Below are 56233 nucleotides of genomic sequence, written 5' to 3'. Positions count from 1 at the left end.
GTAGCATGTCGGGCGTGGAAGATTTCTACCCCGAGCAGACTTCGGACGACCTGGACCTCGGCTGGGGCGACGACCTCCCCGATGAGGACACGGACAGCTTCTACCTGGACAACAGGCCCCCGCACTGGGACTGAGGCCCCGTGACCGCAGCCGCCGCGCTGCGCCCCGCCACGCCGGCCGACTACGACGCCATCGCCGCCGTCGTCGACACGTGGTGGGGCCGCCCCGTCCTCCCCTCCCTGCCCCGGCTCTTCCTCGACCACTTCCATCGGACGAGCCTGATCGCCTCGACCGACCCGGGCGAGCTCGCGGGCTTCCTCATCGGCTTCCCCTCGCCGTCGGCGGAGGACGAGGCGTACATCCACTTCGTCGGCGTCTCCCCGGCGTCCCGGGGGACCGGCCTGGCCAGAGGGCTGTACGAGGCGTTCTTCGCGATCGCGCGGGAACACGGGCGGCACGTGGTGAAGGCGATCACCTCGCCCGTGAACGAGGGCTCCATCGCCTTCCACCGGCGCATGGGCTTCACGGTCGGCGGCCCGCACCCCGCCTACAACGGCCCCGGCACCACCCTGATCACCTTCGAACGCACCCTTCCCTGACCTTCGATCACACTCCCGCGGGAACGGGGCCCGGCCGGGCCCCGTTCAGCTCACCACGTCCTTGCGGCGGAAGCGGCGGAAGGCGATCGCGATCAGGATGGCCGCGTACGTGATCGACACCGACGCGCCCTTGATCATGCCGCCCCAGTCCATCTCGGGCGTGAGTGCGTCCGTCCAGGCGTTGTTCCAGTACGTCGGCAGGAACTCGCGCAGCGACCCCAGCGCCTCGACCGCCTGGAGGATCGTCGAGACGATCCACAGCCCCACCGCCCCGCCGACCGCCCCGAGCGGGGAGTCGGTCATGGTGGAGACGAGGAACGCCAGCGCCGCCACCACGAGCTGGCTGACCAGCGCGTACCCGATCACGATGCCGAAGCGCGGCAGCACGTCCACCGCCGCGATGATCTCGCCGGTGACCGGCACCTGGATGTCGTTCCATCCGAACGCCAGCGTGCCCGCCACCAGCGCCATCACCGGCAGGCAGATCACGGCCGCCGCCGAGTAGCCGAGTGCCACGATCAGCTTCTGCCGCAGCAGCCGGTCCCGGGGGATCGGCGCGGCCAGCAGGTAGCGCAGCGACGACCAGTTGGCCTCGCTGGACACGGTGTCGCCGCAGAACATCGCGACCGCCACCACCAGCAGGAAGTTGGCCGACACCGACAGGGCGAAGGCGGCGAAGTTGAGGCCGCTCTGCGTCGCCAGGTCGGAGATGCGCAGCGACTGCCCCCCGTTGCTGGACTGGGGCCCGAACTGGAAGGCGATCACCAGGATCCACGGCAGGGCCAGCAGCAGCCCGAACATGACGAGTGTCCGCCGCCGCTTGAACTGCCGGACGATCTCCACGCGCAGCGGCAGGGTGCGGCGGGGCGCGTAGCCCGGCGCGGCGGTCATCAGATACCTCCGAGGAGACCCCCGCCTTCAGGCGGGGGAGGAATCGGACTCCTGCCGGGCAGGGCAGGAGCAGGCGATACGCCGTCAGGCGGAGCGCCGTCGTCTTTCGGATTCGGCCGGTGCGCGAGTGATCTCGCACATACAGAAACGTGCTCGCCGCCGGGCTGACGGAGAGCTGAAACGCCTGTGGAGCTGGTGTAAGACCTCAAGTGGGAGTCCTCCTCCCGGGCGGGCGATCGGCGGTGAAGCAGGAAGACCGACCGGCGACGGTCGGAATCCCCCTCGTTCGTGAGGGGGAGGATGTCAAGGCTTGTCTCCGATGAGGTCGAGGAACACGTCTTCCAGGCGCGGCCCGTGCCCGTTGGCGGGCTTGGCCGAGGTGAGCAGCCGCGACACCGGCCCCGCCGAGACGAGCCGTCCCCGGTGCATGACCACGACGTGGCTGCAGGTCTGCTCCACCTCGGCGAGCAGGTGGCTGGAGACGATCACGGTACGGCCGTCGCGCGCGTAGCGCTTGAGCACCTCGCGCATCTCGCGGATCTGGGGCGGGTCGAGACCGTTGGTGGGCTCGTCGAGGACCAGCAGGTCCGGCAGGCCGAGCATGGCCTGCGCGATGGCGAGCCGCTGCCGCATGCCCTGGGAGTAGGTGCGTACGGCCCGCTCCAGCGCCTTGCCCAGGCCCGCGATCTCCAGCGCCTCCTCGAAGTGCGCGTCGGCGGGAGGACGGCCGGTCGCGGCCCAGTAGAGCTCGATGTTGTCGCGGCCGGACAGGTGCGGCAGGAAGCCGGGACCCTCGACGAACGACCCGAGCCTGGACAGCACGGGCGCGCCCGGCGTCACCCGCTCGCCGAAGATGCGGACCTCGCCGTCGTCGGGGCGGATGAGGCCCATCATCATCCGCATCGTGGTCGTCTTGCCGGCGCCGTTGGGGCCGAGCAGACCGAGGACCTGGCCCCGCTCGACGCGGAACGACAGCCCGTCGACGGCCAGCTCCCCGTTGCGGTACGCCTTCGTGAGCCCCTTGATCTCCAGCGGGACCGGCCGGCCGTCGTCCGTGTCCGGCTCGGGCGTGGAGGGGGAGGGGGTGGGGGCGGTGGTGCGCCTGGACGAGGTGCGTCCCGTGGCGAGGAGGGCGGCGGCGATCACGATCGCGGTCAGCGGCATCGCCCACACCCACCAGGCGATCCCGGCGGGCGGGGCCGACAGGGTGCGCACCGTCGGGACGGTGAGCCCCGGGGAGGCGAGCGCCACCTGATAGGCGGCGGGCTCGGCCGGCGTGGCGAACCCCATGTCGGTCGTGGCCACCACCAGGCGCAGCCGGTGCCCGGCGGCGAAGCTGTGGTCGGCGGCCGGCAGCGCGACCCTGACCTGCACACTGCCGCCGCCGTCCGGGAACGTCACCCGGAACGGCGCCACCTGCCCGGCGGGCAGGACCGGCAACTGCGAGCCGTCGGACACGTCGTAGACCTTGGCGAACAGCGTCGCCTCGCCCTCGCCGGTCACCTTGACACTGGCGGTGGAACTGCCGGTCAGCTGCAGCGGCGCGGTCAGCGGCGCGGACTCGAACACCGCGCTCTGACCGGGCATGTCGAGCGACACGCCGCCGCTCTGGCCGCCCAGGAGCGCGCCCACGCCGGGCACCGTCGAGATCGCCGCGGGGGCGCCGCCTGGCGGGTTGACGACGTTCTGCTCGGGGCCGGTGAGCTGGACGGTGGTGGTGTCGGTGCCGCCGAGCCCGGGGTACGCCGACGCCTCCGGATGCAGGCGGATGCGCTGGCGGGTGCCGGGGTCGCGACCGCCGTCACGGGTGACCGTGAAGCCGCTGACCGGCGGCGTCGCCTGGGCCGCGCCCTCGCCCTTGAGGTAGCGGGCGAGCCAGGCGGAGGTCTGCTCGTAGAGCCAGTCGGCCTCGCCGTTGCCGCCGTCGTGCCCGCCGTCGAACCAGGCGATGCTGACCGGGGTGCCGGCGGAGGCGATCGCCTTCGCGTTGGCGTCGGCGTGGCTCAGCGGGAACAGCGAGTCGCGCTGGCCCTGCAGCAGCAGCGTGGGGGCCTTGATGCGGTTGGCCACGGTGATCGGGCTGGAGGCGCGCAGGAGCGTGACCGCCTCGGCGGTGGCCCGGCCGTTCTTGGCGACGGTCTGGTAGATGTCGCAGATGGCCGGCAGGAACCGGCCGCACCGCGCCTCCTCGGGCGTCATCGGCGCGGCGCCCTGCCCGAAGCCCTGGCCGCGAGCCTGCCCGCCCTGCCCCTGACCGTTCTGCCCTTGGGCGTTCTGGCCTTGACCGTTCTGACCTTGTGAGTTCTGGCCCTGCGTCTGGCTCTGCTGGGCGAAGCTTTCGAGGGACAGGCCACGGCCGAAGAAGATGCCCGACCACATGCGCTTGAAGACGCCGCTCTCAGGGTCGCCGAGCCCACCGGACGTCGCCTGGGCGCCGGCGTCCGTGCTCTGGGCGGCGTTGTTCGGGAACAGGGCGTCGGCCAGGTCGGCCCAGGTGATCTGCGGGACGATCGCGTCGACGCGCTGGTCGAAGGCCGCCGTCATCAGCGCGATGGCGCCGCCGTACGAGCCGCCCACGATGCCCACCCGCGGGTCGCCCGCCGCGTCGAGCTGGACCTCGGGCCGCTTGGCCACCCAGTCGATGAGCTGCTTGACGTCCTTGACCTCGTAGTCGGGGGAGTTGAGCGCGATCTGGCCCGTCGAACGGCCGAAGCCCCGCGCCGACCAGGTCAGAACCGCGTAGCCGTCCTGGGCGAGCCGTTCCGCCTGTTGCCTGACGCTCTGCTTGCTGCCGCCGAACCCGTGCGCGAGCAGCACGACCGGCGCCTTGCCGCCGTCGGCTGGAGGGAAGAAGGTGGTGTCCAGGTGCACCTGTTGGTCATCGTCCGGTCCGTCGACGACACTTATCGCCTGGTCCTGGCCCCGCGCCTGCGGAGCCGACGGCCACACCAGCCACGTCGTCACCCCGATCAGGGCGAGTGCTGCCACCAGCGCGGCCACACGTTTCATGCCGGAAGCCTACTTTCCACACCTGAGAAATTTCTGAGACGGAGATCGCGACGGCCCCTACATGGAGGATCACTGCGAGAGGACGCTCCGGCGATGAGCACCCTCGCTGGGACGCCGAGACCCGGGGTTGCCAAGGACCGTAAGATTCTTGCCCGTGAAGTCTCCAGCATCGATCAAGAAGGCCGCTGAGTGGGCCTTGCCGTACTGGACCAGAGGCCAGGCGGGGCGCGAGACGCCGGACGACCTGTTCAGGGTGCTCTACTTCGGATGGCTGGTGGCGCTCACGCTCAAGCTGCTCGGCTCGGCCTGGGACGTCTCGTGGCACTTCAAGTGGCTGCGCGACGACCTCGCCCCGCCCCACCTGCTCAACTCCGCGGGCACGGCGATCGTGGTGGCGCTGACGATCATCCACGGCTACACCGGCTACGGCGTCGACAAACTCGCGCTCAGGCTGATCCAGTGGGGCACCGGCGTCTTCCTCGTCGCGGTCCCGCTCGACCTGATCAACCACCGCGTCAACGGGCTCGACATCACCTCGTGGAGCCCGTCGCACATCATGCTCTACGTTGGAACGTTCTTCATGATCGCGGGGGTGATCCGCGGCTGGTTCCTGGGCGCGCGGCCCGGCAGGGAACGCACGCTCGTGCTGGCCGGGTTCCTCGCCTTCTTCCTGGAGAACGTGCACTTCCCCGAGCAGCACCAGGAGTACGGCATCCTGTCGGTCGGCGCGTGGGACAACGGCGCCGTCTACGCCGAGCCGATCCTGCTGCAGTTCGCCGCCGACCAGATGGGGCGGCCGGTGGACCGCACGATGATGCTCGGCTTCGCGCTGCCGGTGCCCGACTTCCTCTACCCGGTCTACGCCGTGGTCGCCGGGCTGTCGGTGCTGGTGGTCGCGCGGCTGCTGATCGGCCGCTTCGGCGCCGCCACCCTCGTCGCCGGGGCGTACGTGGCCTTCCGCACGCTGATCTGGCCGCTGCTGACCTTCACCGGCTTCCCGCCGTCGGCGGTGCCGTTCTTCCTGGTTGTGGCCGGGCTCATGGTGGACGTGGCGTTCCTGCTGCGGATGCCCGTGGTACGGGCCGTCGTGGGGGCCGTGGGGGCGACCGCCGTCGCGTACGGGGCGCTCGTCGCGCAGAGCGCGATCATGGGCGTGGTGTACGGCGCCGTCAAGGGCCAGGAAGGGCTGGCCGGCGCGCCGCCGCTCGCCACGGCGTCCGCCGTGTGGGCCGGGCTGGGGCTGCTGGCCGCCTGGCTCGCCGCCGAATGGGTGGCCCGCCGGCGTGTTCCCGGCACCGCGCCGATCGAGGCCCCGGCGGTCGTCACCGCCTGAGCCCCGATCCCGGGCGGGCCGACGTGGCGGTCAGGCGATGGACGCGCGGGTGAGCGCCACCGCCACCCCGTACGCCAGGCCCATCACCGCCACCTCGGCCACCGCCCAGCCGACGAGAGCGGTGGCCCGGCCGGTCCTGATGGCGGGCAGCAGGCGGAAGCGGATGTGCGCGGCCAGCGGCACCAGCGCCGCCACCAGCGCCGTCTTGGCCACCACCAGCAGCCCGTAGTGGCTGGTCACGATCGCGTCCGGCAGCGTCACGCCCGGCGTCAGCGCCATCGTGCCGAGCCCGGTCACCAGGCCCGACAGGGCGACCAGCAGCAGGCACAGCGTCGCCAGCCGGGAGAACTTCGGCAGCGTCACCGCCAGCAGGTCGCGGTGCGGGCCCACGAACGCGACGGTCGCGATCAGGCCGCCGGCCCACGCGGCCGAGCCCATCACGTGGATCTCCATCGAGACCATGATCGGGTCGTGCCAGACCGAGTTGACGGCGTGGCCGGTCACCGGGATGGGCAGCAGGCCGAACAGGGCCACGATCACCCGCAGCTCGGCGGGCACCTTCTCGCCGAACCGCACCGCCATCAGCCCGATCCCGGCCGCGGCGAGCGCGCACGCGGCGCTGAAGAGCAGGCCCTGGCCCGTGCCGACGTTCCCGACATAGGCGGCGATCATCCCGAACGTCGGCACGCCGCCCGGGTTCAGCTCCGCCGCCTGGAACACGATCGTCAGCAGGGCGCAGATCGCCCACGCCCAGGCCGCGATCACGGCCAGCGGACGCACCCGCAGGAGGATCGGCTCCGTGCGGTCGGGGGCGTCGAAGCCGAGCAGCTTCGGCAGCAGGCTCAGCCCGACCACGGCGACGGCGGCCAGGTCGAGCAGGACCCGTACGACGGGCAGGCCCACCTCGACGACCGGGCCGGGCATCGGGATGCCGGGGACGGCCTCCTGCGCGGTGAACGAGCTTGCCGCCACGGCCGCGACCACGGCGCACACGCCGAACGCCCCGGCCAGCAGCAGCGGGGCGCCGGTCCGGGGGCGGGCGAGCGCGGGAGCGGTGGCGACGCTCACGACCGCGCCCCCTCACCCTCGACGTCCTCCGCCACTCCCACGGAGCCAGGAGCCCTCGGGGCGACGGGGGCAGGGGCGCGGCGGAGCGCGACGGCGGTGCCGGCGGCGAGCAGCACCAGCGCCCCGATGATCCAGACGACGGCCATCCCGGCCCCGCCGTTGGCCGCCGCCTCGGCCGCCGCCGCCCCTGAGGCACCGGCAGCATCGGAAGCCGCCGCAGCGTCCGGGGCCGCCGCACTGTCCGTGGCCGCCGCGCTGTCCGGAGTGGCCGCGGCGTCCGGGGCTCCCGCGGCGTCCGGGGAGGGGGCGCCCGCCGGCGCCAGGGTGAAGGTGAGCTTGCCGGTGACGGGGTGTCCGTCGGCCGACAGGATGCGGTAGCCCACCACGTACGCCCCGCCCCCGGGCAGCGGCTTGAGCTTCACCGACACCCGTTCCGCCGCCACGACCGCGTCCCCGTCGGCCCACGAGGAGCCGTCCGCCCCGGTGACGCCGATCTGCGCGTACCCCTGCCGCACCGCCTGGTCGAAGACCAGCGTCACCCGCGCGGGCGCGGCCGTGAGCGTCGCCCCCTCCTTGGGATCGCTGCCGACCAGCACGTTGTGCGCCTGAGCCGCGTACGGGGGAACGGTCACCGCCGCGACACAGGCGAGCAGCAGGACCGTGAGTAGCCGCCTCAAAGCCGAAAGCCTTCCATCGAGCATGTCAGGAACCCGTATATGGTCCCATCCATGGGGAGCCCGTTCAGCGGCGCGGCACCGCACTACGCCAGACACCGGCTGGATCACGGCGAGGAGGCCGTCGCCCACGTGGCCGCCGTCCTGGGCGGGGACGCGACGGTGCTCGACCTCGGCTGCGGCCCGGGGACGGTGGCGATCCCGCTGGCCCCGCACGTGCGCGAGGTCCTGGCCGTGGACCCGGACCAGGAGATGCTGGCGGAGGGCCGGCGCCTGGGCGCGGGCGTGCCGAACATCCGCTGGCTGTCCGGCGACTCGACCGGGCTGGCCGGGCTGCCGCCGTTCGGCCACGTGGTGATGGGCCGTTCGTTCCACTGGATGGACCGCCGCGCGGTGCTGGCCGAGCTGGACCGGCTGCTGCCGCCGGACGGCGTGGTCGTGCTGCTGGGGCCGTCGCGCCGGCCGGTGGAGGAGCCGTGGGAGCCGGCGATGCGGCGGGTGCGCGCCCGCTTCGGCGTCGGGCAGCAGACGGCGCCCGGCACCTACCAGGCGACGGGCCTGCACCATCACGACGTCCTGGCGGCCTCGCCCTTCTCCGACGTCACGACGGCCTGCTACGAGCAGCCGGTGACGACCGGCCTCGACACCGTGCTCGGCCTGCAGCTCTCCTACTCCTCCAGCACGCCCACGCGCCTCGGCGAGCGGCTGGAGGCGTTCACCGAGGACGCCAGGAGAGAGCTGCTGGCCGACAACCCGTCAGGGGAGTGGGAGCACGTCAGGCAGACCGAGGTGGTCGTGGCCCGCCGTCCCGCCCGCCGTTCTCCCCCCGGTTGACCAGCCGGGACGCCAGCCCGGCCACTCGGACCGCGCCGCCGGGCCAGAGCCGCGCCAGCCGCCAGGCGATCCACGCCGACGCGGGCGCCGCGATGACGGCCTTGCCGCGGGCGACGCCGCGCAGGACGTCTGCGGCGAGCGCGTCGGCGGAGTAGAGCCGTCCAGGGGCGCGCCCGATCGCCTGCCGCGCCGCCGCGCCGACGCGGGTGGCGGGCAGGCCGGGGTTGGCGTTGTCGAGCAGCGGCGTGTCGACGAACCCCGGGCAGACGACGCACACGCGCACGCCGTGCTCGGCCGCTTCCGCCCGCAGCGCCAGCGACAGCCCGACGACGGCGTGCTTGGTGGCGGTGTACGGCAGCATCAGCGGCGCGGGCACCAGCCCGGCCAGCGACGCGGTGTTGACGATGTGCCCGTGCCCCTGCCGCACCATGATCGGGTACGCGGCCAGCACCCCGTGCACGACGCCGCGCAGGTTGACGTCGATCGTCCGGTCCCAGTGCGCGCGGGTCATCTCCAGCGCGGTGCCGCCGACCGCGATGCCGGCGTTGTTGACCATGAAGTCCAGCCGCCCCCGCTCGGCGGCCACCCGCTGGGTGAGCGCGGCGACGGCCTCGGCGTCGGTGACGTCGAGCCGGGCGTACTCCAGCTCGCCCTTGCCGCCGCCGGGGACGACCAGGTCGGCGGGCTCGTTCAGGTCGGCGACCGTGACGGCGACGCCGCGCGCGGCGAGCGCCCGGGCCAGCGCCCGCCCGATCCCGGACGCCCCTCCGGTGACGATCGCGGTCCTCACCCGTCCGCCGCTCACGCGCGGGGCTCCGCCCAGATGCCCATGGCCCGCCAGAGCCGCCGGGTGAACCGGTTGACCAGCCCCAGCTCGACGCAGAGCTCGCGGGTCCTGCCCACGGAGTCGCGGATCTCGCGCCGCGCCTCGGGGTTGCGCAGGTAGACCTCGGCGACGACGTTCGGGGGGATGCGGAAGTGCCGGATCATCGCGCCGGGCGGCGCGAGCATGATGCGGGCCATGACGCCGAGGATCAGCGGCGCGGCGACGCCGAGCATGAACCGCCGGTACGCGGGCATCCGCGGCACCCGGTTGCGCAGGTAGTGCCGGGCGAAGGAGATGTGCCTGGCCTCCTCCGCGATGTGGATGCGCATGATGGTCTCCTCCAGCGGGTGGTGCGGCCGGTCGTCCTTGAGCACCTTGCGCTGCACGTGGTCGATGGGGTCCTCGCCGCCGAGCACGAAGACGAAGAACAGCTCGGTCGAGATCAGCGGGATCAACGGCGCGACCTGCGCGACTAACGACAGCGGCCGTGGCATGCCGCGGATCGGCATCCCGGTACGGTTCACGAACTCCTGGAACATCATCCCGTGATGTCCCTCTTCGATGGTCTCGTGATAGACGTACCGGAACTCCGGCGAGCCGTTCGGCAGCCGGTAGGCGTAGTTGAGCAGCCCGCGCTTGAGCAGGTTCTCGAACTGCAGGCCGATCTTCATGGCGGTGGCCACCCGCCAGAGCCCGATCGCGGCGCGCGTCTCCGGGGGGCGGGCGAGGTACCAGGGGTGTCCGCCCAGCTTGTCCACGCCGGGCAGCTCCCACCGGGGGTCGGCGGGGTCCACCCGGTAGCCGGGGTCGTCCCAGGGGATGTCGCGGTAGGGCTCCCAGTGCTTGTCGACGGACGCCTTCGACAGGCGTTCGATGACGGCCCGGTAGGCGGTGCGGCCGGTGACCTGCTCGTCGGTCTCCCTGGCGGTGATAGAGCTCGGTGCGCGTGTCATCGCATGCACTCCTCTCCTCGCCAAGTAATTGTACGAATCGTCCAATAGCTCGGGAAGAGGGGTGTTTCACAGCTTTTCGAGGGATACGCCGAGCTCGTTGGCCGCCGCCGTACGGATCAGCGCGTTGATCCGGCGCCGCGAGAGCACCTTGGGATGCACGTTCGTCTGGATGGCCAGCCCGTCGATGAGCCCGAAGATCCGCCAGCTCGACCCGTCGGGATCGGGACAGGTGAACTCGCCCGCCGCGGCCCCGTCCTCGATGATCGCCCGCAGCAGCAGGCGGCCGTGGGTGTCGATGCGGCGCGAGATCTCCTCCAGCTCGGCGTTGCGCATCGCCTCCGCCCAGGCGTCGATCCACAGGCGCCAGCCCTCCGGCTGCATGCTGGGGGAGCAGACGCGCAGCAGGCTGCGCAGCCGGTCGAGCGGCGCGGCCTTGGACTGCTCGATGTCCTCCAGCGTGGTCAGGTGCTGCCGGGCGGCGTACATGAAGGCCTGGGCGAACAGCCGTTCCTTGCTCTCGAAGTGATAGAAGAGCAGGGCCTGGCTGACGCCCGCCGCGCGGGCGATGTCGACGGTCCTGGTGTGGCCGAAGCCCTGTTCCGCGATCACCTCACAGGCGGTCTTCAGGAGATCCTCACGCCGTAATCGGCTGAAACCAGATGTCACAACGGGTAACTCTTTTCCAAGCTGACCATCTTTTTGATCATGGTATCGGCCGGTCCCCGACCGTAGTCGATCAGGGCCGGAAACCATCCCTTACCCGCTCCTTCGCGACCCCACCCCTGGGCGCGCCGCGTCGGCAGAGCGATGCTCTATGCGTCCCGCGTCCGGCTGATTAGAGTAAGTGAGCACTGATACCGAGGAGTCGAAGTGAACCTTGCTGACTATCGGCGTGCAGCCAGGGCCTGGCTGGAGGAGAACGCTCCGCACGACGACCCGCCAGGGACGGACGCCATCACCAGGGCCAAGGAGTTCATGGCCAAGCTCTACGACGCCGGCTACTCCGGCATCACCTGGCCCGCCCAGTGGGGCGGCCAGGGGCTGACGCAGGCGGAGGAGCGGGCCTTCGCCGCCGAGGCCCGCGACTACACCCTCCCCACCTACGTCTTCTCGATCGGCCTCGGCATGACCGGCCCGACCCTCGTCGACCGGGGCACCGACGCCCAGCGCGAACGGTTCGTCCGGCCGCTCCTGCGCGGCGAGGAGATCTGGTGCCAGCTCTTCTCGGAGCCGGGCGCGGGCAGCGACGTCGCCAGCCTGCAGACCAAGGCCGAGCGCGACGGCGACCACTGGGTGGTCAACGGGCAGAAGGTGTGGACCTCGGTGGCCCACCACGCCGACTGGGGCCTGCTGCTGGCCCGTACCGACGTGGAGGTGCCCAAGCACAAGGGCCTCACCATGTTCGTGGTGGACATGCACCATCCGGGCGTGACCGTCCGCCCACTGAAGGACATGTCCGGCCGGGCCAACTTCAACGAGATCTACTTCGACAACGTGATCATCCCCGACGAGCACCGCGTCGGCGAGGTCAACGACGGCTGGAGCGTCGCCGTCACGACGCTGCTGCACGAGCGGCTGTCGATCTCCGCGGGCGTCGGCATGGGCGGCTCGAAGGACCACCCGGCCTCCCTGGAGGCGCTGCGCAAGGTCCTCGACACGAGCGACCCGCTGGTCCGCGACCAGCTCGTCGAGCTGCACATCCGCAGCCGCGCGCTGGCCCTGTTCAACCAGCGCCTGTCCCAGGAGACCAAGGCCGGCATCTTCCCCGGCGCGCGGGGCAGCGGCGCCAAGCTGCTGCTGGCCGAGCTCACGCTGTTCCAGGCGGACCTCGCCACCCAGCTCGTCGGGCCGGAGACGGCGCTGGCCGGCCATCCGCTCGCCCAGGCCCTGTCCATGGCGCCCGGCATGGCGCTCGGCGGCGGCACCAACGAGATCATGCGCAACATCGTGGGCGACCGCGTGCTCGGGCTGCCGCCCGAACCGCGGGTGGACAAGAACGTGCCGTTCAAGGACCTGAAGGTGGGGACGCAGGCGTGAAGCTCGTACTCGGCGAAGAGCAGCGGCAGCTCCAGGAATCCGTCAGGTCCTTCCTGGGGACGGCCTCGCCGCTGCGCAAGGCCCGCGAGGGCTACGACCCGCAGGTCTACGCCCGCCTGAACGGCGAGCTGGGCCTGTCCGGCCTGATCATCCCCGAGGAGTACGGCGGCGCCGGCGCCGGCCTCACCGAGTTGTCGGTCGCGCTGGAGGAGACCGGCGCCGCGCTGCTGCCGGGACCGTTCCTCGCCACCGCCTTCGCCGCCATCGCCCTGACCGCGACGCCCGACAAGGAGCTGCTGTCCGGCATCGCCGAGGGCCGCCTCGCCGCCACCCTGGCCGTGCCCGCCGGCGACGAGCTCACCTGCGACGGCACGTCCGTCAGCGGCCGGCTCGCGCAGGTGCTGAGCGGCATGGAGGCCGACGTGCTGGTGGCGCCCGCGACCGCCGCCGACGGCGGCGCGGTCATGGTCGCCGTCGAGCTGACCGCCCCCGGCGTCACCAGGACCGCCCTGGAGACCCTCGACCTCACCCGCGGCCAGGCCGAGATCGTCCTCGACGGCGCGCCCTGCCGGGTGCTCGGCCCCCGCCAGGACGGCGGCGTCATGGACCGGGTGTGCGTCGCGCTCGCCGCCGAGCAGCTCGGCGTCATGCGGGCCGCGCTCGACGCCATCGTCGCCTACGCCAAGATCCGCGTCGCCTTCGGCCGCTACATCGGCTCCTACCAGGGGGTCAAGCACAAGCTCGCCGACATGCACAACAAGCTCGAACAGGCCGAGTCCATCGTCAGGTACGCCGCCTGGGCCGCCGACGAGGCCCCGGACGAGCTGCCGGAGGCCGCCGCGCTCGCCCAGGCGTACATCGGCCGCGCCTGCTTCGAGGTCGCCCGCGACCACCTGTTGCTGCACGGCGGCATCGGCTACACCTGGGAGCACGACGCTCACCTGTTCTACAAGCGGGCGAAGGCCGACGAGGTGCTGCTCGGCCCGCCCCGGATCCACCGTGCCCGACTCGCGGAGCTCCTGGAGCTGTGATGGACTTCGACAAGACTCCCGGTTTCTACGCCATCGCCGCCGCCCACCCCGACCGCCTGGCCGTCATCGACACCGACGGCACCCGCACCACCTACGGCGACCTGCTCACCCGCGTCAACCAGGTCTCGCACGGCCTGCGCGCCCGCGGGCTCGGCGTCGGCGACGTGGTGGCGGGCGTGCTGCCCAACGGCATCGACGCGGTCGTCATGCTCATGGCCACCGGCCAGCTCGGCCTCTACTACGTGCCGATCAACTGGCACCTGACCGAGGCCGAGGTGGCGTACATCCTGCGCGACTGCGACGCCAAGGTCGTCGTCACCGGCCCTGACCACCAGGTGCCGGGCGGCGAGGTCGGCACGGCGGGGCTCGCCGAGGGGCAGCCCGGCGACGCGCCCGCCGACCGGACCAGCGGCGCGGTCATGTGGTACACCTCCGGCACCACCGGCTTCCCGAAGGGCGTCCAGCGCTCGCTGCCGGGGGCCGAGCCCGAGGCGATCGTGCCGCTGTACGCGTGGTTCTTCGGCGAGGTCGTGGACCTCAAGCCGGGCGACGAGATCCACTTGGTGACCTCGCCGATGTACCACTCCGCGCCGTGCGCCCACACCCAGTTCGCGCTGCACTTCGGGCACACCGTGGTGATCACCCCGCGGTTCGACCCGGAGAACATCCTGGAGCTGGTCGAGCGCTACCGGGTGACCAACGCGATGATGGTCCCGACCATGTTCCACCGCATGCTCCAGCTCCCCGAGGACGTGCGCGCCAAGTACGACGTCTCCAGCCTGCGCCAGGTCATCCACACCGCCGCGGCCTGCCCGGTCGCGGTCAAGCAGCAGATCATGGACTGGTGGGGGCCGGTGCTCTACGAGTACTACGGCTCCACCGAGTCCACGATCGCCTTCTCCGTCAAGCCGCACGACTGGCTGGCCAGGCCGGGCACGGTCGGCCGGCCCGCGCCCACGTTCGAGGCGAAGATCCTCGGCGAGGACGGCGAGGAGCTGCCGCCCGGCGAGCCCGGCCTGATCTACGTCAAGTCGTCCATGGGCAGCTTCGAGTACCGCAAGGACCCGGCGAAGACCGCCGCCAGCATGCGCGGCGAATGGTACACACCGGGCGACATCGGCTACTTGGACGACGACGGCTTCCTGTTCCTGTGCGACCGGCGTACCGACCTCATCGTCTCCGGCGGGGTGAACATCTACCCCGCCGAGATCGAGGCCGCGCTCCTGGAGCACCCAGCGGTGGCCGATGTGGCCGTCATCGGGGTCCCGGACGAGGAGTGGGGGCACAACGTGGTCGCGCTCGTCCAGCCGGCCGAGGGCGTCGAGGCGGGGCCCGACCTGACCGCCGAGCTGCTGGAGCACTGCGGGCCGCGCATCGCCAGGTTCAAGCACCCGAAGGTCGTCGAGTACCGCGAGCAACTGCCGCGCACCCCCACCGGCAAGCTGTCGCGCTCCAAGGTGCGCGCCGAGTACCTGGACGGCGACTCGTAGACCCTAGTCCGGGCCCGGCCGCTCGCCGGGCCCGGACCGGCCGCCGGCCGCGCGGCGGTAGCGCTCCGCCAGCCGCCGTACGGTCTCGGCCAGCTCCGGCGGGTCGAGCACCTCGAAGTCCTCACGGATGAACCCGACCCAGACCGCGAGGCCCTCCAGGTCGTCGCCGCCGACCTCCACCAGGCAGCTCGCCTCGTCGCGCGGCCGCGCCTCCATGCCGAACCTGGCCAGGTAGCCCAGCCGCCCGGCGGGGGCGTGCACGAGCAGCGTCGCCCGGTGCCGGACCAGCGCCGTGCTGATGCCGCGCTCCACGTACGCCGCCACGTCACCGTCCGCCGGCAGCTCGCGCGGGGCGAACCGGGGGCCGCCGGGGGTGCGCGGACGCATCCGGTCCACCCGGAACGTGCGCCAGTCACGCCGCTCCACGTCGTAGGCCACCAGGTACCAGCGGCCCCGCCGGTGCACCAGGCGGTGCGGCTCGACGTCGCGGGCCGTGCCGTCGCCGTCGTGGCCGGTGTAGTCGAAGCGCAGGCGCTCGTGGTCGCGGGCCGCGTTCGCGATCGTGGTCAGCAGCTCGGGCGGCACGGCGGCCGCGCCGGGCATCCGGTACGGAGCCTGCACGGTGTAGGAGTTGAGCGCCTGCACCCGGCGGCGCAGCCGCGCAGGCAGCACCTGCTCCAGCTTGGCCAGCGCCCGCACCGACGTCTCCTCGATGCCCTCCACGCCGCCGCCCGCCGCCCGGCCCAGCCCGACGGCCACCGCCACCGCCTCCTCGTCGTCGAGCAGCAGCGGCGGCAGCGCGGCGCCCGCCCCGAGCCGGTAGCCGCCCGCGACGCCCGGCGTGGCGTGCACCGGGTAGCCGAGCGTGCGCAGCCGTTCGACGTCGTTGCGGATGGTCCGGGTCGAGACCCCGAGCCGGGAGGCCAGCTCGGGGCCGGACCACTCGCGGTGCGCCTGGAGGAGCGAGAGCAGCTTGAGCAGGCGGGCGGAGGTTTCCAGCATGACGCCAGTCTGCCCGCCCTCGCGGCAGGAACCGTTCCTCGTCAGAACAGCTTCTGCGCCTGCTGCACGACGGTCAGCACGGTCAGCGAGCCGAAGAACGCGACCGACCAGACCAGCGCCCCCAACCGGTACGACCGCACCCTGATCTCCTTGGGCAGGGCCCGCCGGTTGAGCACGATCAGCAGGATCGAGTACACGAACATCATCACGGCCGCGAAGCTCGCCGAGAACACCAGCAGGATCAGCGGCTGGTCGAAGCCCAGCAGCAGGATCGCGATGCCGACCAGCACCAGCGTCCACACGGTGAGGAAGTAGACGCGGTTGACCGACACCGGCTTGTCACGCAGGTAGACGGTCTTGATCGTGTCGGAGGCGAGGCGCGAGGTGTAGTCGACGATGCCCATCGCCGAGGCGAACAGCGCCAGCGCGCCGATCACCCAGAACAGCACGCCGAACCACGCGCCGACGGTCTCCTGCAGCGCCCGGCCCTCCACCTCCAGGAAGCCGATGCTGTTCTGCAGGCCCTCCCGGCCGAAGACGGTCGAGTACGCCAGCATCGACATCAGGGCGATCGTCACGAACGACACCAGGGCGAACGTCCACGCCTGCTCGACGTTGGCGAAGCGCCACCACCGCCGCCAGCGGGCGAGGTTGCCGTCGGTCGGGGCGAACTGGAAGCCGGTCGTGGGCGCCGCCTCCTCGTGGCCGGTGACCGGGCTGACCAGGCGGGGGACGTACAGGCCCATGCCGAAGCCCTTGTCGCGGATCCAGTTGCTCTGGCACAGGTTCTGGCCGCCGCCCGCGCCCGCGTACGCGATGGCGCCCATGAGCACCGCGAACTCCAGCTCGGGCACCGGGAACCTGGCGTCCACGGTCATGCCCTTGCCCAGCTCGACCCAGCTGTCGGCGGTGATGGCGAACAGCACCGCGACCACGATCAGCGTCACGACCAGGGCGATCTTGACGAAGATCACCCGTTCCAGCGCCGTGTAGATCACCGGTGCCAGGGTCAGGCCGAGCGCGATCAGGAGGAGCATGCCGATCGCGATCCACCGGACGCTGCCCGCACCCGTCCCGGTGAGGTACGTGACCATGGTGGCCGAACTGGTCACCCAGCCCGGCCACAGGTTGGAGCAGAGCGTCATGAGGACGAAGACCAGGCCCCAGTGCCGCCACATGCGGCTGAAGCCGGTGAGCGCGGTCTCGCCGGTGGCCAGCGTGTAGCGCTCGATCTCCATGTTGAGGAACCACTGGGTGATGATGCCGACGGCCGCGCCCCAGACGAAGATCAGTCCGACTTGGGAGGCGATGTACGGCCAGAGGATGAACTCGCCCGACGCCAGGCCGACGCCCGCGCCCACCAGGCCGGGGCCGATGACGCGCCAGGTCGATCGGGGCGGTTCGGGCAGGTCGCGGACGGTGACGGGGGGCAGGACTCGCGCAGGAACGGTGGGGGTGAACTCCGCCATGCGGATCTCCTTGTTCGGCGTGTCTCACCGATCACCTTACAAAGATCCCCAAGCGGTGTGAAACAGCTAGTGAACCCACACTTCGTACTCGCCCCGATCGGTGAACCCGACGACCTCGCCGCCCGCGCCCATGAGCCCGCCGAGCGCCGTGCGGACCGCGGCCCGCCACTCCGCCGCCGTGCCGGGGTCCGTGCGGCGCAGCTCCTCGATGTCGGGCGGGGTGCCGACGAGCACGACCTCGCCGCCCGCGAGGTGGAAGACCGGGCGGCCGTCCTCGCAGGCCAGGAGCGCCCGCGGCGGCCGGTCCCCGGCGGGCGCGTCCGCCGCCGGCCGGTCGTCCTCGTCCACCTGCCACACCGCGAGCAGCCGGTCGGAGGCGTCGCCCTCGTTGATCGCGTCCGCCATCGTCCCGTAGAAGTCCTCCAGGTACTCCTCGGGGCGCGCGCCCAGCTTGACCAGGTTGAAGCGGGCGTTGCGGCGGACGAGCGGGTCGAAGGTCCAGGTGATCCGCCGCAGCCCGCGCTCCCGGCACCAGTCGCGCTGGTGGAGCTTCAGCGCGTAGCCGACGCCGCGGCCCGCCGCCGCGCCCGTGACGTGCGAGTGCAGCGTCCGGTCCGCGGCCAGGAACCCGACGGACGCGCCGACCAGCGTGCCGCCGTCGTAGGCCCCGGCCACGTAGCCGCCGCCGTGCGCGAACCCGATCATCAGCTCAAGGGGGACGGGCACGTTACGCGGATCCGGGTGCCAGATGTCGTCGAACAGCCGGTTGACCTGCCGGAACTCGTCGATCTCCGACAGCTCCCTGATCACGACACCGGCCCTCGCCGCCGCCTCCGCGGCACTGATGGTCATCGAAACGTCACTCCCCGTAGTCATAATGAGATGCGCCGTCCCCGACCGGGACGTCCGTCGACCAGGAGGTTCCATGAAAGCAGCACCCACCGCCCTCCGCACCGCCCTTCGCACCACCGGCCTTCGCACCACCGGCCTTCGCACCACCGGCCTCCGCGGCGCCGCCGCCGGCCTCTGCGCCGCCGTGCTCGTGGCCGTGCCGCTCGCGGCCGCGCCCGCCTCGGCCGCGGGCCGCGCGGGCGCGGATCTCGCCGTCACCGTCACCGGGGCGGGCGGCAGTGGCGCCTACCGCTACCTGCTGACCTGCGACCCCACCGGCGGCAGCCACCCGCGGCCCGCCGACGCCTGCGCCGCGCTGCACTCGGTGGGCGGCAGGGTGGACGCCCTCGACGTCGACCCCGGCCCCTGCACCCAGATCCACGCGCCGGTCCACGCCGAGGTCGCCGGCCGCTGGTACGGCCGGCCGATCGCCTACCATCACGACTTCCCCAACAGGTGCCTCATGATCCGGACCCTCGGCCCGGTGGTGTAGCTCCCGGGCCCGGCCCCCGCTCAGGTCAGCAGCTCGCCGAAGAGGCGGTGCACGTTGCCGCCGATGATCTTCTCGACGTCCTTCTCCGGCAGGCCGCGGGCGAGCAGCCCCTCGGTGACCAGAGGCAGGCCCTCCGGCCCCGCCAGGCCGGGCACCGTGGCCTTCGGGTCCACGCCGCGGTCGTTCTCGCCCTCGCAGAACGGCGGCATCAGGTCGTCGTAGACCTCCTTGACGAAGTCGGGCCCGAGGCCGACGTGGTCGATGCCGGCCACCCCGGCGATGTGCTCGATGTGGTCGAGCAGGCGGTCGAGCGTGTAGCCGGCCGGCTGCTCGGCCAGGAAGGGGGCGAAGAAGTTGACGCAGACCACGCCTCCGGTCGCGGCCACGCCGCGCAACTGCTCGTCGGTGAGGTTGCGGTGGTGGTCACGCAGCGCACGGGCCGAGGAGTGGGTGGCGATGACCGGCCTGGTGGCCAGCTCCAGGACGTGCGCGACACCCGAGGCGCCGAGATGGGAGACGTCGAAGATGATGCCGAGCCGCTCCATCTCCGCGAGGGCGGCGACGCCGTGCGAGGTCAGGCCGCTGCCGGTGGCGTCCTCGGCGCTGCCGTCGGCCAGTGGCGTGCGGCCGAAGTGCGCGATCGACGCCACCCGGACGCCCAGCCGGTGCACCGTCGGGATCAGCTCGACGCTGGCGTCCAGGCCCGGCATGCTCTCCATCGCCAGCACCAGCGCGATCCTGCCCGACTCCAGCGCGGCGTCGATCTCGCGGGCGTCGCGGCAGAGCGACACCCGGTCGGCGTTGCCCTCGGCGATCACGTGGGCGCACTCGATCATCCGCAACGTCTGCCGCAGCGCCCCCTCAGGGCGGTACTGGTCGTCGATGAAGACCGGCAGGACCTGAAGGTCGACCCCGCCCGCGGTGAGCTGCGGCAGCCAGCGGTCGCGGAAGAACGACGACCACACGTGCGGCGGGCGGGCGGAGACGGCCATCAGCAGGTCGTTGTGCGTGTCGGCGACGACGGCACGCCGGTGCAAGGGGTGAAGCGTCATGCTCGGACGTTACCGCGCCGGGCTCAGCCGGTAGGCGCCACCCGGGGCCTTGCCCGTGAGCCTGCGGTAGAGCGTCGTCGGGCCCGGCCAGTTGTTGGTGACGCGGCCCTCGGCCGTCTTGTACCAGCTCTGGCAGCCGCCGCCCCACACCATGCGCTCCATGGCCGCGTCGAGCTGCCGCGTCCAGGCCGCCATCGCCTCGGGGCGCACCTCGATCGGGCCCTGCTCGGTCAGCCGGGGCAGGCAGGCCATGATGTGGCCGACCTGGCATTCGAGCATGAAGATGATCGAGTTGTGGCCGAGGTTGGTGTTGGGGCCGTACAGCAGGAACATGTTGGGGAACTCCGGCACCGAGATGCCGAGGTAGGCCTCCGCGCCGTTCGCCCACCGCTCGCGCAGTGAGCGGCCGGAGCGGCCCGTGATCTCCATCGGGGTCAGGAACTCCGTGCTCTTGAACCCGGTCGCGTAGACGATCGTGTCGACCTCGCGCAGCCCTTCGGTGGTCTCGACGCCGCGCGGGGCGATGCGGACGATCTTGTCGGTGATCACGTCCACGTTGTCCCTGGTGAGGGCGGGGTAGAAGCGGCTGTCGATGACGACCCGTTTGCAGCCGGGCGGGTAGTCGGGGGTGAGCTTGGCGCGCAGCGCCGGGTCGGGCACCTGGTCGTACAGGTGGCCGAGCGCCCGCTTCTTCAGCAGGCCCGTGCTCCAGCCGTGCGCGAGCGCGGGGTAGAGGGTGGCCTCGGCGTACCGGTAGATCCACTCGCGGTAGGCCCGCTGCAGGCCGGGGACGTAGTGGAGGGCGAGCTTGGTCAGCGGGCCGAACGTGGCGTCCGGCTTCGGGATGACCCAGTTGGGGGTGCGCTGGAAGACGTGCAGCCGCTCGGCGCGCTCGGCGACGGGCGGGATGAGCTGGGCCGCCGACGAGCCGGTGCCGATGACCGCGACCTGCCTGCCGGTGAGGTCGTGGTCGTGGTTCCAGCGGGCGGAGTGGAAGGAGACGCCCGTGAAGTCCGACATTCCGGGGATGTCGGGAAGGTGGGGGCGGTTGAGCTGGCCGATGCTCACCACCATGACGTCGAACGCCTCCGTGTGCTCGCCCCCGTCCGGCCCGGTGGCGGTGATCCGCCACTGGCGGCCGTCGAAGGCGGCGCTGCGGACCTCGCTGCGGAACCTGATCTTCCGCCGTACGTCGTACTTGTCGGCGCAGTGCTCCAGATAGCCGAGGATCTCCGGCTGGTCCGGGTAGCGACGGGTCCAGCTCGCGTACTTCTCGAAGGAGTAGGAATACAGATGGGACGGGATGTCGCAGCCCGCCCCCGGATAACTGTTGTCGCGCCAGGTCCCGCCGAGGTCGTCCGCCTTCTCGAAGATCGTGTACGAGCGGATCCCGGCCCTTTCCAGCCGGATCGCCATGCACAGTCCGCCGAAGCCGGCTCCGATGATCGCGACGCTTGGTGCCATGCCACCCTCCGCCAGTCAGTATCCACTTACATTACGCCGAACGTCGATCCGCCGCGACCCTCCCCGAGGCCGATAGTCTTCGCAGGTGGCTGCTGTGACGTTGACGGACGTGATCGGAGTGCTCGAGGCGGCCTACCCGCCCGCCCGGGCCGAGTCGTGGGACGCGGTGGGGCTGGTCAGCGGCGATCCCACCCAGGAGGTAAGGCGAGTGCTGCTCGCCGTCGACCCCGTCGCGGCCGTCGCCGAGGAGGCCCTGGAGTGGGGCGCCGACCTCATCGTCGTCCACCACCCCCTCTACCTGCGCGGCACCACGAGCGTGGCCGCCACCACCCCCAAAGGCCGGTTGATCCACACCCTGATCAGGCGCGGCGTCGCCCTCTACACCGCCCACACCAACGCCGACGTCGCCAACCCCGGCGTCTCCGACGCGCTGGCCCGCGCCGTCGGCCTGGTCGGCGACCTGGTGCCGCTGCGGCCGTTCCCCGACGACCCGTGGCGCGGGCTCGGCCGCATCGGCGAGCCGCCCGCGCCGACGACGCTGGGCGAGTTCGCGGCGCGGGCCGCCGAAGGGCTGCCCCGCACGGCGTGGGGCATCAGAGTGGCGGGCGACCTCTCCCGGCCCGTGCGCCGCGTCGCGGTCAGCGGGGGAGCGGGCGACTCCCTGCTCGGCGCCGCCGCCGAGGCCGGGGTGGACGTGTTCCTGACGGCCGACCTGCGCCACCATCCGGCCAGCGAGTTCGTCGAGTCGGGCGGGCCCGCGCTGATCGACGCCGCCCACTGGGCGACCGAGTGGCCGTGGCTCGACAGCGCGGCGTCCATCCTGCACGCCAGTGGCGTTACCGTTGAGACGCGTGTCTCCGCCACGGTCACCGATGCTTGGACAAGAGGATATTGATCATGAAAGCTGCGCCTGACGCCCAGAAGAGATTGCTCGACCTGGCAGAGCTCGACTCCGTGGCCGACCGGCTCGCCCATCGCCGCCGCACCCTGCCCGAGCTGGCCGAGATCGACGAGCGTTCCAAGCAGTACGCCAGGCTCGCCACCCAGGTCATCGAGGCCGAGACCGAGGCCGGCGACCTCGCCCGCGAGCAGACCAAGGCCGAGAGCGACGTCGACGCCGTACGCACCCGCGCCGACCGCGACCAGAAGCGCCTCGACTCCGGCGCCGTGACCTCCCCCCGTGACCTGGCGAGCCTGCAGTCCGAGATCGCCTCGCTGCACAAGCGGCAGGGCGACCTGGAGGAGGTCGTGCTGGAGATCATGGAGCGGCGCGAGGCCGCCGACAGCAAGGTGCGCGACCTGGTGGCCAAGCGCGACGAGGCCGCCGCCGCGCGCTCGGCCGCCGAGGATCGCCGCGACGCCGCGCTCAAGGAGATCGACAAGGAGGCGGCCGACGTCCAGGGCCGCCGCACCGGCGTCGCCGCCGAGATCCCCGCCGACCTGCTCAAGCTCTACGAGAAGCTCAGGGACCAGTACGGCGTCGGCGCCGCCATGCTCCGCCACGGCCGCTGCCAGGGCTGCAAGGTCGCCCTGTCCATCGCCGAGATGAACTCCATCAAGAGCGCACCCCACGACGAGGTGCTCCGCTGCGAGGAGTGCAGGCGGATCCTCGTCCGCACCGCAGAGTCCGGCCTGTGACCGACTACGTCATCGAGGCCGACGGCGGCTCGCGCGGCAACCCTGGCCCGGCCGGCTACGGCGCGGTCGTCAAGGACGCGGCGAGCGGCCAGGTGCTCGCCGAGGCCGCCGAGGCGATCGGCGTCACTACCAACAACGTGGCCGAATACCGCGGCCTCATCGCCGGCCTGCGGGCCGTGCTGCGGGTGGGCGGCGAGGGCGCGGCCGTCGCCGTCAGGATGGACTCCAAGCTGGTCGTCGAGCAGATGGCCGGACGCTGGAAGATCAAGAACGAAGGGCTGCGGCCGCTCGCCTCCGAGGCCGGCGCGCTGGTGCGGCGGCTGCGGGTCACGGAGTGGACCTGGATCCCGCGCGAACGCAACCAGCACGCCGACCGCCTGGCCAACGAGGCCATGGACGCCGCCGCCCAGGGCCTGCGGTGGAGGGCCGGCGGCACGAGCGACAGCGCCGAACCGGGATTGCCCCCTTCCCCCTCGCCCTCGCAGACTGACCTCCTGGACGTAAGCGGCATCGCCGCCCCGGCCAGGGGCACCGCAGCGCGGGCCTCGGACCTCTCCGCGCCCACCGCCTCCGTGGCCGCCGCCCAGCAGCGCACCCGGGCCGCCGGGAAGAAGGTGGAGACGGGCACCGGATGGCGTCCCCCCACCCGCGTCGCCACCTCCCTGCTCCTCCTCCGCCACGGCGAGACCGAGCTCTCCCTCGAACGCCGCTTCTCCGGCCTCGGCGACCCCGAGCTCACCCCCAACGGCCTGGCCCAGGCCGAGGCCGCCGCCGAACGCCTGTCGCGGGAGCCGTACCGTCCTGACGTGATCGTCTCCTCCCCGCTGCGGCGCGCCCGCCAGACCGCCGCCGCCGTCGCCGCCCGCACCGGCCTCGACGTCGAGGTGGACGACGACCTCAGGGAGGCCGACTTCGGCGCGTGGGAGGGCCACACCTTCACGGAGATCCAGCGCCGCTGGCCCGCCGAACTCGCCGCCTGGCTCGCCGACCCCGAGGCCGCCCCACCCGGCGGCGAGAGCTTCGCCGTCGCCGCCCGCCGCGTGGGGGCTGTGGGGGAGCGCCTGGTGGAGCGGTACGAGGGCAAGACCGTCCTCGCCGTCTCCCACGTCACCCCCATCAAGATGCTCCTGCGCCTGGCGCTCAAGGCCCCGCTGGAGTCGCTCTACCGCATGCACCTCGACCTGGCCTGCCTGAGCCTGATCGAGTACTACGCCGACGGCCCCGCCGTCGTGAAGTCCTTCAACGACACCGCACACCTGCGCTGACCTCGCGCTTACGCGGAGCTGTGGCCGTGCCGGGGTCCGCCAAGGCCCCGGCACGGCCGCCTGCGCATCGCCCCCCTCAGGCGATGACCTTGCCCATTCCACCGGGGCGATCTTGCGGCTGGGTTGAGAACGACTTGAAACTGATACCCTTTGCCAGACGAGTCGGCCGGGCGACCGCGTCGGGCCCCAGGGCCCGCCGAGGAAGGTCCGGGCTCCACAGGGCAGGGTGGTCGGTAACACCGACCCGGGGTGACCCGCGGGACAGTGCCACAGAAAGCAGACCGCCTCCCGCACGCCGGGAGGTAAGGGTGAAAGGGTGGTGTAAGAGACCACCAGCGCCCACGGCGACGTGGGCGGCTAGGTAAACCCCACCCGGAGCAAGGTCAAGAAGGAACGCTTCTCGGAGCATTCCGCGCGCGACGTTCGAGGGCTGCCCGCCCGAGCCGCGCGGGTAGACCGCTCGAGGCCGCCGGCAACGACGGCCCTAGATGGATGGTCGCCCCTTCACACGAAGGACAGAACCCGGCCTACAGGCCGACTCGTCACCCCATCAACCCTGTGACCTGCACCGCAGCCACTCTCAAGATCCGCCAGGGCACTTTCCGGGCACATTCAGCGCTGGCTTGAACGCCTTGTCCAGGGCATCACGGGCTCGGCAGGTCGCCTCCGGGACCAGGCGGCCGTACAGGTCCACAGTCGTGGTGATGGACTTGTGCCCCAGCCACCGGGACACCTCGGAGATCGGGACGCCTTCGGCCAGGGCGGTGCTCGCGAAGGTATGGCGTAGATCGTAAAAGGTCACGTCCTCGGGAAGGCCGGCGACCGCCAGGGCGGGTTTCCAGATCTTCTTGTTGAAGTAGTCGCGCCGGAGCAGGGTGCCCCGACCGGTTCGGCACAGCACAGCATCCGAGGCAAGCCCGAACCGCTTGGCATGTTGGTCGATCGCTGCCGCGACGAAGTCGGGCATGGGCACGTCTCGCAATGACGCGGAGGTCTTCGGCGGGCCGAGCTGCGGTCGTCGATCGATGACCACAACCTGCCGATCCACGGTGATCATGCCTTCGTCGCCGTTCACCCGGTTTAGGGAAAGACCCAAGCTGTGTGGCGCTCCGCGCAGGTTTGCGGCTGATACGGAAGGATGACGGACCATGTCGATCACTGCACCGAGGAGTCCGCGTTGGCTTCGCGGAACGGTTGTCGTGATGGCGCCGCTACTTCTGCTCTACGCGCTCTTCAAGACGCCTGTGTGGATCCACGACCATCAGTTGTCCCAGCTTGTGGACCGACTCGTAGAGTACCCGCCGCCACCCGGCGGCTCGCGGCCCGCCTTCTACGACCCGCAGTCAAGAGTAAGCGGCGACTCGGGCGACTGTACGTTCCACACCCGCTTTGACCTGGTCACGGATAGGCCGGTCGACGAGGTAGTGAAGCATTACGAGGCCGCCAAGATCGCTGACGGTGACGAGCGCTATTCCGAACTCTCGATCGGCGCCTGGGTGGAACACGGCTACCAGCAGCCGACGAGGCAAGAGGCCGGATATGAGTACCAGACCGTGATCGTCGACGTGGACATCGAATACTACGGAAGGACTCTCTGGGATCCCCGCTGCTGGTGAGATCTGACTTCGGGCGTGCCACACGCGTTAGGGCGCAGGCGGACGCAGCCGACCCCGAGAAGCGTGATTGGCTGAGAGCCCAAAGGGGAGCCAGACCGGAGCCACACAGGGCACACGAGCACGAACAGGTCTGAACCCGATTGATCGACCTGGCCTCGTACCCGAACCAGCGTGAACTGATCAAAACGCTGAACGTCTGGTTCGAGTCCTATCGCGGGAGCTCGGCTGAGCTGAGGCACGCACCTCAGGTTCCTTTCCTCGATCAAGGCAAGGGGGGCCGATCGTCACGCCGACCTCCGGGGAGGCCCGCACATGACTGCGGGTGCCGGGCTCGCTATGGTGGGGCTTCCCCTCCAGCCTTCTCTCCTCCGGGAAGTGTCACGTGCTCCGTCGTCACCGTTTAGGCGTTCCCGCCTTCATAGTCACGGGCGTCTACCTCTCCGCGCTGGTCGTCGCCGTCGTGGTCGCATTGGCTGCCGGCGACCTCGGCGCGTTGTGGTGGATGACGTTGTTCGCGGCACCGGACGCGAGCATCCAGGCGACGTGGCTGAACGTGCTCCTGCTGACGCTGGCGGGACTGGTGGTGGCCTGGGCGTTGTGGGAGTTCCTGCGAGGACCGCTGACTGGGGCGTCGGCGGAGCAGGACCGGGACACATGGCGCTTGCGCGTGGCGCTGTACGTCGCGGCAGCGTCAACCCTGGTCAATCCGTTCCTGGTGAGCTGGTCCCTGTGGGGGACCGTTGTGTCGTTCGTACCGATGGTTGGGGTCGTGCTCCTGCTCTCTCCGGTCGTGGGACGGACCCGAAGACATGTCCTCATCCTGCTGGTCTGCGGCATCCTTGGGTATGGGGGCGCCGCCGTCGGCTTGGGGTTGGCGTTGTCCGGGCACGCAGTCGGAGCTCTCGGGTTGGTCGCCGGCTTCGGGTCGTTGATCTGGAACGTGTTGGTCCTGCGGGCGCAGTGGGACAACGACCGCTTCCAGCGAGCCACTGTCAAGTACGGCATCCTCGCTCTGGTGCTGCCCCTCGTGCTCATGATGGCGGGCGGGTTGAGCGGAGTGCCGCGGGAGGTCTACGACGACGTGGTGGCGGTCGCAGGTGTCCTGGCCGTGGTCTGGCTGGCCCGTTCCGCCCACGACCTCGACGCGCCCTCGGCTGTGTCGGTCGCCTCCGCGTGACGCGGTCATCGGGTACGCATCCAGACACACAGTGGAAACATGGGCACTACGTATGGTCTGACGCCGAGGTCAGCTTGAACCGCCCCGGCTTTGATGGAGGACCTCAGCGGTTGATTGCTAGGGCTTCGTTGGGGTGGTGCTGGGCGTAGTAGATGGCCTCGAACTCGTTGTCCGATGGCTGAGTGCAGGCGGGTGGTGTTGAACCAGGCCACCCATTCGGCGGTGGCCAGTTCCACCTCGGCCAGGCTGCGCCAGGGGGCCTCGAAGCTGATCAGCTCGGTCTTGTAGAGGCCGATCTGCGTTTCCATCAGGGCGTCGCCGACGCTGCCGACGGTGCATTGATTGCCGGCATCGCTGTGAGAGGGCGTCACGACATTTCCAGGCGTCTATCCCGAGGCCGACTCGCTCTCTTCAACCGTTCGCACGCCTCGTCCACGACCTGCCACCATCGTGAAGATCACCCACAGCATCAAGCGTCAGAGCCAAGATCGCGTAGCTCCATCACGTGGCCGGGGGCCGTAGGCCGAGCCACTGCTCGGCGTCCCAGGCATGGAAGCGCTCGACCTCGGTGAACCCCAGTTTCGCCGCGAGACGCATCGAGCCGACGTTGGCGCTCTGGGTGGTGAGCACCACCGGCTCGCCGGGAAGAACGCCGTCGAACCAGCCGAGTGCCGCCGCGCACGCCTCGGCGGCGTACCCTTGTCCCCAGGCCTTCGGCAGGAACAGGTAACCGAGATCGGCCTTTCCCACGGCAGCCGGGCGACGGTGCTCGGCTGCTCTCCTGAGCAGGATCTGGCCGATCATCGCCCCGTCGAGCTCGACGACGAAACTCCCGGGCCATCGCTCGGGCACCTCGGGCATCTCGCGCTCAAGCTCGTCACGCGGGCGGGGACCGCCGAGGTAGGTGTGCACCTCTGGCGAGGCAAGCAGCTCGATGAACGTTGGACAGTCCAGCGCTTCGGGCTCACGGAGCACGAGCCGCTCGGTCCGGATCGGCTCAGGCGGCCAAGCCACCAGTCCTAGATCTGACATGCGCGCAGGCTAACAATCTTGTAGGACGACGTTCAACGTCTGCATGAACGCGTGGCTCACCGGCGAGCTATGGGCGCGGCTGGGTGAACGATCCCGGCTCTTTCGGCCGGCCGTAGCACCTAGGGGAGCTGACACGACCGACGGCAACACCCCCCTACTCTCACGACATCCGTTGAAAAGACCGGAGGAGCGGCGGAGTTCACACTTCCTTTTCCGCCAGCGCGCCCGAGGTTCCACCTCTCGCCATCGCCGCCTTGACCAGGCCCGTTTCTACTATCCTGGGGCACCGTGCAGATGAACCGGGTCGCCGTCGTCGGGTCCGGCGGGAGCGGTAAATCCTACGTGGCCCGCGAACTCGGCCGTCTGCTCGGTGCGCCGGTCACGCACCTCGACGCGGTCTACTACGACGACGAATGGAACCCGCTGCCGCCGGAGAAGTTCGAGGCGGCCCAGCGGGAGCTGGTCGCGGCACCGCGCTGGGTGATCGACGGCAACTACAACTCCTCGCTGCACGTCCGGCTGAAAGCGTGCGACACCGTGGTGATGACGGACGTGCCTACTGGGGTTGCCCTGTGGGGGATCTTCTCCCGCCAGCTCCGGCACGGCGCCGGTCAGCACACCTCCGGCGTCTACAACCGCATCCACTGGGGCGTGATCACCTACGTGGCCACCTACCGTCGGCGCATGCGACCCAAAGTGCTGGCAAAGACCGACGAACTCGCTGCGGGCAAGCCGGTGGTGTTCCTGACCAGCCGCGCCGAGACGCGCCGATGGCTGGAGCAGGTGGCTTCCGGCCGCTGCCCTGCGGGCGGCCAGGGATAGCTAGCATCCTGCTAGAGGAACCGTCAGCTAGGCCTCTACCGGGGCCGTCAGTGCCGCCCGCCGGTGCGGGCCGTTATATGAGGTCGCGAGAGCCTTTCGCCATTCGTCGCGGATCTCGCTTGCGCGCTTACGCGCTTCCTCCCGCGTCCTGAATTCCTCTCGGGGGTATGGAACGCCTTCCACGCGGCTGAGACGTGGCGACAGGTGGTACCGGTTCAGGAAGTAGTGGATGGAGAAAGCCTTGAGGCTGCCCATTCTTCCGTATTCGAGTCCGATGGCGTTGCTCTCGTACCAGACGATGGCTGGCACGATCACGTTCATCGTGCCGCTTTCTGTGCCGCGAGCTTGCCGTCCAACCTGGCAAGGTAGGGCGCGCCAGTGAGCTCGACGGGCAGTTCGTCAAGGTTCATGAGGCGTCCGCGAAGTAACCGGGGATCATTGCGGCGGTGGCGGCTGGATTCTCGTCTCCGATTACGTAGCGCTGATCGGGGAGGATCTCGTTGCTCTTGCTGGTCTGCGCGACTACGAGCACGTAGGCGAAAGACCGGGAGGCTATGTGGACGATCGCGAGGCGCTGGCCTTGCGAGCCGAACACCAGGAGTTCGGGCGGATACCTGTCTAGGTCCCACTTTGAATCTCGGTCGAAGCCGCCGGAGCGTAGCGAGAGCTTGAGCCACTGAGTGTTTTCCATCCTGAAGCCGCAGGTCGCGGGCATACTGCGCGAGTGGGTCTGATCGACAAGTAGAAGAGCCCCTGGTAGAAGGGTTGTCGACCAAGATCAACCGTTAGACCAGAGGCTCCGAGTTGCTGTTCTACCGCGCCGCGCTGCCGTTGTCACCTCAGACCCTGTCCTATCTGTCCGGCATCCTGCGCCGGCACCGCAAGACGATCAACTCGCCCTGGCGTCGCCTCAACCCCGGCCAACAAGCCCTGCTCGTCCTCGTCCACCTGCGCAAAGGCGAGACCCTGGCAGAGGTCGCCGCAGGCTTCGGCGTCGGCATCGCGACCGCCTGGCGCTACATCCATGAGGCCATCGCCCTGCTCGCCCGCCGCTCGCCCCGCCTGGAGCAGGTGTTACGCGCGGCCAAGCGGGCCGGCTACCCCTACCTGGTCCTGGACGGCACCCTCATCCCCATCGACCGCGTCGCCGCCGACCGGCCCTACTACTCCGGCAAACACAAGAAGCACGGCATGAACATCCAAATCCTGGCCACCCCCGACGGCACACCCTTGTGGACCTCCGGCTCCCTGCCCGGCTCCGTCCACGACCTCAAAGCCGCCCGGATCTGGGGCATCCTGCGCCGCCTCAAGGCCGCCGACCTGATCACCCTCGCCGACAAGGGCTACGTCGGAGCCGGCGAGCACGTACGCGTGCCCTACAAGGGCCGCAACAAGCCCGCCTCCCAGAAGGCCGCCAACGCCGCTCACGCCAAGCTCCGCGGACCGGGAGAACGGGCCAATGCACAACTGAAGACCTGGCGTATTCTGCGCAAACTCCGGTGCTGCCCACTCCTCGCAGGTCAGCTCGTCAAAGCGATCCTCGTCCTTCAGCGCCGCGAGGCGGGATGAAAAGCACTCACTCCACTTGCCGAGTACGCATGCCGCGCTCTGCCAGGAGTGCCGCGAGCTTGCCGAGAGCCGCGCAGTGGGCGGCGGCGGCCAGTTGAGTGATCGGCCTATGGGCGGCGAGGGGGGTTGTGTCCGGCAGCTCGCTGGTCATTGCGTCACCAATCCTTCGTGTATGGGCGCTTGTGTCACAACAAAATGCTTGTTGTTGTGTTTGAAACGACTGGGCGATGCTCCCTTGTTCTTCAAAGACTATTCCAAGCATGCTCCATAACAGCTACTTTCTTCACTAGGCGACTCCGACACCTTCCAACGAATAAGTTGTGGCTGTTGTTGTTGCTGGACACAACTTCTGTTGGAATCGGCGAACGGAGGATCGTATGCAAGCTCGAGTTTGGCCGTTATCCCGTCGCGTAAGCCCAGGTCAGCTCGTCGTCGCTGATTTTCGTGGGGTCGGGCTGTGTGGGCCGGATCGCGGAAAATCGTGAGGCGATGATCGCGCGGCGGAGCAGGGCGAGCATGTCGTCGAAGCTGGGTGCCGTCTTGGTGCGGTACCACGGGGCGCGGCGGCGGTGCTCGGCGACCACGTCGGTGGTGGTGTGTGCGTGGCGGGCGTACCAGACGATGACCAGGCTGTAGGCGATCATCCCCATGGGCAGGGTGCGCTCGACGGCCTTGGGAGTGCGGTTGCGGGCCTGGCCCACGCCGAGCAGATGGCGTGCCTCCAAGAATGCCTGTTCGATGCTCCACCTCCATGAGTAGCGGACCACAAGATCTTCAGCCGGGGTGTGCAGGTCGGTGGTGACCAGCGCGATGTCGAAGGTCTTGGCCGAATCGATGTCGCGAACCCAGATGACGCGGACCTTCGCCGCGCCGAAGCTGCCGTACCACAGGCAGACCAGTTCCGACACGCGCAGGGTGCGTTGCTTGTCATACAGCCGCAGCCGGTGGATCTTCCATGAGCGGCCGACGGCCAGCTCGTGCACCTGACCGAGGCGGTCGCCCTTGGTGCGGGGGCGGCCCCGCCGCTTGCCGCTGGGCTCGGGCGGCAGGGCGTACAGGACGGCGTTGCGGGGGATCCGGCACGTCCACGACACGCCTGTGGGCAGGTCGCGCAGGGGTTTTCCGTGGTAGGCGGCATCGGCGACGACGTGGATCCGGCGGCCTGCGGCGACATGGGCGAGCAGGCCGGTCAGCTCGGCGGCGATGGCGACCTTGCCCGGACCGTCCTTGACGTACAAGCGGACCAAGACCGGCAGACAGACCGCTCGAGGGAGAAACGGCAGGTGGACGACGATCCCCGCCGTGACGAAGCAGTTGCCGCGGCTGGTCTTCCTGCCGCCCGGCGCGGAGCCGTCGTACTGCCAGAACGCGCCGTGCACCTTCTTGCCGCTGCGGCGGGTGACGCTGTCGTCGATCGCCACCACGATCGGCGCGCCGGACTCGATGAACGAGGTGATGACCAGCCGTGCCGCGACCATGCCGACGTGGTCGATGCACCAGCAGGCGCGCGAGAAGAAGCGGTGCGCGCGCTCGTGCCGCCACAGCAGGTCCATCCCCGCGCCGACCAGCATCCCGGTGATCGTGCGAAACCGGGTGCAGGCCACCAAACCCGTGGTCAGCGCGCAGAACACCGGGAAAGTGGAGGAGGAGAAACAGCGTCGGAACTCTGCCAGCAGCCAGCGCCAGCTTGCCGGTAGGGTCGGTTCCGGAAACATCGGCGGACACCCCTCTGCGGAGACGGTGTGATGAGAACCGCCGATGTTTCCGCATGTCAGGGCACGGCCAAGAGGGAATGATCAGTTCATGGCCGGCACTTGACCACGCACTCAGCCGTCAGCTCCCCCGCTGCAGCCTGCATTCTCGTCTTCAAGATCGCGGAGATGGCCAAACTCCAGATGCAAGACCAGCCGGACTCGTCCGCGCCCGTGCCGCCCGAGGTCGCCTTTGGTCAGGAGCTGCGGAGGCTGCGCGAGGCTGAGGGTTGGTCGCAGGAGGCCCTAGGGCGAAGGATTCGCTGTTCGGGGACGTTGGTCGGTTACTACGAACTGGCGAAGCGCCCCGTCCCGGAGGAGTTCGTCAGACGGGCCGCGTCGCCTGAAGGTTTCGGTCCCAAGGGAGAACGGCTGATCGAGCTGTGGAAGGAGATCAACCCGCGAACATCCCCGCCGTGGTTTCGTCAGTGGCCAAAGATCGAAAAGCAAGCACGGATCATCCGCAGTTGGGAACCACTCATCGTCCCGGGCCTGCTCCAGACAGCCGACTACGCACGCGCGGTGCTCCGTGGAGTCCCCGGCCAGACACCTGAAGAGGTCGAACAAGCGCTACAGGTACGCCTACACCGGCAGAACATCTTTGACCGTGCGTCGGCGCCCATGTTGGCCGCCGTGATCGACGAAGGGGTCTTGCAGCGCCCGATCGGGGGCAGTCAGGTCATGCGGCAACAGCTTGAGTGGCTGCTCACGTTCGCAGGACATCCGAAGATCACGCTTCAGGTGGTCCCACTGGCGGCCGGTGTGACTACCGGTCTGCTCGGCGGCTTCGCCATCGCGACCCTTCCCGACGGGCATGGCTGGGCTTACCTGGAGTCGGCATCCAGTGGTCAGGTAACCGATCGCGTCGAGGAGGTTCAGGCTATTAGCCTGAGATATGACCTGATCCGCGCCTGGGCGCTCCCTTTGCACAGCAGCTTGGACGTGATCCGCGACGCGATAGCGAGGTATGAGGAATGAGTGAGGATCTGTCCCAGGAACTGGCCCATGCCGAGTGGCGTAAGGCCAGGGCTTCGGGCGCCAACAACGGGAACTGCCTGGAGGTGGCGCCGCTGTCCGGCGGACGTGTCGCCATCCGAGACACGGAAGCGCCTGAGCAGGCTCCGTACGTCGTGCGCGAGGCAGTGTGGGCCGCCTTCATCGACGGTGCCAAACGCGGCGAATTCGATTTCTGATCCGATTGTGAGAGGGCGACTGGTCGTACGGCTAGATTGCTCTGCATGGTCGCTGAGGGATCTTCGAAAGCCGCGTCCGCGCGGGTCCAGCTCACGGAGCGGATTCAGGCGATCACGCCCTGGGATCGGACGGAGGAGGAGCAGGCGGCCGGCGTGCTGGCCTGGATCGCCAGCGGGGCGCCGCTGTATCGGACCAGGAAGCCTGACGTTCCCGATCCGCACCTGGTGAGCTATTTCGTGGCGCTCAACCCGAACGAGGAGCTGCTGCTGGTGGCGCATCGGAAGGCCGGGCTGTGGTTGCCCAGCGGTGGGCATGTGGAGCCGGAGGAGGATCCCTGGGACACCGTCGTCCGGGAGTGCCAGGAGGAGTTGCACACGGCGGCGGTTCCGAGTGCCGTCAGTGGTGATCGGCCCTTTTTCGTCACGTCGGCGCGGACGCGGGGTGAGGGGGCGCACACTGATGTCTCGCTCTGGTACGTCCTGGATGTGGGCACCGTCACCACTTACGACCGGCGGGAGTTCTCGGCGATCAGGTGGGTGGCGCCACGGCGGCTGCTCGACGAGCCTGGCGAGCACCTTGATCCCCATCTGCACCGGTTCGCCGGGAAACTCATGGAACGGCTGGGCCGATGACGACCAGGAACACGCACTGCTCCTTCTGCGGCGCGGCCTTCGCGGGCGGGCAGCCGTGGCCGCGCACCTGTGCCGCGTGCGGGAACACCAGCTATCTCAATCCGCTCCCCGTCGCCGTGCTGGTGCTGCCCGTCGAGGGCGGGCGGGTGCTGGTGGTGCGGCGGGCGGTCGAGCCGCGGCGCGGGGAGCTGGCGCTGCCGGGCGGCTTCATCGACCTGGGGGAGTCGTGGCAGGAGGCGGCCGTACGGGAGCTGCGCGAGGAGACCGGGGTGGTCGTGGAGGCGCGGGAGGTGCGGCTGTTCGACGTGATCAGCGCGCCCGACGGGACGCTGCTGGTGTTCGGGGTCGGGCCGCGGGTGGCCGTCGACGCGCTTCCACCGGTGGTGGCGACCGCGGAGACGTCGGAGTGGCTGCTGATCGACGGGCCGCGGGAGCTGGCGTTCTCGCTGCACACGCGGGTGGTGGCGGCGTACTTCAGCGGAGAGGGCGCCGCCCTCAGTTAAGAGGGCGCCGAGCGCCCGCGGCCCTGAGTCGAACAGCCGGCAGGGGTCAGGCGCGGCGGGGCAGCCGGTACGTCAGGTGCGTGACGAGGGCGGTGCCCCACGGCTCCCCGGCCGGCTCGAGGTCCAGGTTCTGCATCCCGGCGAGCAGCCGTTCGCCCCGCCCCAGGAAGACGGGCGCGACGTGCAGGCGCAGCTCGTCGATCAGCCCCGCCGCCAGATACTGGTTGACCGTGTGCGCCCCGCCCGCGACGGCGACCGCCCGGTCGCCCGCCGCCTCCCGCGCCCGCTCCAGGGCGGCCTCGATGCCGTCGGTGACGAAGTGGAACGTCGTCCCGCCCTTCATCGTCAGCGGCTCGCGCGGGTGGTGGGTGAGGACGAAGACCGGCGCGTGGTAGGGAGGCTCCTCGCCCCACCAGCCGGTCCAGCCGAGGTCCCACGCCCCGCGCCCGGGGCTGAACATGTTGCGGCCCATGATGAACGCCCCCGCGTCCGTTATGCCCGCGATGACCTCGGCGTGCGCCTCCGGCTCGTCGACCATCCAGCGGGTCAGCCGCCCGTCCTCGCCCTCGCCGAACGGGTTGCGCAGGCTCTGGTTGGGGCCCGCCGTGAAGCCGTCCAGTGACATCGCCATGTCGCAGGTGACCTTGCTCATCTCGCATTCTCCTTCGTGGTGGAGCGGTTCTCACGAAGGAGTCGGAGCAGGGGGCGGGTTCTCTACATGCCGGCCGAGAAAGAATTTCAGGCGTGCGAGGGGCGGAGACGCCGGACGTCTCCGCCCCTCCGGCCCCTGGGAGTAAGGACCGGCTCCACGAGCGCGACACTAGCTCGGGGTACGCGCCCGGTCTGCGGAGGATTACGCAGAACGGGCCGCCCACGCGGCGAGGATCGCCTCCTCCTTCTCCGGCGCGATGCCGTGCGGGCTCCGCTTGCCGAAGTTGCGCTCCTGCTCCGGGATCTCCCGCAGCCACGCCCACGTGTCGCGCACGGTCTCGGCCACGGGGCGGATCCGCAGCCCGGCGGCCTGCGCCCTTTCGGTCGGGACGGTCCAGAAATGCTCGTTCTCGGGCGACGGCGGGCCGCCCCACAGCGGCAGCTCGACGAACGCCCCGGCGCCCTGCTCGATCAGGAACTCGCTGTCCACCCACACGAACTCGGCGTCGGACCCGGTGGCGTCCTTGCACGCCCGCAGCCACTCCCCGTAGGTGGTCTGGCCGACCGGCCCCGTCACCACGAACCGGCCGTCGCCCCCGCGCTCGGCCTGGTCGAGCGTGAAGATCGCCAGGTCGCGGGCGTCCACGAACTGCAGCGGCGCGTCCGGCTCGCCCGGCGCGAGCACCTTCCCGCCGCGCGCGATCCTGGTGAGCCACCACGGCAGCCGGGCGACGTCCTCATAAGGACCCAGGATGATGCCCGGCTGCACGATCAGCACGTCACCGTCGAAACCCTGCTCGGCCGCCCGCTCGCAGCCTGCCTTCAGCACGCCGTAGTTGCCGTCCTCAGGGCCGGCGTCGGGCGCGCACGGCCAGAGCTCGGCGTCGTCGCCGGCGGGCTCGGCGGGGAACCCGGCGAGCGCCGAGATCGTGGAGATGAACGCGTAGACGCCCGCGTGCCCGCTCAGCGCCCGCGCAGACCCGCCCACCACCCGGGGGACATAACCGGAGGTGTCGACCACGTAGTCCCACTTGCGACCCTCGGCCAGCCGTTCGAGGTCGGCCGGCGACTCGCGGTCGCCGCGCACGGCCTCCACACCGGGCACGTCGGCGCCGCTGCGCCCCCTGTTGAACGTGGTGACCTCATGGCCATGGGCCAGCGCCTCCTCCACGACGGCACGCCCCAGGAACCCTGAACCACCTATGACAAGAACCTTCATGCGCCCCATTCTTCGCCCGCGAGCACCCCTCCACCGGACATCTTCACCGAGGGCGTAGCCCGCAGCGGCGGCACCAGATGCACCCGGGCCGTCGCGATGTCGAAGAACAATCCCACCAGCTCCAGCTTCCCGGCCCTGACCTGCTCGTCCACCTTCCGGTACGTCCGCAGGTTCTCCAGCTGCTGCTGCACGTTGACCCGGCACAGCACGTCCAGCGCTCCGGAGTGCAGCCGGTCGCCCTCGGTCTCGATGAACGCGGCCAGGCTGTGATGGCCGTGCCGCAGCCAGCGCCGCAGCCCCGGCAGGCTGCCCGCCCGTACGCCCGCGCTCAGCAACCCGGCCATCGCGCCGCACCCGGAGTGGCCGCACACCGTGATCGTCCGCACGCCCAGCACCTGGGTCGCGTACTCGATGGCGGCCACCACCGAGTCGTCGCGCGGCTCGGCCCCGCGGCGAGGCACCAGGTTGCCGATGTTGCGTACGGTGAACAGGTCACCGGGGCCGCTCGCGGTGATCAGGCTGGGCACGATCCGCGAGTCCGCGCACGTGATGAACAGGTGCGACGGCTGCTGCTTGCGGGCCAGTTCGGTGAAGATCGGGCGTACCAGCGGGGCCGTGCGCCGGTGGTACTCGCGCGCCCCCGCCGTGAGCTGGCACTCCACCTGGACGGAGCCGCCGTTCGAGAGCACCGTGCGCCGGCCGGGGCCGCGGCGCCGCTGGTCCCACGGGAGCCACCAGCGGTCCGGCTCCACTGGCAGGGACTTCTTCGCCGGGCGCGGGCGCGCGCCGCTCGCCGCCAGCGCGTACCACTCGTCGTGCAGCTCGTCGATGTCGACCGTGCCGCCCGTACGCTCGTGGTCCAGCCGCCAGGAGTGCAGCGTATCGAAGGCGGCGTTGTCCATGAAGTCGATGTTGAGGTCGAGGTCGACGGGGGTGCCCGCGGCGATCGTCCGCAGCTCGCGGGTCAGCCGCGGCACGCCGAGGAACGTCAGCGATCCCGACACCGTCACGTGCAGCCGGCCGTCCCTGCCGTCGCGCTTGAGCACCGTGACCCAGGTCAGGCGGCGCAGCGCGAGCAGCACGGCGAGCCCGATCCCGGCCAGTACGCCCTCGGCCAGGCCCAGCAGGATCACGGTGACCATGGTCACGACGTACACGGGGACCTCGCCGTGGCCGTGCACCTTCCTGATGTGACCGAGGTTCACCATCTGCACGCCGATGAACACCAGCAGCGCCGCCAGCGCCTCCATCGGGATCAGCGCGATCGACCAGCCGAACCCGAGCGCGAACACCAGCACCCACACCCCGTGCAGGATCGCCGAGCAGCGGGTGCGCGCCCCCGCCACCACGTTCGCGGTGCTGCGCACGATCACCCCGGCCACCGGCAGGCCGCCGAGCGCCCCCGACACCATGTTGGCCACGCCCTGGCCGGTCAGCTCCTGGTCGAGGTCGGCGCGCCGGCCTTGGTGCTTGCCGTCCACGGCCACGCAGCACAGCAGCGACTCGCAGCCGGCCAGCAGCGCCACCAGCAGCACCGCGGCCACCACGAGATGCCAGTCGCCCTGCGGCAGCACGGGGAAGGCCCACTGGACGCCGCTGCTGGACAGGTCGATGCGGGTGACGTTCCAGTCGAACGCCCACGCCGTCACCGCCGCGGCCAGCAGCGCCGCCAGAGGCGCAGGCACGGCCCTGATCCGCCTGGGCAGCCGCGTCCACAGCGCGAGCACTCCGATCGTCAGCAGTCCGGCCATGACCTTGTGCCCGTGCACGTCGGCGAGCTGCCCGGGCAGCTCGATCAGGTTCGCCACCGCCGACTTCTGAGGCGAGCCGCCCAGCACCACGTGGAGCTGGGCCAGCGCGATGACCACGCCCACCGCCGCCAGCATGCCGTGGATGACGGCCGGCGAGACCACGAGCGCCGCCCTGGCCGCCTTGAGCACGCCCAGGGCGAGCTGCACCGCGCCGGCCAGCAGCGTGATCATGCAGGTGGCGCGCCAGCCGTAGGTCTGCACCAGGTCCACGACCACCAGCGACAGGCCCGCCGCCGGGCCGCTCACCTGCACTGCCGAGCCGCCCAGCGCGCCCGCCACGACGCCGCCCACCACGGCGGCGATCAGCCCGGACGCGAGCGGTGCCCCCGAGGCCAGCGCGATGCCCAGGGAGAGGGGCACCGCCACGAGGAAGACCACCAGCGAGGCGGGCACGTCGTGACGGAGAGTGTTCAGCAGGCGACCCTGCGTGTCGCGGAACATGCAGCAAACCCTAGTCCGCGGGTCTGCGCGCTTCGGGTGCGCTTCGCGTGGGTTTTACCGAGGGATGGCGGCGGCCGACGGCCCGGTGTCAGCGGTAGTAGTCGTGCGGGTAGTCCTGCTCGCGGCGCCTGCGACCGCCGGGGGTGGTGCCGTCGGCGGCGTTGGGCGCCGCGCCGGGGGCTGCCTGAGGGGCCGGCTGCGGCTGGCCGCCGTAGCCGGGCCACGGGGCCTGGGCGCCGTCCGCGGCGGGCGGCTCGGGCCAGGCGGAGGCGGGCATGGTGGTGATGTCGCCCGTCTCGTACGCCGGGTACGCGGACGGCGGCGAGGCCGGCGTGGGGGTCGACAGCACGTCCGGGTAGGACGCGGACGCCGAGACCGCCCGGTTCGGCACGGTCGGGGTGCCGGCGGCGGGGCTCGGCCCGGTCACCGGGTCGGAGTCGTCGGCCACCGCCCAGCCGGGGCGCACCTCGTAGGAGGCCGGGTAGGACGAGCGGGAGGCGGGCTGCTCGAACGCCGGCCAGGAGTTCGCCGGGCCCGGGTAGGAGGCGGCCGGGGCCGGGTCGTCGAGGATGTCGGCCACCGGCCCGGCGGGCCAGGAACCGGACGCGGTCGGCGCCGGCGCCGACCACGTGGTGTCCAGGGCGTCGGCCGGGACGCCGGTGTAGGCGGCGGGGAACGGGTCGCTGGTGGGCGCGCCGTGGATGGGCGCCGGCTGCGCGATCGGGAACGAGCCGCTGGAGGTGGGCGTGACGGCGGGGAACGAGCCGCTGGCGGCGCTGTTGGAGGAGATGGCCGGGTAGGAGCCGCTGGTCGTGGCGGCGGGACTGACGGCGGGGCCGGGGACGGCCGGGCTCGCGGCGGACGGGGCCGCGGTGGACGGGGCCGCGACGGCGGGGCTCGCGGCGGCGCGGGAACGGGAGGAGCGCGAGGAACGCGAGGAGGACCGCGGAGCCGGGGACGGCTCGGGCCGGGAGGCGGGCACCGGCTGCGCGCCCGCGCCGAGGATGCTCATCACGTCGGGCGTCGGGGCGGCGAAGGTCACGGTGCGCTGCTCGGCGAGCTCGGCCTGGGAGGGAGTGCGCCGGGAGGGCTCGACGAGGTCGGCGAGGTTGGCCGCCGCGGCGGCCGGTCGCTGCGGCAGGGGGGCCTGGATGGTGGCCGCGTCGGGATCGACGCCCGCGGAGACGGGGCGCGGCTTGGCCTTGCGCCCGGCACGCCGTTCGCCCGGGCGGTCGGAGGGGCGCTCGGCGGGACGGTCCGCCGGGCGGTCCTGGCGGGCGGGGCGCTGCGGCGGCCGCTCGGCGGGGTTTTCGGCCTGGCGTGCGGCGGGACGGTCGGCGGGCCGTTCGGACGAAGGCTCTCCGGGCCGGTTGGCGGCCTTCCTGGCCGCCACGGTGCCGCCGGCGCCGAAGCCGCCCTGCTCGGCGTCGCTGCGGATGTTGGCCCAGAACTCCTCGTCATCCTCGTCGTTGACGGGGTTGCCCCACTCGTCCACGCCGCGTTTGCCGCGCTGGCCCGTACGGACCGGCTTGGGCTGTTTGGGCGCGTCTATGGGGCTGAAGTCGGGGCTGAAGTTCGCCATCCGCGGCTCGTGGGACGCGAACTCGTCCGTGGAGCGCGCATGGGTCTTCTCCTCCTTCTCGGCCATCTCCTTCAGCCGTTCAGGAGGCAGCGAGCTCTCCCGCCGGCTCATCGAACGCATGCCCAGTGCCACGACGACGAGCACGAGGAGCACGATAGCGACCAAGCTCACGACGACCGCGATCATTGCACCACCCTCAAAGCCATGGCCTCCCTCTGGCACCGGTGAGATCGCGCGGCCATCGACGCGATCTGCCCCCTTTGATCACCAATGCCTAACGATTGGATCTGATTGTGTCGGACCACTATGAGCGTTGTCACACCCTACGTGAAGAATTGGTACACCCTAATACCAGCGGTGTTCGCTCTGTCACTCGATGTCGACCGCCGTCAGCCTGCCGCTGGCGATGGTCTGGTCCGCGATCTGTTTGAGAATCTCGGGGAGGGTGCTCCCCGCCGCCGGATCGACCTTGCCGCCCAACGTGTAGACCGTGAAGCGGTAGCTCCCCGGGGTCCTGCATGGAGGGTCGTAACCCGTCTTCCCGCTGGTCACCTTCGCCTGGCCGCTGCCCTCTGGAGGGTCCTCGGCGGCGTTGGGGCCCAGCTCGGTCGTGGTCGCCGGGATGTTGTAGAGCACCCAGTGCACGGCCGCGTCCGAGGAGGTGTGCGAGTCGACCACGATGGCGATCGACTTGGCCTCCGACAGCGGCTGACTCGACCAGCGCAGCGGCGGGCTGCTCTGGCTGCCCTGGCAGGAGTACTCGCGCGGCAGCGGCTTGCCGTCGCGCAGCTCCGGGCTCGAGACGTTGATCTCCGCGATGTCCTTGGCCTGGGATCTGCCGATGAGACTGCCGCAACCCGTCAGCGCGAACGCGGCAGCCACAGCCGTCACAGTGACGGTGATGCGTCGCAGACGCGTTGCCGTGTTACACAGCCCCATGCCGGACGATGCTACGCGGGTCTCGGCGATGCGCAGACCGTTTCTCGATGGTCGGTCGCCGGTAAAGGAACCGAAACCAGCCGGAATCGCGGGATCCGGGTAGTGAAGTTCGCCACACCTGCCCCTCCCGTTGCAACCCCCTGCCGGTATGCCGACGTGAGGAAGTACCCATAGAGGACCGGCCGGGCGCTCCATTACAAAACGGACACCGATTTCGGGTGGCGGGAGCGGGAAAATCAGATGCGGCGGTCGGGGGACGGCGGCTGCCACGTTGCGTGGGGGCGATCGCGCTCCGGGTGCGGCCTGGCGCTGGCCCTGGCCTGGCTGGCACGAACGTGGCGCCGCCGACATGGCCAGGCACGACAGCCTGCGGCCGGACCGCCATCGAGCATGGCACCGGCCGGCGCGGGCGGGCGGCGGACACGCCGCGCGGACGCCGATCTTTACCGGCCCGGCGGCGGGTGTCGCCTTCGGTCCTAAGCTGGCCTTGTGACCTCTCAAGGCCCGCTGCGCGATCCTGCCAACCGCGTCTCGCCCAAGGCCGTGCGCCTGTGGCTGCTCCAGTCACTGGTGGCGTTCGTCCTCATGCTGGGAGGCGCGCTGCTGGTGGCGCGGCTGGTCGGCGGATGGGGATGGCTGCCCGACTGGCTCTCCGAGCACTCCTGGCTGCTGCCCGTCGCGGTCGTGGTGCTGGGGCTGCCGTTCCTGGCGGCCGAGCCGTTCGTACGCTACGCCGTGCACCGCTGGGAGCTCTCAGGTGACGTCGTCTACGCCAGGTCGGGATTCCTGACCAGGGAGTGGGTCTTCGTGCCCGTGAGCCGCATCCAGACCGTCGACAAGGGGCAAGGCTGGTTCGAGCGGATGCTCGGGCTGGCCACTCTGGAGATCCGCACCGCGTCGCACGCCGGGTCGTCCACCATCCAGGGGCTCGACTACGGGGTGGCGGCGGGGCTCGCCGAGCAGCTCGCGCGGCGGGCCGAAGTGCTGAGGGACGACGCGACATGACCGATCCCAGTCCCCGCCAGGGCGAGTTCGGGCCGGGCGAGCCGGGTCCGCCGCCGCAAGGGCCGTACCCCCCGCCGCCGCCTCAGGGGCCGCATCCGCCGGGCCAGGGGCCGTACCCGCCGATGCCGGTCCCGGTGCCGTTGCGGCTGAGCCCGAAGGTGCTGCTCATCGACCCCGTGCGGATGCTGCCCTCCCTCCTCCTTCCCCTGGTGGGCGTGCTGTTCGTGGGCGGGTTCTCGCCCAGGTCGTACATCTGGGCCGCCCTCGGCGTCGCCGGGACGGTGGTGTTCGCGGTCATCCGCTGGGCCACGTTCACGTACGAGCTGGTGGGCGACCGCCTGGAGACCAAGCGGGCGCTCATCAGCCGGTCCGTCCGGACCATCCCGCTGGAACGGATCCGTGGCGTCGACGTCTCCACGCCCCCCATGCACCGGCTGCTCGGCCTGGCCGTCCTCAAGATCGACACAGGGGCGAGCGGCGGGAACGAGGAGGCCGGGCTCGACGGCGTGACGCTCACCGAGGCCGAACGCCTCAAGGCCGTCCTGCTGCGCCGCGCCGCCCCCGCACCTCCCATGGATCCGGCGCACGTCGCGCACCCCGCGCACGCGGCCGGTCCGGTGACGGCGAGCGCCGCCGCGCCCGCCGAGCGGGAGATCGTCAGGGTGCCGAAGCGGTGGCTGCTGTACGGGCCGCTGTCCGGGGCGTACCTGCTCACGCCGTTCGCGTTCGCGGGCGGCGCGGTGGGGCTGGCGTTCCAGTGGGGCGACGAGCTGGGGGTCGGGCGCGACGTCGCCTGGCACGCGGGGGAGTGGCTCTGGGAGCGGCCCTACCTGCTGCTCGCCGTGGCGGTGCTGCTCGTCCTGGCGATGCCGGTGCTCGGCGGGGTCATGTACGCCGTCTTCAACTGGGACTTCGTCCTCAAGCGCAGAGACGGCTACCTGGTGGCCGAACGCGGGCTGGTCAACCGGCGGAGCGTGTCGCTGGAGTCCCAGCGGGTGCGCGGCTACGAGATCGTGGACGGGCTGGCCGAGCGGTGGGCGGGCGTCGTACGCGCCTGGGCCATCGTCACCGGCCTCGGCGACTCGCGGACACGCGGCCAGCTCCTGCCCGACGTGCCACGGCCCGTCGCGTACGCGGTCACGGGCGAGGCCGTCGGGCCGTACGACGCCGCCCTGCGCGCCCACCCGCCCGTCGCCCGCAACCGCCGCCTCTTCCGCGCGATCTTCCCCTGGGCGGTGCTGACCCTGCTGAGCGCGGTGGCGGCGCTGGCCACCGGGATGACGCTGTGGTGGATCCTGGCCGTGGTCGCGCTGCTGCTCGCCTGCGCGGGCATCCCCCTGGGGCTCGACCGGTACGCGTCGCTGGGGCACGGCTACGACGGGGCGCGGCTGAGCGTACGGTCGGGGTCGCTGCGCCGGTCCCAGGCCGTCATCGAACGGCGGGCCGTGGTGGGGTGGCGGCTGCGGCAGACCTGGTTCCAGCGGCGCGCCGGGGTGCTCACGCTGATCGCCGGCGTGGGTGCAGGCACGGGCGGTTACGAGGCGATCGACGTCTCCGAGGCGCAGGGGGTGGCCTTTCCGACGGAGGTGACCCCGGAATGGCTCACTCCGTTCCTGGGCACTGACGATTCTTGACGCGCTCCCAGGACGGTAGGGCCGGGGATGCCTGCGGTCCACAGTTCCTGACACACAGGAGCCGCGACGCGGTCCCGACCCGAAGTCGGTCACTGCGGCGCGGCCCTGAACCTGCTACTGGTCTTCGCCGTACGAACGTGCGACTGATCATCGCACGCCGGCTCGCCGGTCAGTCCTGGCGGCGGGCGCCGAACATGATCTCGTCCCAGGTCGGGACGGAGGCGCGGCGGCCACGGGAGCCCTTGCGCGCCTGCCGGGCGGCGGGCGCGGGCGGCGGGGACGGCACCGGGACCGGCGGCTCGTCCTTGGCGTCCTTGCCGCCCGGCCGCGCGGCCGGGACCTTGGGCTCCGCGCGAGGGGCGGGCTTCGGCTTGGGCGCCGGAGGCTTGGCCTCCTTGACCGCCGCCTCCTGCTCAGCCTCGGGCTGCTGAGGCTTCGGCTGCTCGTTCGCCTTCGGCGGTTCGGGCTTGGGCCGCTCAGCCGCAGGAGCAGGCTCCTCCGCGACCGGCTCCTCCGCGGCCTGCTGCTCGGCAGCGGGCGCCTCGGCGGTCGGTGCGGATGCCGCCGTTGCGGGTTGCTCGGCAGCGGCGGGCTCGGTGGCGGGAGGTTCCGTGGCGGAAGACTCCGCAGCCGAGGGCTTCGTGGTGGCCGGCTGCTCGGTGGCGGCGGGCTCCTCGGGCTTCGGAGTTTCCACGCTCGGCTTCGTCTCCGGAGCCGGGGCCTCCGCCGCGACAGGCGCGGGCTGGTTCGGCGCGTCCTCGGGCTTCTTGTCGTCGCTGGTCGCCGGCTGAGCGGGGGCTGCGTCGGTGGCGGCGCTCGCCTCGGGGGCAGGCGAGGGTGTCGCATCGGCGGGCGAGGCATCGGCGGCCGGTGCCGCCGCGTCGGTGGTGGCCGTCTCGCTGGCGACCTGGGTTGCGGGCACTGTCGGCTTGACGGTGGCGGTCGCGTCCGTGGATGGCTCGGCAGAGGAGCCCGGTGCGGCGCTCGCGTCAGTGGACGTCGGCGCTTCGGCGGCGTTGGCGGAGGATGCGTCGGCGGAGGTCGTACTCTGCGCGGTGGTCGAGCCGGTGGCCGCCTCCGGAGTGGCGGTGGCCGCGGGCTCGGTGGACGGTGTCACCTGAGCTGCGGGGGCCGCCTGCGCGGGCACGGTGGGCTCGGCGGACGCGGTCGCTTCGCCGGACGTCGCCGTATCGCCCGGCGTCGTGTCACCGGACGCGGCCATGTCGCTGGAGGGCTCCGCGTCGGCGGACGGTTCCGTCGTGGTGGACGGGGCTGCGGTCGACTCGGTTGTGTCGGTGGCGGGGGGAATCGTGTGCGCAGACGGAGACGTCTGCGTGGTCGGCTCGGCGGGCGCCGTGTCCTGGACGGGGGGCGGCGTCGGCTGACCAGGTATGGCGCTCTCGGCAAGAGGTGGCGTCCCCTGGGCGGCGGTGTTGGTCTCAGCAGGCGACGACATCGGCCGGACGGGGGGCGCGGCCTCCGTGACCGGGGACTCGGGCGACTGTGCCGCAGGCGCGGACGGAACGGTGGCTGCGGTGGATGCGGCCTCCTGAGGAGGCGCGCTCGGAGTGGCAGCAGCGGCCGGAGCCTGCGTGTTGGCCGGGGCCTCAGCAGGCATGGCGGTCTGGGCCTGGACGGGTGCAGACGTCTGGGCCTGAGCAGGCGTGGCGGTCTGGGCCTGAGCAGGCGTGGCGGTCTGGGCCTGGACGGGCGTAGTGGTCTGGGCCTGAGCGGGCGTGGGGGTCGGTGTTGGGCTCGTGCCCGGCTCTGTTGCCGGGGCTGGCGGCGTGTCTGTGCCGAGCCCGGTGGCCGGGGCCGGGGCTGGGACCGCGCCGGGTTCGGCGGCCTGGGTTGAGGCGGCTGGTGAGGACGGAGCCGTGGAGGGCTCGTGGGTGGTGGCGTCCGCCGACGTGGGGCGGGTGGCGGGGGCGTAGATGGTGTCGTTGTCGCGGTCGGCGGGGCGGCCCGAGCTGAAGTCGGGCAGCCACGGCGAGGACCCGCTGCGGCGGGACGAGGTGTCGCCGGGGCGGTCGGACGGCTCGCGGGAGGGCGGGTCGGCGCGGTAGGCGGACTCGCGGTAGGCCGATTCGCGGGACGGGAAGTCGGGGCGGTGGGCGGGCTCGCGCGACGTGGTGCCGTGCTGGTCGCGGGACGTACTGCCCGTGTGCTGGTCGCGGGACGTGGTGCCCGGGTATGGGTCGGTGGGGCGTGGGGGCGGGTTGTAGCCGACGGCGGGCTCCTCCGGCTCGCGCCGTACCATCGACGGGAACGGCAGCGCGTCGGAGGAGAGCGGCGGCACCGGCTGCAGCTTGGCCACGCGCGGCGCGAACGGCGTCACCGTGGTGTCCTCCACCACGGGCGGCTCGGGGTCGAAGTCGGCCGCGGACAGCCGCATGGCCTCGTCGTCGTGCGGCGACACGTGGCGCTTGCGCGGGTCGAACAGCCATTCGGCGTGGCGCGTGTGACCGTTCCAGACGTAGCCGAGCTTGACCCGCCACAGGCCGTCGTCGCGCTTGGCGGAGTCCCAGTCGATCTCGTCCGTGGGGACGCCGCGCCTGGTCAGCCGTTCGGCGACGAGCTCGCCGAGGGTCGGGCCGGGGGCGGACTCTCCGGGCATGCGTACGGCGACGCGCTGCGCCTGCTGGGCGACGTATTCCCGCTCCTGCAGCACCGGCCCTTCGAACCAGCGCACCCGCTCGACGGGGATCCCGGCGGTCGCCGCGATCTCCTCGGCGGTCTCACCGGCGCGGATGCGGGCCTGGATCTCCTTGGGACGCAACGGACTCTCCACTTCGATCTCGTACTGGCCGAGACGGGAGAAATTGCCGCGGACGGCAGCACGGAGCCGGTCGTCCACGGGAAGAGTGAAGCGGGTGCCCCGTCCGGCCGTGGCCAGTACGAGATAGGTGCCGTCCTCACTCACCGCGACGAGTCGGAGCTCCTGCATGCGAGTCCCTTCGTCAGCGTCGCCATTCTTCCCCCGGACCCTTGAGTCTCTCGCGTGTGCCGGTTGCCTGCCAGCACCGTACCCGGCATGTCCGAACATCGCCTTCCTGGGATAGCCAAGGGGCGATGTGACGCCGGTCACATTTGTCGAATCCATCCTTCTAGAGCCCGCCGCTATGCATGAGGAGGTTAAGGGCCCTCGACGGGTTCTGGCGAATCGCGCCGCGGGCAAAGGTGCAGTTGAGCAGAGACGCGAGGATCGCCGGGTTCGCGTCGGGTGTGCGTTCCAGAAGCCGCGCGGCGGCCCCCGCGAGGCCCGGCAGGGCCGCCGTGTACGCCGCCCCGCCCGGCCCGATCCGGCACTCGCCCGCGTCGGCGGCCCCGACGACGAACACGCCGGCGTCCACCAGCGAGCCCACGGCCTCGCGGAGGGCGGGGGAGCGCGCGCCGTCCACGGGAAGCGCGGCGACGGACGGTCCGCGGGCGTGCCTGCGGATCCAGTCCAGTCCCGCGAGCACGTCGGCCAGCGAGCCCGGCCCGCCGCAGCCGAGCGCCCGGATCGAGGCGATCCCCGCCGCGGGCGCCGCCGCGTGCGCCCGGCCGGCGACCTGGGTGCCGTGGCCGGTGCAGTCGCGGCCGTTGCCCCCGGTCGCGTCGTAGGCCCGCCACGCCCGGTCGCCGAACTCGGCGCGTCCGGTGTCGACACCGCTGTCCACCAGGTAGATCGTGGTTCCGGCCCCGGTCTCGGGCCCGGTCATGGGGCGGGCGGGACGGCGTGCGGGCATAGGGTGGAGCTGCCGGTCGGGCTCGACGGCGCGCACCCGGGGGTCCGCGCGCAGCGACGCCAGCTCGGCAGCGGTGAGATACGTGGCGAAGCCGGGCAGCGCCGCGGTGTAGTAGCGCCGCACCCGCCAGCGCACCTCGCCCACGAGGTCGCGGGCGGCGGCCCGGCCGCGCGCGACGACGATGTAGGGCCGGGTGGGCTCGGTGACGGCGGGGCGCACGGTGAGGCCGGAAGCGGGCGTCATGGCCAGGGGTACGGCGGTCGCGGCGGCCGTCGCCACGGCCGCGGCCAGATACACGGAGGGCAGGCCGAGTCGTCGGGGCACGAGCCACGAGGGTGCCTGTCACGCAGGTCACACGAACATCGGGACACGCCGTCACGTCTATTACGGGACAGGTCTTTACCGAACGCATGATGAGAGAGGACTGATCCGGGGGATGGGCGGCGAGCAGCGGAACTTCGAGCTGAGTGTGCCGCAGATCCTGGGGAGCGCCCTGGCGGCGGTGACGGCCGCCGTGGCCGCCTCGTTCCTGGGCGTGGCCGGCACGGTGATCGGCGCGGCGGTCATGAGCGTCGCGAGCACGGTGGGCACCGCCGTCTACACGCACTACCTGAAGCGGACGGGCGAGCGGGTGCGGCTGCGGCCCGCCCCTCCCCGGCGCGAAGGGCGCGAGGAGGCGGCTCCCGGCACCGGGGAAGGCGAGGGCGAGGGCCGGGGCGAGGGCCAGGGCCGGGGCGGGGACACGCTGGTGATGCCCGTCGTCGAGGCCGAGCAGCCGCGGAGAAGGCTGCCGTGGGGGCGGGTCGCGCTGGCCGCGGGGCTGGTGTTCGCGGTCAGCATGGGCGGCATCCTCGTCTACCAGGCGGCCGCCAGGCAGACGGTGCACGAGCAGGTCACGGGCGGCACGACGCGGCACAAGCCCGCGACCGGCGAACGCCGGGCGCCGGTCGAGCCCACCGTCAGGGAGAGCGTCCCGAGAGGGCCTTCGGCCACGCCGGAGGCCGACCTCACGCCCACGCCGGGCCCGACGCCGAGCGCCACCCCGACCGTGACGGCCACGGTCACCACCACGGCCACGGCCACCGCCACGGGCACGCCCACCGCCCCGGCGACCCCGGAGCCGGCGGACCCCCAGCCGAGCGCCACCGCTCCGGCCGAGCCGGACCCCACCCCGGCCGAGCCGGCCCCCGAGCCTGACCACCCGGAGGCCGAGGCTCAGCCGAGCACCTGGTCCAGGTAGGCGTTGCCGAACAGGCGGCCGGGGTCGAGCCGGTCGCGGAGCGCGGTGAAGTCGGCGAAGCGGGGATAGACCTTGGCGAGGTAGGCGGCGTCCCGGGTGTGCAGCTTGCCCCAGTGCGGCCGTCCGTCCAGCCGCGTCATGATCTCCTCGACGCCCTCGAAGTACGCCGGGTTCGGCGTGGGCCGGTAGACGTGGCAGGCGACGTACGCCGTCGCCCGCCCGTACGCCGTGGACAGCCAGGCGTCGCTCGGCGGCGTCACCCGCACCTCCACGGGGAACGTGATCCTCCAGTCCATCCGCTCGACGAGGTCCCGCGTCTCGCGCAGCGCCTGCGCCAGCCGCTCGCGCGGCACGGCGTACTCCGTCTCCAGGAAGCGCACGTCGCGCCGGGCGGTGAAGACCTTGTACGAGACGTCGATCGACTCGGAGTCCCCGAGCGCCGCCGCGCTGACGGCGTTGATGCGCGGGATCAGCCCGGGGGCGCGGGCGCCGAGCGCGCAGGCGGCCCCGAACACGGTGTTCTCCAGGAGGACGTCGTCCATCCAGTGGCGCGCGGCGCTGCGCGGCCGGGCCGGTCCCGGGTGCCGGTTGTTGGTCTTGACCAGGCAGGCGTCGGTGTGCGGCAGCCAGAAGAAGTCGAGGTGCTCGTTGCCGGCGGTCAGCTCGTCGAGCGAGGCGAGGATGTCGCTGAGCGCCATCCTGCGCCGCCGGTTGTGCAGCAGGAACGCGGGCTCCACGCGGAAGGTCACCGTGGTCAGCACGCCGAGCGCGCCGAGCCCCACCCGGGCCGCGTCGAACAGTTCCTCGCCGGGGGCGGCGCTCGCCACCGTTCCGTCGGCGAGGACCAGCTCCAGCCCGGCGACCTGGTCGGCGAGGCCGCCGCTGTCGCGTCCTGTCCCGTGCGTGCCGGTCTGGATGGCGCCGGCGACGGTCTGCTCGGTGATGTCGCCCATGTTGGCGAGGGCGAGGCCGCGCCCGTGGAGCAGCTCGTTGAGCTCGCGCAGCGGGGTGCCGGCGAGGACGGTGACGCGGTCCTCGCCCCAGGAGACGACGCCGGTCAGCGCGTGGGGCCGCAGCATGAGGCCGTCGGTGAGGGCCACGCCGGTGAAGGAGTGGCCGGTGCCGACCATGCGGACGCGCCGCCCGGAGGCGGCGGCGTCGCGCACGGCCCGCACCACGTCCGCGACGGAGGCCGGTGCCCGGACCTCGGCGGGTTCGCCGGTCTGGTTCCTCGCCCAGTTCGTGAAGACCATTGAGCAGCACCTCCGCGAGCGGGCTGGAGCCCGGGCACCTCCGACGTCAAACGTGAACGATACTCAGTTTTCCCAGCCCGCGGGAAGCGGGAAGACGTCGCCCGCCTCCAGGCCCTCGCCCTTGATGACGTCGGAGACCGTCACCAGGTGGTAGCCCTTGGCCTGCAGGCTCTTGACGATGGACGGCATGGCGTCCACCGTCTGCTTCACCCAGTCGTGCATGAGGATGATGCCGTTGGGCTTGGCGACCTCAAGGGTCTTCTTCTTGATCGCCTCGACGTTCTTGCTCGCCCAGTCCTCAGAACCGCCGGTCCAGAGGATGATCGGCATGCCGAACTCGTCCGCGATGTCGGACACCTGAAGATCGGCCAGCCCGTACGGGGGCCGCAGCAGCTTCGGCTCCACGCCCGCCGCCTTCTTGACGGCGTCCTGGGTCTTCTGGATTTCGTTCCTGATGGCCCCAGGTTCGAGCTTGGTGAAGTCAGGGTGGCTGTAGCTGTGGTTGCCGAGCTCGTGGCCCTCGGCGACCATGCGCTTGACGTACTGGGGGCGGCTCTTGGCGTACTGGCCCTCAAGGAAGAACGTCGCCTTGGCGTCGTACTTCTTCAGCGTGCTCAGCAACGTGCCCGCGTACTTCCCCGGGCCGTCGTCGAAGGTCAGCGCGATGCACTTGACCTGCGAGCAGTCCACCGGAGCGGGCTTCTCGGCCGGCTTGGTGGCGGCGGCCTGTGCGGGCACGGAGGCCAGGGTGACGCAGGCTGCCGCGATGGTCAGAAGTGAGGTGAGTTGTCGGGACATTAGAAAAGCTTCCATTTGTGATGGATGTTGCGAGGGATGTCCCGACGGTAGCGGATCAGCTCTCGGCAGGTGAAGCGGCCTCGGGAAGTCTCAGCAAACCCGAACCTCCGATCCCGACGACGAGCGCGAGCACCGCGGCGCCCAGCGCGAAGACGTAGGCGTCGGACGCGCCTGCCGCCTCGGTGAGGTGCCCGCCCGCCCACGCGCCGACCGCCACGCCGATGCCGAGCGCGGTGGAGATCCACGCCATGCCCTCGGTGAGCAGCGACGGCGGCGCCAGCCGTTCGACGAGCGAGAAGCCGGTGATGAGGGTCGGCGAGATGGCGAAGCCGGCCAGGAAGAGCGCGGCGGCCATGACCCGCGCGTCCCCGATGAACGAGATCGGCAGCAGCCCCAGCGCGAACACCATCAGCGCCCGCACGAACCGCCCCCGCAGCGAGATCCGCCAGTGCCGCGACCCGAACCACAGCCCCGAGATCATCGACCCGCCCGCGAACGAGGCCAGCAGCAGCCCCGCGGCGCCCTTGACCCCCTGCTCCTCGGCGAAGGCCACCGTGACCAGGTCCACGGACCCGAACACCGCGCCCATCGCCACGTAGACGCACGACAGCAGCGCGATGCCGGGGATGAGGATGGGGGTGCCGCCCGTCGCCCGGTGCTCGGCCACCGGAGGCTGGGTGCGCCGCTGTGTCGCCAGCGTCAGGCAGCCGGCCAGCATGAAGACCAGCGCGACCAGCAGCCCCATGTACGGGTTGAACCGCGTGGCCAGCAGCGTGACCAGCGCGGGCCCGGTGACGAAGACGACCTCGTCCACGACGGACTCGAACGCGAAGGCCGTGTGCAGCCGGGCCGAGCCGCCGTGGATGGCCGACCAGCGGGCCCGTACGAGCGAGCCCACCGACAGCGAGGTGCCGCCGACGACCAGGCCGGACAGGTACAGGGTCCATTCGGGCAGCCCGAGGAACGCGCAGATCATAAGGGCGGCCAGCGCGAGCGCGTTGAGCACGGCGAAGGGCGGGATGACGCGGTTCTGCCCGAACCGGTCCATCAGCCGTCCGGACATGGGGGCGCCGATGGCGAAGGCGAGGTTGCTGGCGGCGGCGACGCCGCCCGCGGTGGCGTAGGAGCCGGTGACGCCGGAGATGAGTAAGACGACGCCGATCCCCAGCATGGACATCGGCATCCGGCCGGCGAACCCGGCCAGCACGAACGCCTTGATGCCAGGCCCGTCGAACAGCCCCCGGTAAGGCCCGACCACCCCGTTTCCCCCTTACTTGCGCCCGCCTACCCTTGCGCACCGATGTCCGGATTGCAAATGAATTCCCGTCGGCTGGGCTAACGTGTCCCGCGTGTCCGGTCTTCCCTCCTTCCGTGCGGTCATGCTGATGGTCATCGCGGTGGTCGTGGCCACGGTGGCGACCGGCGGCGTCATCGTCCTGCTGGACGACGGCCTGGTCAGCGGCGCGCGGGAGCGCGGCGGCGCGTCGGAGCCCGCCCGCTCGCCCACGGCCGCGCCCCGCCTCGACCAGCTCGTGCCGACCACCGAGCCGGCGGGCGAACGGCGGGAGTTCGGCGAGGGCGGCCCGGGCGTGAGCGTGACCCCGCCGCGGGTGCTCGCGATCGCCACGGCCGAGGTGCCCAAGGAGACCAGGCTCAGGCTGGGCGCGCTGAAGAACGTGCAGAAGGTCGTCGTCGTGGACGCCGGCCGGGTCAAGCTCACCGGCACACCGCTCAACCTGCTGGCCGTGGACCCGGCCCACTTCCGCTCCTGGACGCCGCAGGCCGTCGCCGACCAGCCCGCCGTGTGGAGCGCCCTGGCCAAGGGAGAACTGGTCGTCGAGTCGGAGGCGGCCCGCAGGTACGGCATGGTGCCCGGCGCGTACTACCAGGTGGACGGCGGGCCAAAGCTGCGCCTGGCGGCCTCGGCGCCGCTCGGGCTCACCGGCGTGGACGGCCTGGTCGGCGCGGACCTCGGCCGCTCCCTGGGCTTCGCGCCGGGCGTGGCGGTGCTGCTGCACGGCAAGCCCGGGAGGATCGGCGCGGCCGGGGTGCGCAGGCTGCTCGGCGAGGGCGCCCAGGTCGCCCTGCTGGACGCCGCCGCCCGCGTCAGGAAGCAGCGGCCCACGGCGGCCGCCCAGCAGACCCCGCAGAGCGTCAACGTCGGCCGCCCCGGCACCTACCTGGAGCTCTACCGGCTCGCCGCCGCCCGCTGCCCCGGCCTGTCATGGACGGTGCTGGCCGCGATCGGGCAGGTCGAGAGCGGGCACGGCCGCAACAACGGCCCGTCGAGCGCGGGCGCGCTCGGGCCCATGCAGTTCATGCCCGCGACGTGGAAGCACTACGGCGTGGACGGCGACGGCGACGGCAAGGCCGACATCTGGAGCCCGTACGACGCCGTGCCGAGCGCGGCCGGCTACCTGTGCGCCAACGGCGCGGGCAAGGGCGGCGAGAAGCTGCGCAAGGCGATCTGGTTCTACAACCACTCGTGGGACTACGTGAACAAGGTCATGGGGATCGCCGAGGCGTACGCCAGGACCTACGCGTAGAGGCCCTACCGGTGCCGGCGCGGCGCCGGGCAGCAGGTGAGCGGGCAGGGCACCGGCTCGGGCTCCGCCATCAGCTCGCGCACCATCCGCACGAAGCTCGGGTGCGTGCCCACGGTGGCCGCCCGCTCCATGGGCAGGCCGCGCTCCGCGGCGACGTCCCTGGCCTCGGTGTCGAGGTCGTAGACGACCTCCATGTGGTCGGAGACGAACCCGATCGGCACCAGCACGACCGCCGGGGCGTCGGTCCCGCGCAGGAAGTCGCAGACGTCCGGCTCCAGCCACGGCACCTGCGGCGGGCCGCTGCGCGACTGCCACACGAGGTCCCACGGCTCGTCGCGGCCGAGCGCCTTGTTCACCAGTTCGGCGCTGCGGCGGATCTGGGCCTCGTACAGGCCGCCTGACGGGCCGGCGGTCTCGGCCATGGAGACCGGGATGCTGTGGGCGGTGAACACGAGGCGGGCGTCGTCGCGGCCGAGCCGCTCCAGCGCCGCGCGGGTGTGGTCGGCCATGGCGGCCACGAAGCCGGGGTGGTCGCCGAAGTGCCGCATCTTGATCAGCTCGGGGCCGCCCTCGATCGAGATGCGCTTGATGTCCTCGTAGTACTGGCGGCAGCTGGAGTAGCCGGCGAAGGCGGAGGTGGCGAGGACGGCCGCCTTGCGGACGCCGTCGTCCTTCATCCGCCGTACGGTGTCCTCGCCGAACGGGTGCCAGTTGCGGTTGCCCCAGTAGACGGGCACGTCGAGGACCGGGCGCAGCGCCTCCAGGAGCTCGCGGTTCTGCTGGTTGATCGGGCTGACCCCGCCGAAGCCCTGGTAGTGCTCGGCGACCTCCAGCAGCCGCTCGCGCGGCACGCCGCGCCCGCGCACCACGTTCTCCAGGAACGGCATCACGTCGTCGGGGCCCTCGGGGCCGCCGAACGACAGCAGCAGCAGAGCGTCGTAATCAGCCACGTGAACCAGCCTATTCACGCGTGCCGGTGGTCCTCCCGCGAGGTAGGTTCGACCGAGTGAGCGCATTTAATGACATTCGCGACTATGTGGCCATCCCCCGGGTTCTCTCGTCCCAGCTCTCGCCCGACGGGTCCCGGCTCGTCTCCACCGTGCAGTCACTCAACCCGGACGGGAAGTCGTACGGCACCGCGCTCTGGGCGATCCCCCTCGACGGCCCCGCCGGCGGCGAGCCCTTCCGCCTGACCCGGTCCGCCAAGGGCGAGTCGGCCGCCGTGTTCACCGACGCCGGCGACGTCCTGTTCACCTCCGCCCGCCCCGACCCCACCGTGAAGGACGCCGGCGAGGAGGTTCCCGCGCTCTGGCTGCTGCCGCGCGCCGGCGGCGAGGCCCGCCAGGTCGCCGCCAGGCCGGGCGGGATCGGCGCGGTGCGCACCGCCGGCGACGTCGTCGTCTTCGTCTCCGACGTGCTCGACGGCGAGGAGGCCGGCGACGAGGAGCGGCGCAAGGCCCGCAAGGACGCCGGGATCAGCGCGATCCTGCACGAGAGCACCGCGGTCCGCTACTGGGACCACGACCTCGGCCCCGGCCGCCCCCGCCTGTTCGCCGCCCGCCTCGGCGCCGACCGGCTGGAGGACGTGCGCGAGCTCACCCCCGACGCGGGGAACGCGCTGCGCAACGCCTCCTTCGAGCTGACGCCCGACGGCACGCGCGTGGTCACCACCTGGCAGGCGGAGCTGCCGCGCGGCGAGTTCCGTACGGACCTGGTGGTCATCGACCTGGCCACCGGCGAGCGGCGCACGCTGCTCACCGAGGAGGGCCAGGACTTCGAGGGCCCGCTCGCGATCTCCCCGGACGGCACCCGCGTCGCCTGCTCGCGCAGCCGGGTCACCTCCCAGGAGGTCTCGGCCAGGAGCGAGCTGTGGATCGCCGACCTCGCCACCGGCGAGGGCCGGGCGTACGCGCCCGACCTGTTCCCCTCCGGCGTCGAGTGGGCGCCCGACTCCGCCTCCGTCTACGTCGTGGCCGACCACCAGGGCCGCCGCCCGGTCTTCGAGGTGCCGCTCGACGGCGAGGTCCGCAGGATCACCGGCGACGACGCCGCGTACGCGCAGCCGGACGTCTCCGCCGACGGCCGCTTCCTGTACGTCCTGCGCAGCGCCGTCAACCTGGCCCCCGCCCCCGCGCGCGTGGAGATCGCCACCGGCGAGGTCGCCGACCTGCCCTCGCCCGCGCCCCGCCCCGAGGTGCGCGGCACCCTCACCGAGATCACCGCCACCGCCGACGACGGCGCGACCGTGCGCGGCTGGCTCGTGCTGCCCGAGGGCGCCTCCGCCGACGACCCGGCGCCGTTCCTGCTGTGGATCCACGGCGGCCCGGTCGCCTCCTGGAACGACTGGCAGTGGCGCTGGCAGTCGTGGATCATGGCCGAGCACGGTTACGCCGTGTTGCTCCCCGACCCGTGCCTGTCCACGGGCTACGGTCAGCACATGATCGATCGCGGCTGGGGCGACTGGGGCCCGCGCACCCAGGCCGACCTCGACGCCATCGTGGACGTCGCCCTGGCCAGGGACGACATCGACAGCGAGCGCATCGCCGCCATGGGCGGCTCGTTCGGCGGCTACATGGCCAACTGGCTGGCCGGCCACACCGACCGCTACCGCGCCATCGTCACCCACGCCTCGCTGTGGAACCTCGACCAGTTCGCGGGCACCACCGACGCCGCGCACTACTGGCAGCGGGAGTTCGGCGCGCCCGGCTCCGAGCGCTACGAGCGGCTCTCGCCGCACCGCTCCCTCGACCGGATCACCACCCCGATGCTCGTCATCCACGGCGACAAGGACTACCGGGTGCCGATCGGCGAGGGCCTGCGCCTGTGGTGGGACCTGCGCCGCAGCGACGTCGAGGCCAAGTTCCTGTACTTCCCCGACGAGAACCACTGGATACTCAAGCCCGGCAACACCGTCGCCTGGTACGAGACCGTCCTCGCCTTCCTCGCCCAGCACGTGCTCGGCCAGGAGTGGAAGCGCCCGGACTCGGTGGCCTGATGACCGGGTTCCTGACGCTCGCCGAGGACATCGCCCGCGAGGCCGGCGACATGCTGCTGGCCAAGCGGCCCAC

At 71.4% G+C, this 56233-nt stretch carries 52 protein-coding genes, 1 other RNA gene and 1 pseudogene (1 of these 54 cut by a window edge); 25 read left to right on the top strand and 29 right to left on the bottom strand.

Going from position 1 to position 56233, the window contains the following annotated elements; all coding sequences use genetic code 11:
- Window positions 1-140: 140 nt before the first annotated feature.
- Entirely contained in the window at window positions 141-599 is a 459-nt protein-coding gene (locus Nocox_RS30700; RefSeq protein WP_020541906.1) for a GNAT family N-acetyltransferase, read from the top strand.
- Between the two features lie 45 nt (window positions 600-644).
- Here Nocox_RS30700 and Nocox_RS30695 read toward each other — a convergent pair whose 3' ends face one another.
- Both Nocox_RS30695 and Nocox_RS30690 read right to left on the bottom strand, forming a co-directional pair.
- Entirely contained in the window at window positions 645-1490 is an 846-nt protein-coding gene (locus Nocox_RS30695; RefSeq protein WP_020541905.1) for an ABC transporter permease, read from the bottom strand.
- A 303-nt stretch (window positions 1491-1793) separates the two neighbouring features.
- Entirely contained in the window at window positions 1794-4499 is a 2706-nt protein-coding gene (locus tag Nocox_RS30690; RefSeq protein WP_026214070.1) for an alpha/beta fold hydrolase, read from the bottom strand.
- A gap of 154 nt (window positions 4500-4653) precedes the next feature.
- On the opposite strand from Nocox_RS30690, the gene Nocox_RS30685 reads away from it, so the two are divergent.
- Window positions 4654-5832 carry a hypothetical protein gene (locus tag Nocox_RS30685; RefSeq protein WP_051112495.1) on the top strand — a complete coding sequence of 393 codons (1179 nt, stop codon included), beginning with the start codon at window positions 4654-4656 and terminating at the stop codon, window positions 5830-5832.
- A 30-nt stretch (window positions 5833-5862) separates the two neighbouring features.
- On the opposite strand, the gene Nocox_RS30680 is transcribed toward Nocox_RS30685, so the two are convergent.
- On the bottom strand, window positions 5863-6900 hold the full coding sequence (locus Nocox_RS30680; protein ID WP_020541902.1) for a copper resistance D family protein: 1038 nt from the start codon (window positions 6898-6900) through the stop codon (window positions 5863-5865).
- Complete coding sequence (locus tag Nocox_RS30675) at window positions 6897-7577, bottom strand: copper resistance CopC family protein (RefSeq protein WP_020541901.1); 681 nt, start codon at window positions 7575-7577, stop codon at window positions 6897-6899. The genes Nocox_RS30680 and Nocox_RS30675 overlap by 4 nt, the downstream gene beginning before the upstream one ends.
- Window positions 7578-7628: 51 nt before the next feature.
- Between Nocox_RS30675 and Nocox_RS30670 the strand changes: the two genes are divergently transcribed.
- Window positions 7629-8408, top strand: coding sequence for a class I SAM-dependent methyltransferase (locus Nocox_RS30670; RefSeq protein WP_020541900.1), 780 nt, complete (start codon window positions 7629-7631; stop codon window positions 8406-8408).
- Here the strand turns inward: Nocox_RS30670 and Nocox_RS30665 are convergent.
- From Nocox_RS30665 to Nocox_RS30655, 3 genes are all read right to left on the bottom strand, one after another.
- On the bottom strand, window positions 8350-9213 hold the full coding sequence (locus tag Nocox_RS30665; protein WP_246649608.1) for an SDR family NAD(P)-dependent oxidoreductase: 864 nt from the start codon (window positions 9211-9213) through the stop codon (window positions 8350-8352). The genes Nocox_RS30670 and Nocox_RS30665 overlap by 59 nt on opposite strands.
- Window positions 9210-10187, bottom strand: coding sequence for an AurF N-oxygenase family protein (locus Nocox_RS30660; protein ID WP_020541898.1), 978 nt, complete (start codon window positions 10185-10187; stop codon window positions 9210-9212). Before Nocox_RS30660 ends, Nocox_RS30665 begins: the two co-directional genes overlap by 4 nt.
- A 66-nt stretch (window positions 10188-10253) precedes the next feature.
- Window positions 10254-10796 (bottom strand): TetR/AcrR family transcriptional regulator, encoded by a 543-nt coding sequence (locus tag Nocox_RS30655; protein WP_020541897.1) that lies wholly within the window; start codon window positions 10794-10796, stop codon window positions 10254-10256.
- Window positions 10797-11057: 261 nt separating this feature from the next.
- Between Nocox_RS30655 and Nocox_RS30650 the strand changes: the two genes are divergently transcribed.
- The 3 genes from Nocox_RS30650 to Nocox_RS30640 are packed head-to-tail and all read left to right on the top strand — an operon-like array spanning window position 11058 to window position 14745.
- Window positions 11058-12224 carry an acyl-CoA dehydrogenase family protein gene (locus tag Nocox_RS30650; protein WP_026214067.1) on the top strand — a complete coding sequence of 389 codons (1167 nt, stop codon included), beginning with the start codon at window positions 11058-11060 and terminating at the stop codon, window positions 12222-12224.
- Window positions 12221-13255, top strand: a complete 1035-nt coding sequence (locus Nocox_RS30645) for an acyl-CoA dehydrogenase family protein (RefSeq protein ID WP_020541895.1) — start codon at window positions 12221-12223, stop codon at window positions 13253-13255. Before Nocox_RS30650 ends, Nocox_RS30645 begins: the two co-directional genes overlap by 4 nt.
- Entirely contained in the window at window positions 13255-14745 is a 1491-nt protein-coding gene (locus tag Nocox_RS30640; protein WP_020541894.1) for an AMP-binding protein, read from the top strand. Before Nocox_RS30645 ends, Nocox_RS30640 begins: the two co-directional genes overlap by 1 nt.
- 3 nt (window positions 14746-14748) lie before the next feature.
- Here Nocox_RS30640 and Nocox_RS30635 read toward each other — a convergent pair whose 3' ends face one another.
- From Nocox_RS30635 to Nocox_RS30625, 3 genes are all read right to left on the bottom strand, one after another.
- Window positions 14749-15747, bottom strand: coding sequence for a helix-turn-helix transcriptional regulator (locus Nocox_RS30635; RefSeq protein WP_020541893.1), 999 nt, complete (start codon window positions 15745-15747; stop codon window positions 14749-14751).
- 41 nt (window positions 15748-15788) lie between these two features.
- The gene (locus Nocox_RS30630) at window positions 15789-17216 is read right to left on the bottom strand and encodes an Nramp family divalent metal transporter (protein ID WP_020541892.1); all 1428 of its coding nucleotides are present in this window, start codon (window positions 17214-17216) and stop codon (window positions 15789-15791) included.
- Window positions 17217-17282: 66 nt separating this feature from the next.
- Window positions 17283-18068 carry a hypothetical protein gene (locus Nocox_RS30625; protein WP_020541891.1) on the bottom strand — a complete coding sequence of 262 codons (786 nt, stop codon included), beginning with the start codon at window positions 18066-18068 and terminating at the stop codon, window positions 17283-17285.
- A 73-nt stretch (window positions 18069-18141) separates the two neighbouring features.
- Between Nocox_RS30625 and Nocox_RS30620 the strand changes: the two genes are divergently transcribed.
- Window positions 18142-18600, top strand: a complete 459-nt coding sequence (locus Nocox_RS30620; RefSeq protein WP_020541890.1) for an SSI family serine proteinase inhibitor — start codon at window positions 18142-18144, stop codon at window positions 18598-18600.
- Window positions 18601-18620: 20 nt separating this feature from the next.
- Here the strand turns inward: Nocox_RS30620 and Nocox_RS30615 are convergent, their stop codons facing one another.
- Window positions 18621-19652 carry a dipeptidase gene (locus Nocox_RS30615; protein WP_026214066.1) on the bottom strand — a complete coding sequence of 344 codons (1032 nt, stop codon included), beginning with the start codon at window positions 19650-19652 and terminating at the stop codon, window positions 18621-18623.
- Between the two features lie 9 nt (window positions 19653-19661).
- Window positions 19662-21116 carry a flavin-containing monooxygenase gene (locus Nocox_RS30610; protein ID WP_020541888.1) on the bottom strand — a complete coding sequence of 485 codons (1455 nt, stop codon included), beginning with the start codon at window positions 21114-21116 and terminating at the stop codon, window positions 19662-19664.
- 94 nt (window positions 21117-21210) lie between these two features.
- Between Nocox_RS30610 and Nocox_RS30605 the strand changes: the two genes are divergently transcribed.
- The 4 genes from Nocox_RS30605 to rnpB all read left to right on the top strand — a co-directional run bounded on the left by Nocox_RS30605 (window position 21211) and on the right by rnpB (window position 24565).
- Entirely contained in the window at window positions 21211-22011 is an 801-nt protein-coding gene (locus Nocox_RS30605) for a Nif3-like dinuclear metal center hexameric protein (RefSeq protein ID WP_026214065.1), read from the top strand.
- Window positions 22012-22013: 2 nt separating this feature from the next.
- Entirely contained in the window at window positions 22014-22754 is a 741-nt protein-coding gene (locus tag Nocox_RS30600) for a zinc ribbon domain-containing protein (protein WP_026214064.1), read from the top strand.
- Window positions 22751-24019: a bifunctional RNase H/acid phosphatase gene (locus Nocox_RS30595; RefSeq protein WP_020541885.1), complete on the top strand. Its 1269-nt coding sequence runs from the start codon at window positions 22751-22753 to the stop codon at window positions 24017-24019. Before Nocox_RS30600 ends, Nocox_RS30595 begins: the two co-directional genes overlap by 4 nt.
- Window positions 24020-24177: 158 nt before the next feature.
- Window positions 24178-24565, top strand: an RNA gene (gene rnpB, locus Nocox_RS30590) — RNase P RNA component class A.
- 34 nt (window positions 24566-24599) lie between these two features.
- Here the strand turns inward: rnpB and Nocox_RS30585 are convergent.
- On the bottom strand, window positions 24600-25094 hold the full coding sequence (locus tag Nocox_RS30585) for a tyrosine-type recombinase/integrase (RefSeq protein WP_157382906.1): 495 nt from the start codon (window positions 25092-25094) through the stop codon (window positions 24600-24602).
- Between the two features lie 73 nt (window positions 25095-25167).
- Between Nocox_RS30585 and Nocox_RS30580 the strand changes: the two genes are divergently transcribed.
- Window positions 25168-25635, top strand: coding sequence for a hypothetical protein (locus Nocox_RS30580; RefSeq protein ID WP_246649606.1), 468 nt, complete (start codon window positions 25168-25170; stop codon window positions 25633-25635).
- 382 nt (window positions 25636-26017) lie between these two features.
- Entirely contained in the window at window positions 26018-26812 is a 795-nt protein-coding gene (locus tag Nocox_RS30575; protein WP_020541882.1) for a hypothetical protein, read from the top strand.
- Window positions 26813-26982: 170 nt separating this feature from the next.
- On the opposite strand, the pseudogene Nocox_RS43365 reads toward Nocox_RS30575, so the two are convergent.
- Together Nocox_RS43365 and Nocox_RS30565 are read right to left on the bottom strand one after the other, a co-directional pair.
- Window positions 26983-27171, bottom strand: a pseudogene (locus Nocox_RS43365) (integrase core domain-containing protein); the annotation flags it as partial.
- A gap of 142 nt (window positions 27172-27313) precedes the next feature.
- Window positions 27314-27844, bottom strand: a complete 531-nt coding sequence (locus Nocox_RS30565) for a GNAT family N-acetyltransferase (protein WP_020541880.1) — start codon at window positions 27842-27844, stop codon at window positions 27314-27316.
- 294 nt (window positions 27845-28138) lie between these two features.
- On the opposite strand from Nocox_RS30565, the gene Nocox_RS30560 reads away from it, so the two are divergent.
- Window positions 28139-28666 (top strand): P-loop NTPase family protein, encoded by a 528-nt coding sequence (locus Nocox_RS30560; protein WP_026214063.1) that lies wholly within the window; start codon window positions 28139-28141, stop codon window positions 28664-28666.
- A 27-nt stretch (window positions 28667-28693) separates the two neighbouring features.
- Here Nocox_RS30560 and Nocox_RS30555 read toward each other — a convergent pair whose 3' ends face one another.
- A complete protein-coding gene (locus tag Nocox_RS30555; protein WP_157382905.1) occupies window positions 28694-28987 on the bottom strand; it encodes a hypothetical protein in 294 nt (97 codons plus the stop codon).
- A gap of 85 nt (window positions 28988-29072) precedes the next feature.
- Window positions 29073-29381 carry a hypothetical protein gene (locus tag Nocox_RS30550; protein ID WP_020541878.1) on the bottom strand — a complete coding sequence of 103 codons (309 nt, stop codon included), beginning with the start codon at window positions 29379-29381 and terminating at the stop codon, window positions 29073-29075.
- An 89-nt stretch (window positions 29382-29470) separates the two neighbouring features.
- Between Nocox_RS30550 and Nocox_RS30545 the strand changes: the two genes are divergently transcribed.
- Window positions 29471-30235: a transposase family protein gene (locus Nocox_RS30545; RefSeq protein ID WP_219495520.1), complete on the top strand. Its 765-nt coding sequence runs from the start codon at window positions 29471-29473 to the stop codon at window positions 30233-30235.
- 398 nt (window positions 30236-30633) lie between these two features.
- On the opposite strand, the gene Nocox_RS30540 is transcribed toward Nocox_RS30545, so the two are convergent.
- Complete coding sequence (locus tag Nocox_RS30540) at window positions 30634-31866, bottom strand: IS701 family transposase (RefSeq protein WP_157383002.1); 1233 nt, start codon at window positions 31864-31866, stop codon at window positions 30634-30636.
- Window positions 31867-32115: 249 nt separating this feature from the next.
- Between Nocox_RS30540 and Nocox_RS30535 the strand changes: the two genes are divergently transcribed.
- Genes Nocox_RS30535 through Nocox_RS30520 form a run of 4 tightly spaced genes read left to right on the top strand, consistent with a single transcriptional unit; the run spans window position 32116 to window position 34315 of the window.
- Window positions 32116-32964: a helix-turn-helix domain-containing protein gene (locus Nocox_RS30535; RefSeq protein ID WP_157383003.1), complete on the top strand. Its 849-nt coding sequence runs from the start codon at window positions 32116-32118 to the stop codon at window positions 32962-32964.
- Window positions 32961-33179, top strand: coding sequence for a DUF397 domain-containing protein (locus tag Nocox_RS30530; protein ID WP_020542825.1), 219 nt, complete (start codon window positions 32961-32963; stop codon window positions 33177-33179). Before Nocox_RS30535 ends, Nocox_RS30530 begins: the two co-directional genes overlap by 4 nt.
- A 45-nt stretch (window positions 33180-33224) precedes the next feature.
- Window positions 33225-33812, top strand: coding sequence for an NUDIX domain-containing protein (locus Nocox_RS30525; RefSeq protein ID WP_020542826.1), 588 nt, complete (start codon window positions 33225-33227; stop codon window positions 33810-33812).
- On the top strand, window positions 33809-34315 hold the full coding sequence (locus Nocox_RS30520; protein WP_020542827.1) for an NUDIX domain-containing protein: 507 nt from the start codon (window positions 33809-33811) through the stop codon (window positions 34313-34315). The genes Nocox_RS30525 and Nocox_RS30520 overlap by 4 nt, the downstream gene beginning before the upstream one ends.
- A gap of 46 nt (window positions 34316-34361) precedes the next feature.
- Here the strand turns inward: Nocox_RS30520 and Nocox_RS30515 are convergent, their stop codons facing one another.
- The 5 genes from Nocox_RS30515 to Nocox_RS30495 form a co-directional block, all read right to left on the bottom strand.
- Window positions 34362-34967 (bottom strand): dihydrofolate reductase family protein, encoded by a 606-nt coding sequence (locus tag Nocox_RS30515; protein WP_020542828.1) that lies wholly within the window; start codon window positions 34965-34967, stop codon window positions 34362-34364.
- A gap of 201 nt (window positions 34968-35168) precedes the next feature.
- Window positions 35169-36185 carry an NAD-dependent epimerase/dehydratase family protein gene (locus Nocox_RS30510; protein WP_033408890.1) on the bottom strand — a complete coding sequence of 339 codons (1017 nt, stop codon included), beginning with the start codon at window positions 36183-36185 and terminating at the stop codon, window positions 35169-35171.
- The gene (locus Nocox_RS30505) at window positions 36182-38437 is read right to left on the bottom strand and encodes a SulP family inorganic anion transporter (RefSeq protein ID WP_020542830.1); all 2256 of its coding nucleotides are present in this window, start codon (window positions 38435-38437) and stop codon (window positions 36182-36184) included. The genes Nocox_RS30510 and Nocox_RS30505 overlap by 4 nt, the downstream gene beginning before the upstream one ends.
- Before the next feature lie 88 nt (window positions 38438-38525).
- A complete protein-coding gene (locus tag Nocox_RS30500; RefSeq protein ID WP_157383004.1) occupies window positions 38526-40190 on the bottom strand; it encodes a hypothetical protein in 1665 nt (554 codons plus the stop codon).
- Between the two features lie 198 nt (window positions 40191-40388).
- The gene (locus tag Nocox_RS30495; protein WP_020542831.1) at window positions 40389-40901 is read right to left on the bottom strand and encodes a YbhB/YbcL family Raf kinase inhibitor-like protein; all 513 of its coding nucleotides are present in this window, start codon (window positions 40899-40901) and stop codon (window positions 40389-40391) included.
- Between the two features lie 546 nt (window positions 40902-41447).
- Between Nocox_RS30495 and Nocox_RS30490 the strand changes: the two genes are divergently transcribed.
- Window positions 41448-41963 carry a PH domain-containing protein gene (locus Nocox_RS30490; protein WP_246649604.1) on the top strand — a complete coding sequence of 172 codons (516 nt, stop codon included), beginning with the start codon at window positions 41448-41450 and terminating at the stop codon, window positions 41961-41963.
- Complete coding sequence (locus tag Nocox_RS30485) at window positions 41960-43597, top strand: PH domain-containing protein (protein WP_246649602.1); 1638 nt, start codon at window positions 41960-41962, stop codon at window positions 43595-43597. The genes Nocox_RS30490 and Nocox_RS30485 overlap by 4 nt, the downstream gene beginning before the upstream one ends.
- 169 nt (window positions 43598-43766) lie before the next feature.
- On the opposite strand, the gene sepH is transcribed toward Nocox_RS30485, so the two are convergent.
- Both sepH and Nocox_RS30475 read right to left on the bottom strand, forming a co-directional pair.
- Window positions 43767-46544, bottom strand: a complete 2778-nt coding sequence (gene sepH / locus Nocox_RS30480) for a septation protein SepH (protein WP_020542834.1) — start codon at window positions 46542-46544, stop codon at window positions 43767-43769.
- A 160-nt stretch (window positions 46545-46704) separates the two neighbouring features.
- Complete coding sequence (locus tag Nocox_RS30475; protein ID WP_157383005.1) at window positions 46705-47652, bottom strand: S8 family serine peptidase; 948 nt, start codon at window positions 47650-47652, stop codon at window positions 46705-46707.
- A 112-nt stretch (window positions 47653-47764) separates the two neighbouring features.
- Here Nocox_RS30475 and Nocox_RS30470 point away from each other — a divergent pair, with 112 nt between their 5' ends.
- Window positions 47765-48568, top strand: a complete 804-nt coding sequence (locus Nocox_RS30470; RefSeq protein WP_020542836.1) for a hypothetical protein — start codon at window positions 47765-47767, stop codon at window positions 48566-48568.
- Here the strand turns inward: Nocox_RS30470 and Nocox_RS30465 are convergent.
- The 3 genes from Nocox_RS30465 to Nocox_RS30455 form a co-directional block, all read right to left on the bottom strand.
- On the bottom strand, window positions 48544-49821 hold the full coding sequence (locus Nocox_RS30465; protein ID WP_020542837.1) for a D-arabinono-1,4-lactone oxidase: 1278 nt from the start codon (window positions 49819-49821) through the stop codon (window positions 48544-48546). The two genes, Nocox_RS30470 and Nocox_RS30465, sit on opposite strands and share 25 nt — an antisense overlap.
- Window positions 49822-49884: 63 nt before the next feature.
- Window positions 49885-50559, bottom strand: a complete 675-nt coding sequence (locus Nocox_RS30460; RefSeq protein WP_157383006.1) for a polysaccharide deacetylase family protein — start codon at window positions 50557-50559, stop codon at window positions 49885-49887.
- Between the two features lie 115 nt (window positions 50560-50674).
- Window positions 50675-51877 (bottom strand): MFS transporter, encoded by a 1203-nt coding sequence (locus Nocox_RS30455; protein WP_020542839.1) that lies wholly within the window; start codon window positions 51875-51877, stop codon window positions 50675-50677.
- Window positions 51878-51968: 91 nt separating this feature from the next.
- Here Nocox_RS30455 and Nocox_RS30450 point away from each other — a divergent pair, with 91 nt between their 5' ends.
- On the top strand, window positions 51969-53165 hold the full coding sequence (locus Nocox_RS30450) for a lytic transglycosylase domain-containing protein (RefSeq protein ID WP_020542840.1): 1197 nt from the start codon (window positions 51969-51971) through the stop codon (window positions 53163-53165).
- Between the two features lie 5 nt (window positions 53166-53170).
- On the opposite strand, the gene Nocox_RS30445 is transcribed toward Nocox_RS30450, so the two are convergent.
- On the bottom strand, window positions 53171-54115 hold the full coding sequence (locus Nocox_RS30445) for a ferrochelatase (protein ID WP_020542841.1): 945 nt from the start codon (window positions 54113-54115) through the stop codon (window positions 53171-53173).
- A 56-nt stretch (window positions 54116-54171) separates the two neighbouring features.
- On the opposite strand from Nocox_RS30445, the gene Nocox_RS30440 reads away from it, so the two are divergent.
- Window positions 54172-56160 carry a S9 family peptidase gene (locus tag Nocox_RS30440; protein ID WP_033408875.1) on the top strand — a complete coding sequence of 663 codons (1989 nt, stop codon included), beginning with the start codon at window positions 54172-54174 and terminating at the stop codon, window positions 56158-56160.
- Window positions 56160-56233, top strand: the 5' end (the start) of a protein-coding gene (locus Nocox_RS30435) for an inositol monophosphatase family protein (RefSeq protein ID WP_020542843.1). The gene runs 715 nt beyond the window's last position; the window shows 74 of its 789 coding nt (coding positions 1-74); the start codon lies at window positions 56160-56162; its stop codon lies off the right edge, out of view. The genes Nocox_RS30440 and Nocox_RS30435 overlap by 1 nt, the downstream gene beginning before the upstream one ends.

The sequence above is a fragment of the Nonomuraea coxensis DSM 45129 genome, from assembly GCF_019397265.1.
Lineage (GTDB): Bacteria > Actinomycetota > Actinomycetes > Streptosporangiales > Streptosporangiaceae > Nonomuraea > Nonomuraea coxensis.
This window is presented reverse-complemented; position numbering and strand designations above follow the sequence as displayed.

Excerpts from the sequence above, each read along its gene's own strand:
- Nocox_RS30525 (WP_020542826.1), top strand. The coding sequence starts at position 33,225 with ATGGTCGCTGAGGGATCTTCGAAAGCCGCGTCCGCGCGGGTCCAGCTC.
- Nocox_RS30615 (WP_026214066.1), bottom strand. The coding sequence starts at position 19,652 with ATGACGCTTCACCCCTTGCACCGGCGTGCCGTCGTCGCCGACACGCAC.
- Nocox_RS30550 (WP_020541878.1), bottom strand. The coding sequence starts at position 29,381 with ATGCCCGCGACCTGCGGCTTCAGGATGGAAAACACTCAGTGGCTCAAG.
- Nocox_RS30580 (WP_246649606.1), top strand. The coding sequence starts at position 25,168 with ATGTCGATCACTGCACCGAGGAGTCCGCGTTGGCTTCGCGGAACGGTT.
- Nocox_RS30520 (WP_020542827.1), top strand. The coding sequence starts at position 33,809 with ATGACGACCAGGAACACGCACTGCTCCTTCTGCGGCGCGGCCTTCGCG.
- Nocox_RS30530 (WP_020542825.1), top strand. The coding sequence starts at position 32,961 with ATGAGTGAGGATCTGTCCCAGGAACTGGCCCATGCCGAGTGGCGTAAG.
- Nocox_RS30485 (WP_246649602.1), top strand. The coding sequence starts at position 41,960 with ATGACCGATCCCAGTCCCCGCCAGGGCGAGTTCGGGCCGGGCGAGCCG.
- Nocox_RS30610 (WP_020541888.1), bottom strand. The coding sequence starts at position 21,116 with ATGGCACCAAGCGTCGCGATCATCGGAGCCGGCTTCGGCGGACTGTGC.
- Nocox_RS30670 (WP_020541900.1), top strand. The coding sequence starts at position 7,629 with ATGGGGAGCCCGTTCAGCGGCGCGGCACCGCACTACGCCAGACACCGG.
- sepH (WP_020542834.1), bottom strand. The coding sequence starts at position 46,544 with ATGCAGGAGCTCCGACTCGTCGCGGTGAGTGAGGACGGCACCTATCTC.
- Nocox_RS30565 (WP_020541880.1), bottom strand. The coding sequence starts at position 27,844 with ATGTCAGATCTAGGACTGGTGGCTTGGCCGCCTGAGCCGATCCGGACC.
- Nocox_RS30505 (WP_020542830.1), bottom strand. The coding sequence starts at position 38,437 with ATGTTCCGCGACACGCAGGGTCGCCTGCTGAACACTCTCCGTCACGAC.
- Nocox_RS30515 (WP_020542828.1), bottom strand. The coding sequence starts at position 34,967 with ATGAGCAAGGTCACCTGCGACATGGCGATGTCACTGGACGGCTTCACG.
- Nocox_RS30635 (WP_020541893.1), bottom strand. The coding sequence starts at position 15,747 with ATGCTGGAAACCTCCGCCCGCCTGCTCAAGCTGCTCTCGCTCCTCCAG.
- Nocox_RS30640 (WP_020541894.1), top strand. The coding sequence starts at position 13,255 with ATGGACTTCGACAAGACTCCCGGTTTCTACGCCATCGCCGCCGCCCAC.
- Nocox_RS30560 (WP_026214063.1), top strand. The coding sequence starts at position 28,139 with ATGAACCGGGTCGCCGTCGTCGGGTCCGGCGGGAGCGGTAAATCCTAC.
- Nocox_RS30555 (WP_157382905.1), bottom strand. The coding sequence starts at position 28,987 with ATGAACGTGATCGTGCCAGCCATCGTCTGGTACGAGAGCAACGCCATC.
- Nocox_RS30535 (WP_157383003.1), top strand. The coding sequence starts at position 32,116 with ATGGCCAAACTCCAGATGCAAGACCAGCCGGACTCGTCCGCGCCCGTG.
- Nocox_RS30600 (WP_026214064.1), top strand. The coding sequence starts at position 22,014 with ATGAAAGCTGCGCCTGACGCCCAGAAGAGATTGCTCGACCTGGCAGAG.
- Nocox_RS30470 (WP_020542836.1), top strand. The coding sequence starts at position 47,765 with ATGGGCGGCGAGCAGCGGAACTTCGAGCTGAGTGTGCCGCAGATCCTG.
- Nocox_RS30620 (WP_020541890.1), top strand. The coding sequence starts at position 18,142 with ATGAAAGCAGCACCCACCGCCCTCCGCACCGCCCTTCGCACCACCGGC.
- Nocox_RS30510 (WP_033408890.1), bottom strand. The coding sequence starts at position 36,185 with ATGAAGGTTCTTGTCATAGGTGGTTCAGGGTTCCTGGGGCGTGCCGTC.
- Nocox_RS30690 (WP_026214070.1), bottom strand. The coding sequence starts at position 4,499 with ATGAAACGTGTGGCCGCGCTGGTGGCAGCACTCGCCCTGATCGGGGTG.
- Nocox_RS30465 (WP_020542837.1), bottom strand. The coding sequence starts at position 49,821 with ATGGTCTTCACGAACTGGGCGAGGAACCAGACCGGCGAACCCGCCGAG.
- Nocox_RS30695 (WP_020541905.1), bottom strand. The coding sequence starts at position 1,490 with ATGACCGCCGCGCCGGGCTACGCGCCCCGCCGCACCCTGCCGCTGCGC.
- Nocox_RS30660 (WP_020541898.1), bottom strand. The coding sequence starts at position 10,187 with ATGACACGCGCACCGAGCTCTATCACCGCCAGGGAGACCGACGAGCAG.
- Nocox_RS30625 (WP_020541891.1), bottom strand. The coding sequence starts at position 18,068 with ATGACCATCAGTGCCGCGGAGGCGGCGGCGAGGGCCGGTGTCGTGATC.
- Nocox_RS30630 (WP_020541892.1), bottom strand. The coding sequence starts at position 17,216 with ATGGCGGAGTTCACCCCCACCGTTCCTGCGCGAGTCCTGCCCCCCGTC.